General features: G+C 73.3%; 45 protein-coding genes and 1 pseudogene. 26 read left to right on the top strand and 20 right to left on the bottom strand.

All coding sequences use genetic code 11. The features are described from left to right. Window positions 1-401: 401 nt before the first annotated feature. The 4 genes from ACWC21_RS28340 (at window position 402) to ACWC21_RS28325 (ending at window position 8,297) form a co-directional block, all read left to right on the top strand. Complete coding sequence (locus ACWC21_RS28340) at window positions 402-1,391, top strand: AfsA-related hotdog domain-containing protein (RefSeq protein ID WP_450885746.1); 990 nt, start codon at window positions 402-404, stop codon at window positions 1,389-1,391. A gap of 13 nt (window positions 1,392-1,404) precedes the next feature. Further along, window positions 1,405-4,152 carry a BTAD domain-containing putative transcriptional regulator gene (locus tag ACWC21_RS28335; protein ID WP_450885744.1) on the top strand — a complete coding sequence of 916 codons (2,748 nt, stop codon included), beginning with the start codon at window positions 1,405-1,407 and terminating at the stop codon, window positions 4,150-4,152. Window positions 4,153-4,251: 99 nt separating this feature from the next. Further along, entirely contained in the window at window positions 4,252-6,642 is a 2,391-nt protein-coding gene (locus ACWC21_RS28330) for a helix-turn-helix transcriptional regulator (protein WP_450885742.1), read from the top strand. Beyond that, entirely contained in the window at window positions 6,633-8,297 is a 1,665-nt protein-coding gene (locus ACWC21_RS28325) for an AMP-binding protein (protein WP_450885740.1), read from the top strand. Before ACWC21_RS28330 ends, ACWC21_RS28325 begins: the two co-directional genes overlap by 10 nt. A gap of 331 nt (window positions 8,298-8,628) precedes the next feature. Here ACWC21_RS28325 and ACWC21_RS28320 read toward each other — a convergent pair whose 3' ends face one another. Further along, entirely contained in the window at window positions 8,629-9,570 is a 942-nt protein-coding gene (locus ACWC21_RS28320; protein ID WP_450885738.1) for a polyprenyl synthetase family protein, read from the bottom strand. A 278-nt stretch (window positions 9,571-9,848) separates the two neighbouring features. Between ACWC21_RS28320 and ACWC21_RS28315 the strand changes: the two genes are divergently transcribed. Continuing rightward, window positions 9,849-10,088 carry a hypothetical protein gene (locus ACWC21_RS28315; RefSeq protein ID WP_450885736.1) on the top strand — a complete coding sequence of 80 codons (240 nt, stop codon included), beginning with the start codon at window positions 9,849-9,851 and terminating at the stop codon, window positions 10,086-10,088. A 1-nt stretch (window position 10,089) separates the two neighbouring features. After that, a complete protein-coding gene (locus ACWC21_RS28310; RefSeq protein ID WP_450885734.1) occupies window positions 10,090-10,992 on the top strand; it encodes a hypothetical protein in 903 nt (300 codons plus the stop codon). Here the strand turns inward: ACWC21_RS28310 and ACWC21_RS28305 are convergent. From ACWC21_RS28305 to ACWC21_RS28295, 3 genes are all read right to left on the bottom strand, one after another. Next, on the bottom strand, window positions 10,957-11,178 hold the full coding sequence (locus ACWC21_RS28305) for an MbtH family protein (RefSeq protein WP_450885732.1): 222 nt from the start codon (window positions 11,176-11,178) through the stop codon (window positions 10,957-10,959). The two genes, ACWC21_RS28310 and ACWC21_RS28305, sit on opposite strands and share 36 nt — an antisense overlap. A gap of 49 nt (window positions 11,179-11,227) precedes the next feature. Further along, window positions 11,228-13,942 carry an AAA family ATPase gene (locus tag ACWC21_RS28300; RefSeq protein WP_450885769.1) on the bottom strand — a complete coding sequence of 905 codons (2,715 nt, stop codon included), beginning with the start codon at window positions 13,940-13,942 and terminating at the stop codon, window positions 11,228-11,230. Window positions 13,943-14,185: 243 nt separating this feature from the next. Beyond that, window positions 14,186-15,016, bottom strand: a complete 831-nt coding sequence (locus tag ACWC21_RS28295; RefSeq protein ID WP_450885730.1) for a metallophosphoesterase family protein — start codon at window positions 15,014-15,016, stop codon at window positions 14,186-14,188. Between the two features lie 303 nt (window positions 15,017-15,319). On the opposite strand from ACWC21_RS28295, the gene ACWC21_RS28290 reads away from it, so the two are divergent. Both ACWC21_RS28290 and ACWC21_RS28285 read left to right on the top strand, forming a co-directional pair. Beyond that, window positions 15,320-16,027, top strand: a complete 708-nt coding sequence (locus ACWC21_RS28290; RefSeq protein WP_450885728.1) for a 4'-phosphopantetheinyl transferase family protein — start codon at window positions 15,320-15,322, stop codon at window positions 16,025-16,027. Between the two features lie 533 nt (window positions 16,028-16,560). Further along, window positions 16,561-17,502: a LuxR C-terminal-related transcriptional regulator gene (locus tag ACWC21_RS28285; protein ID WP_450885727.1), complete on the top strand. Its 942-nt coding sequence runs from the start codon at window positions 16,561-16,563 to the stop codon at window positions 17,500-17,502. 20 nt (window positions 17,503-17,522) lie between these two features. On the opposite strand, the gene ACWC21_RS28280 is transcribed toward ACWC21_RS28285, so the two are convergent. The 10 genes from ACWC21_RS28280 to ACWC21_RS28235 form a co-directional block, all read right to left on the bottom strand. After that, window positions 17,523-18,368, bottom strand: a complete 846-nt coding sequence (locus tag ACWC21_RS28280) for a 4'-phosphopantetheinyl transferase family protein (protein ID WP_450885726.1) — start codon at window positions 18,366-18,368, stop codon at window positions 17,523-17,525. Then, window positions 18,365-18,634, bottom strand: a complete 270-nt coding sequence (locus tag ACWC21_RS28275) for an acyl carrier protein (RefSeq protein ID WP_450885724.1) — start codon at window positions 18,632-18,634, stop codon at window positions 18,365-18,367. The genes ACWC21_RS28280 and ACWC21_RS28275 overlap by 4 nt, the downstream gene beginning before the upstream one ends. Beyond that, entirely contained in the window at window positions 18,631-20,559 is a 1,929-nt protein-coding gene (locus ACWC21_RS28270) for an HAD-IIIC family phosphatase (RefSeq protein ID WP_450885723.1), read from the bottom strand. Before ACWC21_RS28270 ends, ACWC21_RS28275 begins: the two co-directional genes overlap by 4 nt. 3 nt (window positions 20,560-20,562) lie before the next feature. After that, a complete protein-coding gene (locus ACWC21_RS28265) occupies window positions 20,563-21,579 on the bottom strand; it encodes a 3-oxoacyl-ACP synthase III family protein (protein WP_450885721.1) in 1,017 nt (338 codons plus the stop codon). 97 nt (window positions 21,580-21,676) lie between these two features. Then, window positions 21,677-24,667 carry a type I polyketide synthase gene (locus ACWC21_RS28260; RefSeq protein WP_450885719.1) on the bottom strand — a complete coding sequence of 997 codons (2,991 nt, stop codon included), beginning with the start codon at window positions 24,665-24,667 and terminating at the stop codon, window positions 21,677-21,679. Further along, window positions 24,667-25,032, bottom strand: a complete 366-nt coding sequence (locus ACWC21_RS28255; protein WP_450885718.1) for an acyl carrier protein — start codon at window positions 25,030-25,032, stop codon at window positions 24,667-24,669. The genes ACWC21_RS28260 and ACWC21_RS28255 overlap by 1 nt, the downstream gene beginning before the upstream one ends. A gap of 56 nt (window positions 25,033-25,088) precedes the next feature. Beyond that, a complete protein-coding gene (locus ACWC21_RS28250; RefSeq protein WP_450885716.1) occupies window positions 25,089-26,819 on the bottom strand; it encodes an acyl-CoA dehydrogenase in 1,731 nt (576 codons plus the stop codon). After that, on the bottom strand, window positions 26,813-28,621 hold the full coding sequence (locus ACWC21_RS28245; protein WP_450885714.1) for a fatty acyl-AMP ligase: 1,809 nt from the start codon (window positions 28,619-28,621) through the stop codon (window positions 26,813-26,815). The genes ACWC21_RS28250 and ACWC21_RS28245 overlap by 7 nt, the downstream gene beginning before the upstream one ends. A 136-nt stretch (window positions 28,622-28,757) precedes the next feature. Continuing rightward, the gene (locus ACWC21_RS28240) at window positions 28,758-30,074 is read right to left on the bottom strand and encodes a carotenoid oxygenase family protein (RefSeq protein WP_450885713.1); all 1,317 of its coding nucleotides are present in this window, start codon (window positions 30,072-30,074) and stop codon (window positions 28,758-28,760) included. After that, complete coding sequence (locus tag ACWC21_RS28235) at window positions 30,071-30,631, bottom strand: hypothetical protein (RefSeq protein ID WP_450885711.1); 561 nt, start codon at window positions 30,629-30,631, stop codon at window positions 30,071-30,073. Before ACWC21_RS28235 ends, ACWC21_RS28240 begins: the two co-directional genes overlap by 4 nt. A 107-nt stretch (window positions 30,632-30,738) precedes the next feature. Here ACWC21_RS28235 and ACWC21_RS28230 point away from each other — a divergent pair, with 107 nt between their 5' ends. Next, complete coding sequence (locus tag ACWC21_RS28230) at window positions 30,739-31,251, top strand: PadR family transcriptional regulator (protein WP_450885709.1); 513 nt, start codon at window positions 30,739-30,741, stop codon at window positions 31,249-31,251. Window positions 31,252-31,385: 134 nt separating this feature from the next. Here the strand turns inward: ACWC21_RS28230 and ACWC21_RS28225 are convergent, their stop codons facing one another. The 4 genes from ACWC21_RS28225 to ACWC21_RS28210 all read right to left on the bottom strand — a co-directional run bounded on the left by ACWC21_RS28225 (window position 31,386) and on the right by ACWC21_RS28210 (window position 37,116). Further along, entirely contained in the window at window positions 31,386-32,228 is an 843-nt protein-coding gene (locus tag ACWC21_RS28225) for an RNA polymerase sigma factor SigF (RefSeq protein ID WP_450885707.1), read from the bottom strand. A 128-nt stretch (window positions 32,229-32,356) separates the two neighbouring features. Further along, entirely contained in the window at window positions 32,357-34,120 is a 1,764-nt protein-coding gene (locus tag ACWC21_RS28220; RefSeq protein ID WP_450885705.1) for a thiamine pyrophosphate-dependent enzyme, read from the bottom strand. 14 nt (window positions 34,121-34,134) lie between these two features. Next, window positions 34,135-35,718, bottom strand: a complete 1,584-nt coding sequence (locus ACWC21_RS28215) for an FMN-binding glutamate synthase family protein (protein ID WP_450885703.1) — start codon at window positions 35,716-35,718, stop codon at window positions 34,135-34,137. Window positions 35,719-35,877: 159 nt separating this feature from the next. Beyond that, window positions 35,878-37,116, bottom strand: coding sequence for a beta-ketoacyl-[acyl-carrier-protein] synthase family protein (locus tag ACWC21_RS28210; protein ID WP_450885701.1), 1,239 nt, complete (start codon window positions 37,114-37,116; stop codon window positions 35,878-35,880). A gap of 519 nt (window positions 37,117-37,635) precedes the next feature. Here ACWC21_RS28210 and cimA point away from each other — a divergent pair. The 3 genes from cimA (at window position 37,636) to ACWC21_RS28195 (ending at window position 40,453) form a co-directional block, all read left to right on the top strand. Then, the gene (gene cimA, locus ACWC21_RS28205; protein WP_450885699.1) at window positions 37,636-39,273 is read left to right on the top strand and encodes a citramalate synthase; all 1,638 of its coding nucleotides are present in this window, start codon (window positions 37,636-37,638) and stop codon (window positions 39,271-39,273) included. A 106-nt stretch (window positions 39,274-39,379) separates the two neighbouring features. After that, window positions 39,380-39,637 carry an acyl carrier protein gene (locus ACWC21_RS28200; protein WP_450885697.1) on the top strand — a complete coding sequence of 86 codons (258 nt, stop codon included), beginning with the start codon at window positions 39,380-39,382 and terminating at the stop codon, window positions 39,635-39,637. Between the two features lie 126 nt (window positions 39,638-39,763). Continuing rightward, the gene (locus tag ACWC21_RS28195; protein ID WP_450885695.1) at window positions 39,764-40,453 is read left to right on the top strand and encodes a 4'-phosphopantetheinyl transferase family protein; all 690 of its coding nucleotides are present in this window, start codon (window positions 39,764-39,766) and stop codon (window positions 40,451-40,453) included. 350 nt (window positions 40,454-40,803) lie between these two features. Here ACWC21_RS28195 and ACWC21_RS28190 read toward each other — a convergent pair whose 3' ends face one another. Together ACWC21_RS28190 and ACWC21_RS28185 are read right to left on the bottom strand one after the other, a co-directional pair. Continuing rightward, window positions 40,804-41,691, bottom strand: coding sequence for an alpha/beta hydrolase family protein (locus ACWC21_RS28190; protein ID WP_450885693.1), 888 nt, complete (start codon window positions 41,689-41,691; stop codon window positions 40,804-40,806). 80 nt (window positions 41,692-41,771) lie between these two features. After that, on the bottom strand, window positions 41,772-42,242 hold the full coding sequence (locus ACWC21_RS28185) for an ester cyclase (protein ID WP_388799906.1): 471 nt from the start codon (window positions 42,240-42,242) through the stop codon (window positions 41,772-41,774). A 181-nt stretch (window positions 42,243-42,423) separates the two neighbouring features. Between ACWC21_RS28185 and ACWC21_RS28180 the strand changes: the two genes are divergently transcribed. From ACWC21_RS28180 to ACWC21_RS28115, 14 genes and pseudogenes are all read left to right on the top strand, one after another. Beyond that, window positions 42,424-44,313: a BTAD domain-containing putative transcriptional regulator gene (locus ACWC21_RS28180; RefSeq protein WP_450885691.1), complete on the top strand. Its 1,890-nt coding sequence runs from the start codon at window positions 42,424-42,426 to the stop codon at window positions 44,311-44,313. A gap of 118 nt (window positions 44,314-44,431) precedes the next feature. After that, on the top strand, window positions 44,432-46,069 hold the full coding sequence (locus tag ACWC21_RS28175; protein ID WP_450885689.1) for an acyl-CoA carboxylase subunit beta: 1,638 nt from the start codon (window positions 44,432-44,434) through the stop codon (window positions 46,067-46,069). Next, on the top strand, window positions 46,066-46,308 hold the full coding sequence (locus ACWC21_RS28170; RefSeq protein ID WP_450885687.1) for an acyl-CoA carboxylase subunit epsilon: 243 nt from the start codon (window positions 46,066-46,068) through the stop codon (window positions 46,306-46,308). Before ACWC21_RS28175 ends, ACWC21_RS28170 begins: the two co-directional genes overlap by 4 nt. Beyond that, a complete protein-coding gene (fabD, locus tag ACWC21_RS28165; RefSeq protein ID WP_450885685.1) occupies window positions 46,308-47,306 on the top strand; it encodes an ACP S-malonyltransferase in 999 nt (332 codons plus the stop codon). Before ACWC21_RS28170 ends, fabD begins: the two co-directional genes overlap by 1 nt. 86 nt (window positions 47,307-47,392) lie before the next feature. Then, window positions 47,393-47,806, top strand: a complete 414-nt coding sequence (locus ACWC21_RS28160) for an acyl carrier protein (protein WP_450885683.1) — start codon at window positions 47,393-47,395, stop codon at window positions 47,804-47,806. Window positions 47,807-47,867: 61 nt separating this feature from the next. Continuing rightward, on the top strand, window positions 47,868-48,338 hold the full coding sequence (gene acpS, locus ACWC21_RS28155; protein WP_450885682.1) for a holo-ACP synthase: 471 nt from the start codon (window positions 47,868-47,870) through the stop codon (window positions 48,336-48,338). A gap of 162 nt (window positions 48,339-48,500) precedes the next feature. Continuing rightward, window positions 48,501-48,665, top strand: coding sequence for a hypothetical protein (locus ACWC21_RS28150; RefSeq protein ID WP_450885681.1), 165 nt, complete (start codon window positions 48,501-48,503; stop codon window positions 48,663-48,665). Next, entirely contained in the window at window positions 48,662-49,939 is a 1,278-nt protein-coding gene (locus ACWC21_RS28145) for a beta-ketoacyl-[acyl-carrier-protein] synthase family protein (RefSeq protein WP_450885679.1), read from the top strand. Before ACWC21_RS28150 ends, ACWC21_RS28145 begins: the two co-directional genes overlap by 4 nt. Before the next feature lie 29 nt (window positions 49,940-49,968). Beyond that, window positions 49,969-51,270 (top strand): beta-ketoacyl-[acyl-carrier-protein] synthase family protein, encoded by a 1,302-nt coding sequence (locus ACWC21_RS28140; protein ID WP_450885677.1) that lies wholly within the window; start codon window positions 49,969-49,971, stop codon window positions 51,268-51,270. A 37-nt stretch (window positions 51,271-51,307) separates the two neighbouring features. After that, window positions 51,308-53,674 (top strand): beta-ketoacyl synthase N-terminal-like domain-containing protein, encoded by a 2,367-nt coding sequence (locus ACWC21_RS28135; protein WP_450885675.1) that lies wholly within the window; start codon window positions 51,308-51,310, stop codon window positions 53,672-53,674. Beyond that, on the top strand, window positions 53,671-54,765 hold the full coding sequence (locus ACWC21_RS28130) for a 3-oxoacyl-ACP synthase III family protein (protein WP_450885674.1): 1,095 nt from the start codon (window positions 53,671-53,673) through the stop codon (window positions 54,763-54,765). The genes ACWC21_RS28135 and ACWC21_RS28130 overlap by 4 nt, the downstream gene beginning before the upstream one ends. 51 nt (window positions 54,766-54,816) lie before the next feature. Further along, on the top strand, window positions 54,817-55,815 hold the full coding sequence (locus ACWC21_RS28125; RefSeq protein WP_450885673.1) for an aldo/keto reductase: 999 nt from the start codon (window positions 54,817-54,819) through the stop codon (window positions 55,813-55,815). Window positions 55,816-55,859: 44 nt separating this feature from the next. Next, entirely contained in the window at window positions 55,860-57,065 is a 1,206-nt protein-coding gene (locus ACWC21_RS28120; protein WP_450885671.1) for an FAD-dependent monooxygenase, read from the top strand. Between the two features lie 38 nt (window positions 57,066-57,103). Continuing rightward, window positions 57,104-57,303 (top strand): annotated as a pseudogene (locus ACWC21_RS28115) (hypothetical protein); the annotation flags it as partial.

Below are 57,303 nucleotides of genomic sequence, written 5' to 3'. Positions count from 1 at the left end.
TATGAGCGCCCGATGAGGTCGCGTGGTCTGGTGCCGTGCATCGCAAGGCGCCGGAGAGCCCTCGATGGGGGTCCCCCCGCTCGAGCGAAGCCGAGAGTGGGGAAGGAGCTACCAGGGCTTTTCGGCAACGCGGCGAGGTGCGGTGCCAGGCCGCGCGACCCGGGCGGGCATAGTGCCAGGACCCCTAAAGCCGCCCTGGCGTGCGAGCAGGGCGGACACCACAACTAGCTGCCGTGCAACTTGCTGCCACCGTCCCCGGCTGGCGTCCGGTACCGGCGTTTTCGCACCCTGGTGGGCGCGGGCCGTCCCTGTGACGGCCACGGGGACAGTGCGCGCCGCACGAACGGGCCCTCCCCACGCTCTGCGAGCAGGGAGCGCTCCCATCGCGCCGAGGAGAGACCATGACTGTCGACACGTCCAGCACCGCCGTCGCGGGACCCAAGTACGCCACCCGGCATCTGATCCACTGCCCGACGTCCTGGGAGCACTACCTCCTGGACGCGCCCAGCAGCGGCGAGGAGAACTTCGTCCTGGCCGGCTCCGTGCCCCTGGGGCACCCGCTGTTCAACGACGGTCCCGGCCACTTCCACGACGCGCAGTCCGTCACCGAGGAGGTGCGCGAGGTCGGTGAGTTCGTGGGTCACCGGTACTTCGGTGTGCCGCGTGAACGGCCGGGTCTGTTCTACCGGTTCGCGCTCGACCTGACCGACCTGCGGGCCTGGCGGGCCGGTGACGGGGAACCGCCGCGGATGACGACGCATCTGACCGCCCGCCCCGACCACATGATCGGCGGGGTGCCGCGCGGTCTGACGTTCGGGGTCGAGGTCCGCATCGACGACGTCCCGTGCTGCACGGGCAGCGCGGGCCTGGTGTTCCTGACGCCGGCGCTGCACCGCAACCACATCGAGCACAGCCGCCGTGCCCTGCGCGCCGCGCCGGAGCTGGACGACGCCCCGGACGGCGCGGGCTGGCCCGTGGACCCGGCCGAGATCGGCCGCCGCGCCCCCGGGAACGTGGTGGTGTGCGAGCCGGGCGTGTCCGCGCAGGGCCGGCTGACGACGTGGGTGCTCACCCGGGGCGACAATCCGGCGCTGGCGCCGTCCGACGACGGCCAGGTGTCCGGTCTGCTGCTGCTCGAGGCGCTGCGCCAGACGTCGATCCTGACGGCGGGCCGGGCCAGTGGTGTCGACGCCGACCGGGCCGTGGTGGCCGGCTGGGACGTGCACTTCCGCGGCTACGCGCAGGCGGGCCTGCCGCTGCGCTGCGTCGCGGTGCCGGGCCCGCTGGAGCGGGACGCCCAGGGACGGCCCTCGGTGCCGGTGACGCTGACGGTGACCCAGCACCGGCGCGCGGTGGCCGAGGCCCGCACCAGGGTCGTGCAGGACCTGTGACCCGGGTGCTCTCATGAGGTTCCGCATCCTCGGCCCCATGGAGATCGAGGGCAGCGCCGGCCCCGGTGTCTCGTACACGCCCCGGGCCGCGAAGCTCCGCGTCGTCCTCGGCGCGCTGCTGGTGCGCAGCGGCGAGGTGGTGTCCGTGCAGGCGCTGACGGACGAGCTGTGGCAGGACGATCCGCCGCGTACGGCGACCACCACGCTGCAGGTGTACATCTCGCAGCTGCGCAAGCAACTGAACGCGGCCGAGGACGGGTTCGGCCGGGAGTTCCTGGTGACGCGGCAGCCCGGTTACGTGCTGCGCGTGGCTCCGGAGGAACTGGACCTGACCCGGTTCGAGGCGCTGCACGCGAGCGGCCGCCGGGCGCTGGAGTCGGGCGACTTCGCCCAGGCGGCGGCGTTGCAGCGGCAGGCGATCGACCTGTGGCGCGGCCCGCTGCTGTCGGACACCCCGCACGGGCCCGCGCTCGACGCGGGGGCGGTCCGGCTGGAGGAGGCGGGTGTGGCGGCGCTGGACCAGCGGATCCGTGCCGATCTGGAGCTGGGCCGGCACCGCGATCTGGTCGCCGAGCTGCAGTCGGTGACGACGCGGTATCCGTTGCGCGAGGAGTTTCACGGCCATCTGATGCTGGCGCTGTTCCGGGCGGGCCGGCAGGCGGAGGCGCTGCGGGCGTTCGGCGAGCTGCGGCACACGCTCGTCGAGGAACTGGCGATCGAGCCGGGTCCGGCGTTGCAGCGGCTGCACGGGCGGATCCTGGCGGGTGACGCCGGTCTGCTGGTCGACGAGGCCGCGTCGCCGGGGCCGGTGACGGTGGCCCGGACCCGCGGCCGGCCGGTCGCACTGCCCACCGCCGACCCGGCGTTCACCGGCCGGGAGGACGAACTGGCGCGGGTGGTCGATCTGTTGACGTCGTCCCCGGCTGGTACGTGCGTGGCCGTGGCCGGGATGCCGGGCGTGGGCAAGACGGCGCTGGCCGTGGAGGCCGCGCACCGCTGCGCGGACGCGTTCCCGGACGGCCGGATGTTCCTCGACCTGGAGCCCGAGCCGGGCCGTCCGCTCGGCCCGGCCGAGGCGCTGACCCGGCTGCTGCGGCGGGCGGGAGAGACGGGCCCGCTGCCGGAGACGGTGGAGGACCTGCGGGACGCCCTGCACACCCTGCTGGCGGGGCGGCGCCTGCTGCTCGTCCTCGACCACGCCGGCTCCGAGGCGCAACTGCGTCCGCTGCTGCCGGCCACCGAGGGCTGCCGCGTCCTGGTCACCATCCGCCGTACCCCGGCGTCCCTGGCCGCCGTCCGTACGGTGTCGCTGGCGCCGCTGCGCCCGGAAGCCGCCCTGGCCCTGCTGGCGAGGGCGTCCGGCCGCGGTCCGGCGGGCGACGCGGACGGGGCAGGGCGCCCGGCCGCGAACGGTCACGCTCCGGCGCGAGTCCGCACCGACGGCCCGGGCGCCCTTCGCCCGGGCGCGCTGTCGCGGCACGTGCCGGCGGCCGGAGCGAGCGCCGCGCGGCGCCCCGCACAGGACTCCGGCGCGCGCACCGTCCTCACGACGGTGTCCGGTTCCGCGGGCGGCACGGACGCCGGACACGTGCCCGACCCCGCGGCACTGGCCGAGGTGGCCGTGCTGTGCGGCGGTCTGCCGCTGGCGTTGCGCAGCGCGGCGGCTCAGCTCGCCGCCCGCCCGCACTGGACTCCGCACACCCTCGCCGCCCGGCTGCGGGACCCGCGGGACCGGCTCGACGCGCTGCGTGTCGGCGAACTCGACGTGCGGGCAGCGCTTCTGACGGCGTACGCGGCGGCCACGGCCCAGCAGCAGCGGTCGTTCCGGCTGCTGGCCCTGCTGCCGGACTCCCCGTTCGAGACCGGCCCGGCCGCCGCCGTGCTCGGGCTGGGGGCCGACGCGGCCGGCCGCAGCGTGGAGGGCCTCGTCGACGCGCGTCTGCTGGAGGCCGACGCCAGCGGCCGCTTCCGGTTCCACCCGCTGCCGCGGCTGCTGGCCGCCGAACTGCTCGCCCGGCACGAGCCGGAGGACTCGGCGCGGGACGCCGCGGGCCGCCTCGCCGAGGCCTGCGCGGACTCGGTGGGGGCCGCCACCGGCTCCGCCACCACCGCGCACGCCGACCTCGCGGTCCTCGCCGGGGTCCTGCGCACCGCGCACGCCCATGGCGCCTGGCCGGCGGCGCTGCGACTGGCCGACGCCCTGTCCGGCGGACTGGAGTCGCACGCGGCGTGGTCCCTGTGGCGGACCGCGCACACCCTCGGCCTGGACGCGGCCCGCCGGGCCCGGGACCGGGCGGGTGAGGCGCGGATGCTGCGGTCGCTGGGCGATCTCGCTTGGCAGCAGCGGGAGTTGACGCGTTGCGAGGAGCTGTACGAGGCCGCCGCGCGGGCCGCTCGCGGCTGTGCGGACGACCAGGAGCACGGGCGCGCGCTGGTGGGGCTGGTCGACGTACGGCTGGACGCGGGGGCGTACGACGAGGCGGGCGCCCTCCTCGACACGGCGCTCGGCACCCTGCCGGACCGGTCCCCGGCCCGTTTCGACGCGCTGCGCGCAGGCGCGTTGCTCGCGCTGGACCTCGGGGACGCGGCGACGGCGACGGCCCGCTTCACGGCCTGCCGGGACCTGGCCACGGACCTGCGCGACCGCCGTCTGGAGGCCTATGCCCGGCGCTGTCTGCGCCGCCTCACCGACACCGCCCAGGGTGCCGGGCCGGCGGTGGAGGTGCGGCCGGGGGTGTGGCGGCTGCGGGAGGCCGCGTAGCGAGGCAGGGAGGCTCGGCCCCCAGCCCCGAGCGCCTTGTTTAAGCCACCCTTTGCCCGTCCCGGGCACGCTGTCGGCAGCCGTCTTCAGGGGGAAGCCATGACCGTGACAGAGCAGGTTCCGAGTCCGGCCGGGACACGTCCGGCGCCGGCGGACGGCGGGCGTCCTCTCGTCGGCCGGGACACCGAGCTTCTCGTACTGGGCGGCAGGCTCACCGACCCGGACGCCCGGCTGGTGACGCTCACCGGGCCCGGCGGCGTCGGCAAGAGCGCGCTGGCCAGGGCGTTCACCCCGGCGCCGGGGCGGTTCCGGGGGGCGCGCCGCGCCGACCTGTCGCCCGCCGCCTCCGCGGACGAGGCGGCGGCCACCGTGCTGCGGCTGGCGGCAGAGCTGCGCCGGATCCCGGGGGACGCGGACGCCCTCCTGGTGCTCGACGGCTGCGACCACCACGGCGAGCCGCTCACCACCATGCTCACCGAACTGCTCACCCCCGCGGGCAGACTGCGGGTTCTGGCCACCTCCCGCGAGCCGCTGCGCATCGTCGGCGAGCGGCTGCTTCCGGTGCGCCGGCTGCCGGTGCCCGCGCCGGAGGCCGAGGAGCCCGGCGTGCTGTCCGGCAACGCGTCGGTGGCCCTGTTCACCCGTGCCGCGCGTGACGCCGCGCCCGGGTTCGCGCTCACCGAGGCGAACACGTCCGCGGTGGCCGCGCTGTGCGTCCTGCTCGAAGGCCTGCCCTTGGCCCTGGAGCTGGCGGCCGGCCGGTTGCGGCTGTTCACGCCGCAGGTGCTGCTGGCCCGGCTGCGACACCGCGGCGGGGCGCTGACGGCGTTGTCGGGCGGGCCCGCGGGCGCCCCCGCCCGGCACCGTTCGCTGGCCGCGCTGGCGGAGTCCGCGGTGGCGGGCCTGAGCCGTGACGAGCTCACCCTGCTGGGCCAGTTGTCGGTGTGCGAGCCCGGGTTCGGACAGTCGATGCTGGAACGGATGTCGCCGCTTCCGCGCGCAGGCACCGACGCCGTACTCGACGCGCTCCTGGACCGCAGCCTCGTCGTCGTCCTCGACGAGGAGCAGGGCGAGCCGCGCTTCGCGGTGCCGGAGCCGGTCCGTTCCCACATGAGCGAGGAACTCGCCGCCGACGGTCTGCTGGAGGCGGCCCTCGACCGGCACGCCGCCGCCTACCGGCAGTTGGTGACCGGCGCCGAGGTCCGGCTGACCGGCCCCCGGCAGGGCCACTGGCTGCACGTGCTGGCCGCCGAGCATCCCAACGTCGTGGCCGCGTTGCACCGCTTGCGGCAGTGCGGCGCCGTCGAGGACGTCGCCTCCCTGGTGCTCGCCCTGCGCCTGCCCTGGCTGGTGCAGGGGCAGCTGCGGACGGGTGTGGAGTGGTGCGACGCGCTCGGCCAGGAGGAACCGGGGGCGGGTCCGGGGACCGGGCCGGGGGCGGGTCCGGGGATGGGGCCGGGTATGGGGATGGGGATGGGGCCGGACGCCACCGGCTCCCGGCCCGCGTTGCCCGAGCCGCTGCGCGCCCGCCTCGTCGATCTGTCGGCGACCTTCACACTGGCCCTCGGCGATGCCGACCTCGCCGTCCGGCGCCACCGCCGGGCCCTAGCCCTGTGCAAGCGGCTCGGCGACCGGCGGCAGACGGCACTGGTGTCGGCCCGCATGGGGCTCGCACTGCTGCACCACGGCGACCCCGCCGGCGCGGTCGCGGCGCTCGGCCCCGCCCTGACCGCGCTGGAGTCGCTGGGTACGGCCGCCCCGGCGGCGGACGCGGCGGTGGCGCTGGCGGCGGCGCTGCGCGCGCAGGGCGACGGCCGCAAGGCACGGGAGATGCTGGACAAGGGGCTCGACGCGCACCGCAGGATCGCGGACGCGCGCGGCCTCGCGGCGGCGCTGCGCGAGGCCGCGGCCGTCGCCGTGGAACTTGACGACACCCGGGGCGCGGACGGCGCGCTGCGCGAGAGCCTGGAGTTGTACCGCTCGCTCGGCGAGCGCACCGAACTCCCCGGCGCGCTGGAGGAACTGGCCCTGCTGTGGCTGCGCACCGACCCGGCGGCCGGCCCCCGCACGATCCGTGTCCTGGCGGCCGCCGAAGCGGTGCGCGGGGCGCTGGGCGGTACGCGGGCCCCGGATCGCCGTACCGCCGTCGAGGCGGCACTGGACACGCTCCGCTCCCGGCTGCACCCCACCGGGTACGCGGCGGCCTGGGCCGAGGGCACTCGGATGCCGCCCGCCACGGCAGTCGAGGAGGCGCTGGCCGCCCCCGAACCGCGAGCCCACCCCGCCGCACCCACTCCGGAGGCGCAGCCGCTCACCCCGCGCCAGGTACAGGTGGCGATGCTGGTCGCGGAGGGCATGACGAACCGTCAGATAGCTTCCCGTCTGGACATATCCGAGTGGACGGTCGTGAACCACGTACGGCAGATCATGCGCAGACTGGGCGCCACGTCCCGGCTCCAGGTGGCGTGGTCGGTGGGCCGATGGACGTGACGGACGGCCCGACGGTCCCCCTGCCGGACGGATCCGGGGTCCCGGCGGAGGTCGCCGGGCGCTGGCGCGCGGCCGGGCTGTGGCGTGCCGAGGGCTTCGTGCACGACGTGCTGCGCACCGCGGCCGCGCATCCCGATCGACCGGCGTTCGTCGGTCACCGCGCCCACCGGCCGCCGGGCCAACGCTTGGTGACCGTTTCGTATGCCCAACTGGCGGTGTACGTCGACCGGTTCGCGGCGGCTCTGCGGTCACTCGGGGTCGGTGCGGGCGATCCGGTGGCACTGCAACTGCCCAACTGGTGGGAGACCGCGGCGCTGGCGCTGGCGTGCTGGCGGATCGGCGCGGTGGTGGTACCGGTGCTGCCAGGTGTGCGCGCGCCCGACCTGGAGCGTGTCCTGGCCGCCACCCGGGCCCGGGTGTGCGTCGTACCGGACCGCTGGGAGGAGTACGGCAACGCCGAGGTCCTGGCCGACCTCGCGCACCGGCTGCCGTGGCTGCGGCGCCGGGTGGTCGTCGGGGACGCGGCGGCGGCGGGCGCGGTGGACTTCGGGGCCCGCTTCCTGCGCACCGCGCGCGAACGCGGTCCGTGCGGACGCGAGTTGCCGCTCTCCCCGGCCGACCCGGACCGGCCGGCGCTGCTGCTGACGGTCATGGGCATGGGCGAGCACCACGGGGCGGTGCTGCACACAGGCAACACGCTGTACGCGGGCCTCGCGGCGCAGGGCGGCGGAACGGGGGTCTTCTCGACCCCGCTCCCCCTCACCTCACTCGCCGGCCTCCTCTACACCGTGTGCTGGCCGCTCGCGTCCGGTGGCACCGGGGTGTTCCAGGACGTGTGGGACCCGCGGGTCTTCCTGGAACTGGTCGAGTCCGCCGGGGTCGACCGGGTGTACGCCACCCCCGCGCTCTGGGCCGAAGTGCTCACCGCCCAGCGGCAGGAGCACCGTGACGTCTCCGGGCTGCGGCTCGCGCTGACCGGTGGCCGCGTCGACACGCCGGAGCCGCTCCTCGGCGAACTGCGGGAGGAACTGGGCGTCCGGGTGCGCGGAGTGTGGGGCGCGCCGGAGGCGGGGCTGGGCGCACTGTCGTACGACTCCGGAGAGCGCCCCCTGCCGGGGCTGGAACTCGCCCTGACGGACGGCACTCTGCGGGTGCGCGGTCCTTCGGTCGCCCTGGCCGCCTGGCGGCACGGGGAAGCCGTCGAGGCGGCCTGGGACCGGACGGACGGCTGGCTGGACACCGGGGACACCGCGCTGCCGGGGCCGCCGGGCGAGATGACGGTGGTGGGCCGCGCCGACGAGCGGACCGGCGGCCTGTTCGTCGTACCGGTCGACGCGCTCGAGGAGGGTCTGCGGGCGCATCCCCGGGTACGGGAGGCCGCCGTCGTGGAGTACACGGACGCGACATACGGGGAGATGCCGTGCGCGGTGGTCGTCCCCGCGCTCCGGGAGGAGCCGCCGGGCCTGGTCGAACTCCGCGAGCACCTGGCCCGCACCGGCCTGACGGAGGCGTTCCTGCCGACCCGCCTGGAACTGGTCGGCTCCCTGCCGAGGGACCCGCGCGGGGAACTCCGCAAGGAGGCCCTGCGCACCTGGCTCACCCGCCTCCGCCCGGGCACACCACGCCCCCGGCCGGGCCACCCGCCCCCGCACTGAACCGGCCCGGCCCGCTGCCCGCGTGCCGACGCCGCCCGACACCCACCGGTCCCACGACCGCGAGCCCCCGGCCCACGCCGGCGAGACGGGTACCGCACGGCGGCGCCCGCCCACCGACAACCACCCGCCCCCGGCCGACCCGGCACCACACTACGCACACACCGAAACCCGTAGGGGCGCCCACCGCAGGCACCGACCGCGAGGCCGACGGCATCGTCCGGCCGACCGACCACCGGACTCCACGGCCGCGGCATCCGTGGCACCCGTGGCACAGGCCGGTGGCACCGGTGCCCACGGCGGCGTCCGCCGAGCCCCCGCGTGGGCCGCCCCCTCACACCGAAGCCACCCGCTCCCCGAACGCCACCAGTTCGGCTCGCCACTCCCGCGGCAGTGGCGCGTTGTCGGCTGTGCGGGCGGCTCGGGCCACCAGGTCGCGGATCATGCGCTCCGCCACGTCCCGTTCCTCGCCGTCGAGGAGGATGTCGCGCAGCAGGTCGGCCTCCCAGGCGTACTCGGGGCCGCCGTCCAGGAAGCCGCGGAGGCGCCAGGCGGCGTGCAGGGCGGCCGCGTAGGCCTCGTAGGCCGGTGCGAGGTCGTCACGGCCCGCCAGGGCGGCGCCGATGAGCAGCGGGGCGCGCAGGGCGTACCAGCCGGCGCGGCAGCCGCTGTCGCAGCCGGAGACGCAGCGGCCCGGCCACGGGTCGGCGAGGTAGGCGGCGGTCATCGACTCGCGGGCGTACATGCCGACACAGCGGTCGGCACGCAGTTCGTCCCACAGGGCCCGCGCGGGGCCGGACAGCGCCCCGGTCAGCCGGTCGGCGCAGGCGAGGGCGAGGTCGGCCGCGAGCGTGGCGGCGTAGGCGCCGTGCCGCCCGGCGTCGCCGCCCCAGCCGCCGCGTTCGTGCTCGGCGGCGTGCGCGATGTGCAGGGAGGGCATGCCGCGGCGCACGGCCACATTGTCGTGGACGTCGGTCCGCAGCACCATCGCGGTGTCCAGCAGCTCCAGGGCGGCGGCCACGTCCACGGCACCCGGGTCGTCGGGAGCGCCGCCCGCGGCGAGATACCCGGTGAACAGGACGACGGGACGCACCCGTTCACCGCCCGCCGCGACCAGTTCGGCCAGCGACTCGACGAGGATCGCGGCGCGCGCGTGCGCGGTGTGCCGACGGTACTCGTCGTTCAGCAAGGAGCGCAGTCCGACCTCGACGCACTCCAGCATCTGCTCGCGCCGGCGTGCCGGGGACGGCGTCCTGTGGTCCTGATCCGTAAGCATGGGGGCCTCCTGCGGCGGGGGGGGATTACGGACTGCGACCGACCCTGACGGACGGGTGACGCGGCCACAACGCGGGAAGCGGAAGTTCCGCGTCGTTCCCTGCCGGGTGCCCGGGGGCGCCACCGTTTCCTGCCATGCCCGGCGGCAGCCGCTCCCGGCCTTGCCATGCGCTTGCCACGGCCATCCGCCGCTTTAGCGCCATGGCGGTAGATGGAGTCGCTGCTCGACACGCAGACCGGGCACCGGCCCGGCCCCACGCTCGTCCTCAGGAGCTCACCATGAACAACTCCCCGGCGAACAACTCCATGTCGAACAACAGCAACGACGACTTCAACAGCAACAACAACAGCAGCTTCGACGGCAACGACAACGCCGACGCCCCGCGTCTGCAGAGCGTGACCGCGACGGACATCAACGCCCTCGCGGAGGACCTGTCGATCGTCGCCAACGAGAACAACAACAACGCCAACAACAGCAACGGCAACAGCAACAACTCGAACGACAGCGTCGACAACTGACGTGGCATCCCCGCGGGGCGGGGCGCACCGGCCCGCCCCGCAGCACGATCTCACCGGAGACCCGCAGGCCGTCGCCGCCTACCGGGACGAACGCCGGCGCCTGCAGCGCGAGGCCGTCCTCGGCACCGGCGATCTGATCGGACAACTGCTCACCGAGCGCCGCGCCCGGCTGACCGCACTGCGGCAACAGCCTTGGGTACGGCGCTTGTTCGACGTCACGCACCGACAGGTGCGCCAGGTCCTCACGGCCCCCCGTTACGCGGCCGTCCTGCCGCTGCGCCGCGAGATGCTGGTGCACCTGGCCGAGCTGCCCCTGCCGCTCCCGGCCGACGACCTGATCCTGAGCCACCCCACGCACGCCCCGGCCGCCGAGATCCTCCCCACGCTACCGGAACTGCGGCCCTGGCGGGCCCGGGTGCTCCGGATCCTCGCCGAGTCCGCCCTGGCCGAACGCGGCACCCCGTTCCGCACGGTCGGCCCCCCGCACGCGGCCGTCATCCTCGGCTCCGACGGGCCGACCCTCGGCGCACTGGCCGGCGTCGCCCACGAGCTGGGCCACTGCCTGTACGAGCGGGCCCGCCCGGGCCCCGGGATCCGCGCCCGCCTGGCCTCCGAGCGCCTCGCGCACCGTCTGGAGGAGCAGTTGACGGCCGCGTACCTGAGGGAGCACGGCACGCTCGAGGAGGGCCACCGCTGGTGGCTGTACCAGCGGCAGGTCGACGCCTTCAACCTGTACTACTTCGAGCTGGAACGCGCCCTGATGTACGACGAGGCGGACACGGTCGAGGAGTTGACGACCGAGTCCGCCTCGGCGCTGCGCGAGTCCCTGTTCATCGTCCCGGGCTGCCAGGCGGTGTACGCGCGCGCGTCACTGGCCCGGCTGCCCGTCCAGGGCCCTCAGTGACGCCGGCCGCGGGTCGCTCCAGTGGCGGTCGACGTGGTCGAGCACGGCCTGCCGGGGCGCGGCGGGCAGGGCGATCCGCCAGCCCGCGGGCACCTCGGCCGCCGCGGGCCACACCGAGTACTGTCCCTCGTCGTTGACCAGCGCCAGGTACTCGGCGCCGGGGTTCTCGAACGGCGTACCGCTCATGTCCGGTGTCTCCTTGTCTGCCACGTCCCCGGCCGGGCCGGGGCGGGACTCAGGCCAGGTCCAGTGCCTCGCTGAAGGGCAGGTCGGCGGGCAGGTCCTGGCGGCGGGTGATGTTCAGCTTCCGGTAGACGCGGGTGAGGTGCTGCTCGACCGTGCTGACGGTGATGTACAGCTTCATCGCGATCTCGCGGTTGGTGTGGCCGTGCACGGCCAGCAGGGCCACCCGCTTCTCCGACTCGCTGAGTCTGGCGTCGAGTTCGGCGTGCCGGGCCGCGTCGGGCACGTCGGCGGCCACGGCCCGGCCGGGCAGGATCCGCTCCCGCAGGGTCTGCGCGCCGCACTCCTTGGCCAGTTGCCAGGCGCGGCGGTTGACCATGTTGGCCCGCGCCGGGTCGCCGTGCTCCTTGAACGCCTCGCCCAGGTCGGCCATGGTGCGGGCGAGTTCGAGCCGGTCGCCGGCGCGCCGCAGGTCGTCCACGGCGCGGGAGAGCAGCGCGGGGCGTTCGGCGGGCTCGGCGAGGGCCGCCTTGAGCCGCAGCGTGAGACCGTTCACCCACGGGTGGGCGATGTCCCGCGAGGCGAGCTGGTCGGCGACCAGCCGGGCGGCCTGGCGGACCTCGCCGAGCTGCAGCAGCGCCTCGGCTGCGAGGGTCCGCCAGGGCAGCACCACGGGCCGGTCGATGCCCCAGCGGCGCATGGCCCGTCCGATGTCCAGGTAGTCGGCGAGCGCGGCCTGGTAGCGGTTGGTGGCGAAGTAGTAGGTGCCGCGCGCCTTGAGGTGGGCGAGCAGCTGGAGGCTGCCCGCCAGCCGCTCGGGCTGCGGGCGGCACACCTCGCGTCCGGCGTCGTCGTGCCGGCCCATGGGAGTGCGGGCGGCGGCCAGGGTGGCGCCGGCCCAGCTGTGGAACAGGCTGTCGTCGTGTTCGGGCACCAGGTTGCGGGCCTGCAGGGCTAGCTGCTCGGCGCCGGGCAGGTCGCCGTGGCGCAGCAGCGCCTCGGCGCGGGTGAGGGCGAACACGGCCTGCCAGCCGGGTGCGCCCCGGCGGGCCGCCTCGTCCAGATAGGTCTGGGTCCAGGGCAGCGCCCGGCGTGGCCCGTCGAGGTGCAGCAGGGCGCGCAGCGCCTGCAGGACGGGGGCGAGGGTGGTCTCGGCGGGACTGGTGCGCCTCAGCAGCGATTCGGCGATCTCCGCACCGCGGGTGGAGCGCTCCCATTCGGGCACGCCCCAGAAGGCCGCTGCCCAGCCCGGCCCCTGCTGGGCGGCGGGCGCGTGGTGCGCCGGGCCGGCCCGGTGGTGTTCCCTCGGGCGGGCCGCGACGGCGGGCGGGGCCGGCCGCGCGGACCGGTACGGGAACGCGGACAGTCCGTCGAGCAGGGGGACGCCCCGCGGTTCCTCCCAGGTGCCGCCCTCGCCGGCGGTGTCGGCTCCGAGCTGCCGCAGCACCTCGCCGGCCTCGTCGACGCGGCCCTGGGTGACCAGCAGACGGGCGAGCCGGGCCGCGACGGAGGACGGGAGCCGGTCGGCGCGCACGGCGGCGAGCGGTCCGGCCAGTTGCTGCTCCGCGCCTGCCGGGTCGATGGCGAGCTGGGCGGCGGCGAGCGCGGTGCGCAGTTCGGCGCTCTCGGCCTCGTCCTGGGCGCCGGCCAGGGCCGTCTCGAGGCACTGCAGGGCCCGTCGGTGCTGCCCGTCGGCCAGCAGCCGGTCCGCCGCGGCCCGCAGCACGGGACCGGCCCAGGCGGGTGTCGGGCCCCCGGCCGCGAGCAGCAGTGCCGCGACGTCGGTGGCCGAGTGCCCGTGGGCGTGGGCGAGTTCGGCGGCCCGGCGGTGCCGCTGGGCGCGGACCGGGGGCTGGAGGTGGTCGAGCAGGGCGGTGCGCACGGCCGGGTGCCGGAAGCGAGTGCCGTCGAGGAGGCCCGCCCGGCGCAGCGCGTCCAGGCGGGCGCGTACGTCCGGCTCGGGCATGTCCAGCAGACCGGCGACGGTGCCGGGTTCGGCGAGTGTGCCGAGCACCGCGACCGCCCCCGCGACGTCCTCGGTGCGGCTGCCGCTGCGCCTGAGGCAGGCCAGGAAGGCCTGGACGAAGGCCCGCCCGGGGCCGCCGTCCTCGGTCAGCGCCCGCAGCAGCAGGGGGTTCCCCCCGGTCAGCGCGTGCGCCTGGACGGCGTCGCGGCCGGTGTCCCCGGCCCATGTGAGGGCCGTCGCGACGCCTTCCCGGGTGAGCGGGGCCAGTTCGATCCTGGTGAAGCCCGGTCTGCGCAGCAGGTCGGTGCCGAGTTCCGGGTCGTCGGTGCGCTCGTGGAGCGACTCGGCGAGCACCAGCAGCACCCGGGCCTGCCGCAGTCGGCCCGCCAGATGGAGGAGATGGCGGCGGGAGGGCTCGTCGACGAGGTGCAGGTCGTCGACGCAGATGGCCACGGGTGTGCGCGCGGCCAGCCGTTGCACCGCGGTGACGAAGGCCTGGCGGGCCGCGATCCCGCCGGCTCCGGCCGGGTCGGGCTCCGGCACGGTGTCGAACGCACCCTCGGGAGCGGCGGCCGCCAGCTGGCCGATCACGCCGAATGGAATGTTCCGTTCAGCCCGGGTTCCCTCCGCGCGCAACACCAGGACCTCCGCCCGTAGGGCCATTTCTGTCGCGGATTCAAGTATTTCTGTCTTTCCGCAGCCGACCGCGCCCTCGACGAGCACGATACGGGCGGCTCCCCCTGCCGCCTCTCCCACCGCGCTTTCCAGCAAGCGGATTTGTTTTTTCCGGTCTATATGCATGGCCGTTGCCTCACTTCCCCCGTTGTTCAGGAAGCCGAAATCCACCGGAACCTTCAGAAGTACCGCGGGGGACTTCTCCATGACTTCCTTCAGACGCCCCCATGTTTCCCCCAAGAAAGCGCAAAGGAATTCCCTGGCGCGGGGCAACCGTCCTCCAAGGCCCCAGTCTACGAAGCACGGCGGCGCCGGCCGGTGGCCGAAAGCTGCACGGCAGCAAGTCACCGGCCCGGCCGGAGGGGAGTGTCAAGAGGGCAGAATCCGCCTCGGGACGTTCCTCGGGTGGCCGGGTCTGCGCCACTCGCGCGGGTAGCCGACGGAGACCTCCTCGAAGCGCACGCCGTCGTGGAACGTCGTACGAGGGATGTGCAGATGGCCGTAGACGACGGCGGCGGCGCGGAACCGCAGATGCCAGTCGGCGGTCAGCTCGGTGCCGCACCACTGGGCGAACTCCGGGTGGCGCAGGACGTCGGTGGGGGTGCGCACCAGCGGGAAGTGGTTGACCAGCACGGTCGGCAGCGCCGGGTCGCACTCGGCGAGCCGGCGCTCGGTCTCGGCGACGCGCGCCCGGCACCAGGCGTCGCGGCTCGGGTAGGGGTCCGGGTGCAGCAGGAACTCGTCGGTGCACACCACCCCGGCCGCGTAGGCCTGCTCCAGCGACTCCTTCTTGGTGGCGGCGGCGGGAGTGCGGAACGAGTAGTCGTACAGCAGGAACAGCGGCGCCACGACGGCGGGCCCGCCGGGACCGCACCACACCGGGTACGGGTCCTCCGGGGTGTGCACGCCGAGGCCGCGGCAGATCTCCACGAGCCGGCGGTAGCGGGCGTCGCCCCGTAACTGCACCGGATCCTCGTGGGCGGTCCACAGGTCGTGGTTCCCGGGCACCCACACCACCCGGGCCCACCGTTCGGCGAGCGTCCCGAGCGCCCACTCTACGTCCGAGAGCAACTCCCCCACGTCCCCCGCGACGAGCAGCCAGTCCCCCGGCCCCTGAGGCCGCACCCCCTCCAGGACCCGCCGGTTCTCCTCGAACGCCACGTGCAGATCACTGATGGCCATCAGCTGTCCGTGCACCATTCGGCCGACCCTAGGGCCCGCCACCAGGCAGGAGTACCCCTGAAGACCCCTAAGGGACGACCCACCGGGGGCGCGGGGAATCGCGCGCGACGCCCCACACCGGCCCGCGGGCGCATGGCAACCGCATGACAGGTGCCCGCCACCGCTGCGCACGTCTAGCAGAGGACAGTCGCTTTGCGCCCCCCGGGGACAGCGGTGCGGGCCGGCCGGCCGGTCGCGGCTGGAGCCCGGCAGTGCGCGGCGGGACGGTGGGTGCACCGCCGCGGCTCACCCGGCCGCGGCCCGTCCACGAGGGTGATCGCCATGATCGAAACACTGCTCCCGGCCGGGGTCGCCGCCGTCGACACGACCGTCGACCGCGACGACGTGACCCTCTTTCCGGCCGAGGAGGCGCAGATCGCCCGGGCCGTCGAGGCGCGGCGCCGGGAGTTCACCACCGCACGCTGGTGCGCACGGCGCGCGATGGCCGCCCTCGGGCAGCCGGCGATGCCGGTGCTGCCGGGTCTGCGGGGCGCACCGCAGTGGGCGCCGGGACTGGTCGGCTCGGTCACGCACTGCGCCGGCTACCGGGGTGCCGCGCTGGCCCGGGCCGAGGAGATCGCCGCGCTGGGCATCGACGCGGAGCCCAACCAGCCGCTGCCGGAGGGCATTCTGGAGTCGATCGGGCTGCCGCAGGAGCGGTCGTGGGTGACGCGGCTGCGGCACGCCCTGCCGGAGGTCTGCTGGGACCGGCTGCTGTTCTCCATGAAGGAGGCGGTCTACAAGGCCTACTTCCCGCTGACGGGACAGACCCTGGAGTTCGAGGACGCGCTGATCACGGTGGACGCCGGGCGCGGCACGTTCCGGGCCGCGCTGCTCAGGGACCCTGCGTCGGCTCCGGGGGCGCCGCGGCGGGTTCTGACCGGGCGCTTCTCGGCCACCGCCGGCCTGGTGCTGAGCGCCATCGCGGTGCCGGCCGTGCGGCACGCGACACCGGCACAGACGGCGGCAGGCGCCCCCCTGCTGGTCTGAGCGGGGGCGCCTGCCGGCGGTACGAGGCAAGAGGTCGCGTCACGTCCACCGGTCGTCGTCGTGATGGACCGGAGCGGAAGCGGTCGTCACCGCTCCGCTGTGCGATTCGGCTCCACCGATGTCCCCGTACTGCCCGAAGAGTATGGCGCCGGTAAACAAAGCACCAAGAGCGCTACCCAAAGCTGCACTACGAGCGACGATGTTGATCATGTCTGTCGTGACACGCACGTTTCCCCCTGCGAGTTCGATGTGTCGGCGTACCGAGCGGGAAGGATCGTCATGACCCCGGAGTACCCCGCACCCGTCTCCGGCCCCTCCCGGTGCCGGGAACACCATCTCGAATCCACCGGTCGGAACCCAAGCGTCGCGCGATGGCCCAAAGCTGCACGGCAACAACTGCACACTGGATCGAGAACGGCTGGACGCACGGAATGAATTACTCCCATTCCGAATTCACCGAGCTGGACGACGTAAGTGCCGCAGCCTATGGACACGCTGTGGAATTGGGCCGGTTCATGCGCGAGGACATCGCAGTGCGACTGGCACTGTCCCCGGCCGAGATCGAGCATGCGGAGAAGGTGCTGATCCTGCTGCGCCTGCTGCAACCGATGCCGGGCGACCCGGGGATGCTCGTCCCCGTGGCCCCCGACGTGGCCACCGCCGACCTCGTCAGCTCCGCCGAGATGCAGATCCGCGACCTCCAACAGGCGGTGACCGACGTACGCGGTCGTCTGATGTCGCTCACGCCGGTCTACTTCGAGGGCCGCCGGCTGCGCAACCGGCTGGAGGCGTTCGACGTCATCACCGACCCCACCACCGTGCAGTCGATGCTCGACCACCTCAGCGCGCACTGCCGGCACGAGATGGCGTCCGTCGCCCCGGGCGGTGCCCGCCCCGGCGAGGTCCTGCAGGCAGCCCGCAAGTCCGCCCTGGGCATGCGCGAGCGGGGCATCGCCCTGCGCACCATCTACCAGCACACCGCGCGCGGCGATCTGGCCACGCGCGCCTACGTGCGCGACGTGACCGCGGTCGGCGCCGAGTTCCGCACCGCCGACCAGCTCATCGACCGCATCCTCATCTACGACCAGGAGACCGTGTTCCTGCCCAAGCGGGAGGAGGGTGGTCCGGCGGGGGCGATCAACGGCGCGATCGTCGTCCGCGAGCCCACCCTGGTCGCGTTCGTGTGCAGCGTGTTCGAGCACCTGTGGGACGGCGCGACGCCGTTCGTCCCGGACACCTCACGGGCGCCGTCCGTCGCCGACGACCTCAAGCAGTCCATCCTGCGTCTGATGGCGAAGGGCTACAAGGACGAGATGGTGGCGCGGCGGCTGGGCATGTCGGTGCGCACCTGCCGCCGGCACATCTCGGAGATCACCGAGGAACTGGAGGCCACCAGCCGCTTCCAGGCCGGGTACAACGTGGCGCTGTCCCGCATGCTGGAGGAGCAGCCGGGCCCGGAGCGGGACCCGAACTGACCCCGGGCCGTGGCCGGCGCTCACCCCTCTCCCAGTGCCTCCTCGATCGTCTCCACGCAGTCCGCGTCCAGCATGGTCGTGATGTCGGTGTCGCCCGGCCGGCCGAACCCGGCGTCGTAGACGGCCGCGCTCACGCAGTAGCCGCTGGCCAGCGGGAACGTCCGGAAGGCCCATTCGGCGCCGGTGCCGGCGCTGCCGTCGGGGCGCTGGACGCGCACCGGCTTGCCGTCCGGCCCGAAGCCGAACTCGGTGAACCGGAACTGCATGCCCTGCCCGATCGCCTTGCTGTAGGCCTCCTTCAGCGTCCACAGTCGCACCAGGGACGGGTTGCGCTGCTCCTCGGGCAGCGCGGCCAGCGTCACCATCTCGTACGGGGTGCAGACATGCCGTCCGAGGCCCCCGCCGTACATCTGGCGGTCGGCGCGCTCGGCGTCCACGCCGATCAGGCCCCGGGTGGTCAACCCCACGAAGAGCAGGTCGTCGGTGTGGCTGAGGCTGATGTCGACCTGGTCGCAGCCGCGCAGGTACGGTCGCCCGGTCGGTCCGTAGGCCAGTTCCAGGGCCTCCGGGTCGCCGTGCAGCACCGCTGCCGCGGCGGACTTCAGCAGCATCCGGGAGGCCGCGTACCGGTCGCGGACGTCGGCGTGCGCGAGGCCGAGATAGCGCGACCAGTCCCGGCCCAGCAGCCGGCGCAGTCCGTCGCCGGAGGGCAACTGGGGCTGCAGCACGGGCCGGTGGGCGTAGAGGAGGGCGGTCCCGCAACTCTGGAGGTCCTCCCTGACCCGGTCCCACGCGGCCTCGTCGGCGCCCACCTCTACGGGTGCGCCGAGCGGCGGACCGAGCGTGGAGTTGCCGGGGACGGTCATGCCTGTGCCTCCGCGGTGTGCTGTGGTGGTGCCTGCTGTACGACGACGGCGTGGATCTCGGCGAGTGTGCGCGCCTGCAGGACGGGGGCCAGCGACAGCCGCCGGCCGGTCTCGTCCTCCACGAGGGCGACTACCCGTAGCAGGTACAGCGAGTCCCAGCGGGGCAGGTCGGCCAGGCTCCGGCCGGCCTCGTCCGGCGTCGCCTCCAGCCCCAGTTCGTCCTTGAGCAGTGCGAGGAACCCGTCGAGGGTGTCGACCGCGCTCATCTGTGCTTCCTCCTGTCGGGGCCGCCGGTCAGCGGCCCGGTGATCCGCACGTGCTCCGGCGGGGCGGGCGTCCTCCGCAGGTCGTGCCGGAACAGCAGCGCCCCGTCTCGCTCGCCCTCGGGTGTGAAGCCGAGCGACGGGTACACCTCGCCGGCCCGCGCGTTCTTCGCGGTGGGCCGGTACGCGGCGAGCACCGCGTGGTGCCCGGTGTGCCGGGCGTGGGCCAGTACGGTGGCCAGCAGGGCCTGTTCGATGCCGCGGGCCAGCACGCGGCAGCTGAGCCAGACGTTGTCCAGCCGCAGCAGCCGCCCTTCGCGGGTGGCGAGGACGGCGCCGGTCAGGCCGTTGCCGCCGAACCGGTCGGCGGTACGCGCCGCCAGCAGCAGCCGGCCCGGGTCGGCGGCGATGCGCGCCGTGTCGGCCGGGGTCAGGCGCGCACCGGTCAGGTTGAACTGGTTGGTGCGCTGGGTGAGCTGGGCGAGCCGCTCGTGTTCGTGGGCCTCCGGTGCGGACAGGTCGAGGGTGACGCCGAGACCGCGCAGGAAGTCCTCGTGCGAGCCCGCCTCGGCGCGCAGTGCCGCGCGGGCGCCCGCGGCGCGGTAGTGCGCGGTGCGCGCGCGGTCCTCGTCGGTCAGGGCGAGGGTGTCGAACCAGCCGTCGGCGAGGAGCCGCCGGACGTGCAGCGCGGGCTCGTCGTCCAGCGGCACGACGGCGGCGCGCAGTCCCGAGTGGCGGACCTCGGCGCGCTCGGCGGGCGAGTCGTCGGCGAACACCAGGGCGTCGTCGCCGATGCCGAGCGCCTCGGCGACGGCGGCGAGGTGCCCGCTCTTCGGTTCCCAGTCGGCGTGCACCGCCGCGAAGTCGCCCTCGCGCAGCAGGAGATCGGGGTGGGTGCGCAGCGTCCGGAGGACGGCCCCGCGGTCGTTCTTGCTGCTGACGGCGAGCAGGACGCCCTGGGCGGCGAGCTGCCGCACGGTCTGCTGGAAGGCGCCGAAGGCCTCGCCGCGCAGGGTGCCCGCGGCGGCGATCGCGTCGGGCCCGTCGTCGCCGAGCACTCCGTCCCACAGGGTGTGGTCCAGGTCCAGCACCAGGCACTTGCGGGTACGACCGGTCAGCGCCCTGGCCAGATGGGCGACTTCGCGGGCGAGGGCGTCGAGCAGTGCGGCGCCGAGGCGGGCCCCGGCGTACTGGGCGAGGCGCGGGTCGTTGACCGGGCCGTCGGCGGCGAGCAGCGGGTCGAGGTCGATGACGACGACGTCCGCCGCCTCCGTACCGAGCCGCAACAGCCGGGCGTTGAACTCCCGCCACACGACGCCGAGCCGGGCCCGGGAGCGGTGGTCGAGGAGCTGCTGGGCACGCTCCCGGGGCAGCGGCAGGGTGTTGAGCACCAGGGTGCCTTCCCCCGTCCGCCGTCGTACGAGGCGTTCGACGCGTGCCGCCACCTGCTCGGCCGCCCGCTCGACGTCGCCGGGCCCCCAGACGGCGGGCACCTCGGCGAAGACGGTGGAGTCGTCCAGCAGACACAGAGTGAGGTCGGCGGTGACGCCCCGGAAGGCGCCGCGGGGGTCGGTGAGGTCCCGCAGCCAGGCGCCGTGGTCGCCGACGACCGGGTGCAGCAGCAGTCCGTGCCGGGCGAGTTCGCCGGTGAGCGGCTCGACGACGTCCGCGACCGTGGACTGCCCGGTGACCGTCACGGTCACCGGGGTGATGCCGGGGTGCCGGGCGAGGACGGCGTCCCGGTCGGCCCGGGCCAGCAGCCGCCCGGCCCGACGGGCCCAGCCCGGCGGGGCCGCGGGGTCGTCGGCCAGCTCGGCCAGGAGCGGCGCGACCTCGTCGTACGCCGTCTCCAGCCGCCCGCCGGCGGCCAGTTCCCGCAGCCGCCGCAGCGGCTCGGCGCGGGTGGCCGCGCGCTGCACTACCGCCATCTCCTACACCTTCTCCAGGCCGAGCCCGCTCTTTATCCACTTGCTCGACTCCACGGCGATGGCGAGCGCCTTGCCGCCGGTGGGCAGATCGGGCAGCAGCCGGGCCAGTTGCTGGAGCACAAGGGCGTTCCCGGTGTTCCCGGTCTCGGCGACGCAGGAGACCTCCTTGGCACCGGACACGTCCAGGTGCTCGGTGATCCGCTCGGTCATCCGGCCCGACAGCTGGGGCGGCAGCAGGAAGTCCAGGTCGTCGGGGGTCCACTCGAGCTGGTCGAGGAGTTCCCAGAGGATCTCGCGGGCCATGGCCGGCACGGACTCCTCGATGGCCTTGTAGTCCTCGACGACCATGGGGCGTTCGCTGTCCCGGTCGCTGATGCCGTACCAGTCGACGGTCTGCCCGGCCGGGCGGCCGAGGCCCGTGAAGCGGTTGAGCAGTCCCTTGATCGCGACGCGTTCGGCGACCGGTTCGGCGGTCAGTACGGCCGCGCCGGCGCCGTCGCCGAACAGCACGTAGTTGACGAGTTCCTCGGTGGGCATGCGGGCCACGTCCCGGCGGGCGTCGAGGTGGCGGTGGGTGACGTCGCCGCCGATCACCAGCCCGGCCCGGGCGCCGCCGCGGATCAGGGTGCGGCCGAGGTCCAGGGCCTGCACGGCGCCCGAGCAGCCGGACTGGAGCTGGAATGCGGGCAGGTACATCAGGCCGAGCCGGTCGGCGACCTCGCTGGCGGTGGTCGGCAGCAGCGTGTCCGGGGTCGCCGTGGCGAGCAGCACGAACTCGATGTCCACGGGGTCGAGGCCGGCGGCGTCGATGGCGGCTCCCCCGGCCTGCGCGCACAGGTCGGCGAGGGTGTGCCGGACCTGTCCGGTGTGCAGGTCCCAGCCGAAGTGGCGGGTGCGGGTGCCCACGAAGATGTCGACCCACTCCTCGCTGACCCCGAGCACCCTGCCCAGGTCCGCGTTGTCGACCGGCGGTCCGGGCAGCGCGCTGCCGGTCGCCGCGAGGTAGGCGGTGGCGCTCACACCCGGGCTCCTTCCAGTTGAAAGCCGAACGATACGGTGTCGGTTACTCCGGCACGGCACAGCAGCGCACGTGTCGTCCCGGCCCGGCGGCGCCCGCTCATGCCCCGGCCCCCTCGGTGAGGTGCCCGCCGAGGAACTGCGCGAGGGTGCCCACCGACCGCAGGGCGGGCAGGAGTTGCTGCACCGACACCTCGCCGAGGTGGGGCAGCCGGGCCTCGATGCGGTCCTTCAGCTGCATGATCATCACGGAGTCGAAACCGAGGTCCTCGTAGAACCGGGCGGTGGCCACGACCTGTTCCAGCGGGTACGACCCGACCTCCGTGACCGCGTCGACGACGGCCGCGAGCACCGGGTCGCGGTCCCTGGACACCGGATCGCCGGTCGCCGGCGCCGCGGAGGCCGGGGAGGGGGACGGGGCGGAAGCGGGCCGGGGCCGCGGGGTCCGGTCGGTGCGCGGCTGCGCCGGGGCGGTCCAGTAGCGGTGTGCGGTGGAGAAGGAGTAGCCGCGCAGCTTCTCGGCGGTGCCCGCGGTGACGTCGGGGTCGTACAGCCGCTCCCAGTCCGGGTCGAGTCCGGCCCGGTACAGCCGTGCGACGAGGTCGGCGAGGTCCGCGCCGCCGGCCTCCGGGCCCGGTGCCGGGTGCAGGAACTCCACGTTCGCGCCGAGCCCGGCCCGCCCGGCCAGGGGCAGCAGTTGCGGGCGCGGGCCGAGTTCCACGAGGTGGGAGGGGGCGCAGACGGCCTCCAGGTCGGCGAGCGCGTCCGCGAACAGCACCGGCGACTCGGCCTGGGCGGCCCAGTAGTCGGCGTCCATGCGCTCCGCGGCGCCGAGGAGCCTGCCGTGGCGGGTGGAGAAGACGGGGACCTCGGGTGTTCTCGGCTCCGTGCCGGCCGCTGCCGACCGGAGCCGGTCGAGCGCGGGGCGTACCAGCGGGGAGTGGAAGGCGACGGGGGCGTCGAGGTCGCGGGTACGGATCCGGGCCTCCCGCAGGGTCTCGGCGATCCGGTCGAGGGCATCGGCGGTGCCGGACAGGACGGTGTCGCGGGGGCCGTTGACGGCCGCGAGGTGTGCCTGCGGCTCCTCGGCGAGGAGCTGGCGCACCGCGTCGGTCCCGGCCTGCACGGAGAGCATCGCCCCGCCGGCGGGCAGCGCGTGCAGGAGCCGGCCGCGGGTGGCGACCAGGTGCGCGGCCTCGTCGAGGGTGAGGACGCCGGCGGTGACGGCCGCCGCGAACTCGCCGGCGCTGTGCCCGAGGACGGCCGCGGGCCGGATGCCGAGCGCGGCGAGGGTGGTGGCCAGGGCGTACTCGACGGCGAACAGCGCGGGCTGGGTGAGTTCCCCGGCGACGCCGTGCTCGTCGCCGGACAGGACCGCATCGCGTACGGACGTGTCGAGGTACGGGCGCAGCGCCGTGTCGGCCGCGTCCAGGGCCTGCCGGTAGGCGTGGGAGTCCCGGTACAGGCCGGCGGTCATGCCCGGGTACTGGACGCCCTGCCCGGAGAACAGGAACGCCACCGTCGGCACGCTCCAGGGTCGGTGCGCGACCTGCTCGGGCAGTCCGTCCCGGGCCGCTTCACGGAGCGCGGCGGCCAGTTCGTCGGTGTCCCGGGCGGTGACGGCGAAACGGTACGGCAGCCCGGTCTTGACGCGGTTGCTCTGCCGGCACAGCGCGGCCGCGGAGGCGCGCGGGCGGCGGGCCAGCGCGTCGGCCTGCTCCTTGAGGTTGCGGACCAGGGCGCCCGGGGTGTCGGCGGTGAGGGTGAAGACGCCGGTGCCGGGCCGGCCGCGCCGGGCCGTGGTCCGGGGTGCGGGGCGGGGGGCGGAGCCGAGGACGGCGTGCGCGTTGGTGCCGCCCATGCCGAAGCTGGACAGCCCGGCGAGGACCGGGACGGGCGGCAGCCGCAGCGGTGACTTCAGGAGCCTCAGGCCCCTTTCGCCGAGCCGCAGTTGCGGGTTCTCGCGGTCGGCGAACCGGCTGGCGGGCACGATCCGGTGGTGCAGCGCGAGGGCGACCTTGATCAGCCCGGCGATCCCGGCGGCGCCCTCGGTGTGCCCGAGGTTGCCCTTCACCGAGCCGATCGCCAGCGGCTCGGTGCGGCCCTCGCCGTGCAGGCTGCCGAGGGCGGCACACTCGATGGTGTCGCCGAGGACGGTGCCGGTGCCGTGCGCCTCGACGAAGGTCACCTCGCGCGGCTGGACACCGGCCCGCCGGCAGGCGGTGGCCACCACCTGTTCCTGGGACCAGCGGTTGGGCGCCGTGATGCCGTTGCTGCGGCCGTCCTGGTTCACGGCGGTGCCCCGGATCACGGCGTAGATCCGCTGTCCGTCGGCGACCGCGTCGGAGAGCCGGCGCAGCACGACCAGGCCGACGCCCTCACCGCGGCCGATGCCGTCGGCGCGCAGACTGAACGGCTTGCAGCGCCCGTCGTCCGCGGCGAGCCCCAACTGCTGGTAGACCAGCCCGAGCGCGGGCGACATGACGAGGTTGACGCCGCCGGCGAGCACGGTGTCGCACTCCCCGGACAGCAGCGCCCCGACCCCGAGGTGCACGGCCACCAGCGAGGAGGAGCAGGCGGTGTCGACGGCCATGCTGGGGCCGGTGAAGCCGAGGTGGTACGAGATCCGGTTGGCGGTCATGCCCGCGCTGCTGCCCGCGCCGAGCTGTGGGGTGACCCGGTCGTAGTCGCCCAGGTGCAGCCGGCCCCACTCGCCGCCCATCACACCGACGTAGACACCGGTGCCGCTGCCGGCCAGCGCGCCGGGCGCCACGCCGGAGTCCTCCACGGCCCGCCAGGCGCAGTGCAGCAGCAGCCGTTGCTGGGGGTCCATGGCGGCGGCCTCGCGCGGCGGCACCGAGAAGAAGGCGTGGTCGAACACGTCAGCGCCGTCGAGGAAGCCGCCGCGCGCGAGCCCGGGCCGGTCGGCCCGGTCGGCGTCCGGGTCCCACCGCTCGGCCGGTACGTCGCCGATCGCGTCGCCGCAGCGCAGCAGCAGCTCCCAGTAGGCGTCGGTGTCCCGGGCGAGCGGGAAGGCGCAGTCGATCCCGACGACGGCGACGCCGTCGCGGTGGTCCGGCTCCTGCGCCATCACCGCTCCCCGTGCACGCCGGCCGTCGGCAACCGGGTCGCCAGGAAGGCCAGCAGGCTCTGCACGGTGGGGTGGTCCCACAGCAGGGTCGGCTCGACCACGAGCCCGAACTCGTCCTCCAGGTCGCCGCACAGGCTCAGCGCGCACACCGAGTCCATGCCGTACTCGGCCAGCGGCACGGTCGGGTCGATGGTCTGCGCGTCCCTGCCGAGGTAGAGCGCGACCCGGTCGAGCAGCCAGCCGCGTGGCGGCACGGGGCCCGGCGTCACGGACGCCGGGGACGCCGGGGACGCCGGGGACGCCGGGGACGCCGGGGACGCCGGGGACGCCGGGGAAAGGGACTGCCGGGTGGTCGGTACGTTCATGGCCGAACGCCTTTCGCTGGGATTCGCCGGACCGGGATGCCGGGCATGTGGCGCGCTCATCCCGGCAGCGGAGTGTCGTAGAGGTCGTAGCTGCGCCGGTCGCTGAAGCGCAGCTGCACTTCGTGCCGGACCCGCAGCTCGCACTCGGCCGGCAGGTCGGGGGCCGGGGCGCCGAGGCGGCGCGCGACGCGGTGCAGGGCGGCCGCGGCCCAGGCCGGGTCGGCGAGGAACGGGTCGGAGCCGTCCTGGTTGTGCCGCCACACACCGAGCACGGCGGCGGCGGCGAGCAGGTGTGCGTAGCGGTCCATCAGCGGGAACGGCGCGGCGCCCGGTTCCGGGTCGAGGGCGAGCACCCGGGCGCGCAGGTCGCGGAACTCGTCGACCAGGCCGAGTGCCAGGTCGCGCAGCGCGCGTTCGACGGCGCCGGTGCCCGGGGTCTCGGCGGCGACCGCGAGCAGCGTGGCGCTGAGGCTGTCCTGCCCGCAGGCCAGCGCGAGCCGGTCCGGGGCGAAGGGCGGCAGCGGATCGCGCGGCCGGAACAGCGTGGCGGGCGCCTCGTCCGCGACGAACCAGGACCGGCGGGCCAGGTGCGGCAGTTGGGGGATGATCGTGCCCTGGCAGGCGACGGACCCGGCGTGTCCGAGGGTGACGACGGGCACGTCCCGCAGGTGCTTCTGGAAGATGCCGAGGGTGCCCTCGCGGGTGTACAGCCCGGCGCCGAGCACGATCGACAGGTCGTACATCGTCTCGGTCAGGACGCGCGGCAGCAGGTACTTCACGGCCGCCGAGTACACGCTGGTCTGTTCCGGCAGGACGTGGACGGCGCGGGTGGCGACCGTGGCGAACGCGTCGTAGAGCAGCAGGTTCACGAAGGCACCGGTGATGGTGGCCGCGGTGCGCTGGGAGTCGGAGCCGCCGGTGGTCCAGCCGCCGCCGCGGTGCTCGTGGTCGAAGGCGACCGCGGTGCGCAGGCTGGTGTCAACGGCGGCGAGCACCATGGAGGAGATCACGGTGCGGGTGACCTGGAAGGAGCGCAGCGCGATCGGCACGCCGTCGCCGGCCGGTCCGAGCAGGGCACTCTCCGGCACCGGGCAGTCGTCGAAGTCGACCCCGCCGAAGACGCAGCCGCGCAGCCCGAGCGAGGTGTGACGGCCGAGGAGCCGGGCCCGGCCCTCGGGGAACCGGGACGGGTCGAGGAGGACCGCGGTGTGGCTGCGTCGGCCCGGATCGGGGTCGGTGCGGGCGAAGAGCACCAGGGCGTCGGCCCGGTCGAGGTTGTTGATGACGGGTTTGCGGCCGCTGAGCAGCAGCCCGCCGCGCGGTCCGGGCCGGGCGGTGACCTGGCTGCGGACGTAGTCGTTGCTGTGGGCGGTCTCCAGCTGGGCGATGGCGGCGCGGGAGCCGCGCAGCATGCGCCGGGCCAGGGCGCTCTGCTGGTTCTCGGTGCCGGCCATCCACACGTCGACGGCGGCCATGAAGGACATGGCGCCGTATCCCATGCCGAGGCCCACGTCACGCCGGAAGACCGGGCGCATGACGCGGACCAGGGTGTCCATCGAGGTGAGCCGGCCGCCGAGGGCGACGGGTACGTATTCGTGGTGCATGCCGGACCGGTCGAGGGCGTCCTCGCCGGGCACGCTGCGCACGGCGTCCCGGTCGGCGTCCAGCAGGGCCGCGTAGCCGCACGGGTTGGCGGGGTCGCCGGGATCGCCGAGGAGGTCCTCCACGGCGGCCACCCGGCGCTGCACCTCGGCCTCGCGCACGGGCGCGGCGGCGAGGGTCACCATGCGCCACCGCCGGCGGTGGACTGCAACAGCCCCTCCCCGAGGAGCACGTCCCCGGCGCGCGCGAGGGCGCGGACGGCCGGGTCGAACACCTCGTACTCGCCGTGCACCTCGCCGGCCAGGAACTCCCGCCGCATGAGGGTGCGCCGGACCTTGCCGCTGGTGGTGCGGCGCACGGTGCCGGGCCGCACGAGCAGCACGTTGCCCGCGGGCACGTGGAACTCCTTGCCGATCAGCTGCTGGATGCGCTGGGCGAGTTCGCGCAGCTGCGGGCCGTCGAGCTGCTCGCCCCTGACCTCCTGCACGAGGACGAGCTGTTCGCGTCCGGCCTCCACGGAGAAGGCGGCGCCGTTGCCCGCGGCGAGCGCGGGGTGCAGTGCCTTGACGGCGTACTCCACGTCTTGCGGGTAGACGTTGCGCCCGTTGAGGATGACGACTTCCTTCAGCCGCCCGGTGACGTACAGCTGGCCGTCGTCGAGCACCCCGAGGTCCCCGGTGCGCAGGAATCCGCCCTCCCCGCCGTCCAGCACGGCCCGGAAGGTGGCCTCGCTCTCCTCGGGCCTGCCGTAGTACCCGGCGGCGACGCTGTCGCCGCGCAGCCAGATCTCCCCGACGGCACCGGCCGGCAGTTCCCGGTAGCCGACGGGGTCGACGATGCGGACGTCGAAGTCGGTGACCCGCCCGCTGCCGACGAGGGTCCGGGATTCCGTGCCCGGCCCGGCGGGCGCGAACACGTCCCGCGCGAGGGCGGCGGCGTCGGCCTCGAACCGCCGGTACGGCCGGCCGCCCACGCCGCCGGAGACCACGAGGGTGGCCTCGGCGAGCCCGTAGCACGGGTACATGGCCTCGGGCCGCAGCCCGGCGGCGGCGAACCGGCGGGCGAAGGCGTCGAGCGTGTCGGCGCGCACCGGCTCGGCCCCGTTGAGCGCGAGCCGCCAGCGGGACAGGTCGAGCCGGCCCAGCTGGGTGTCGGTGACCCGGCGCAGTGCGAGGTCGTAGCAGAAGTTGGGTCCGCCGCCGATGGTGACGCCGTGCTCGTCGATGGCCTGCAGCCAGCGCACGGGGCGCTTGATGAACGCGGTCGGCGACATCATCACGGACGCGCTGCCCAGCCAGAGGGGGTGCAGCAGGTGCGCGATGAGTCCCATGTCGTGGTAGAGCGGCAGCCATCCGCCGAACCGGTCGGCGGACGTGGTGCCGAGCACCCGTTGCAGGGCGGACTGGTTGGCCATCAGGTTGCGGTGGGTCACCATCACTCCGCGCGGCTCGGACACCGACCCGGAGGTGTACTGCAGGAAGGCGAGGTCGTCGGCTCCGGTGGCGGGCGCCTCCCAGGCGTCGTCGCCGTCCGGCAGGGCGTCGCTCGCCACGCACACCACGTCGTCGCCGTGGCCCTCGGTGGCCAGCCACAGGGCGACGTCCGGCGCGCTGGCCCGGTCGGTGAGCACGACCTTGGCCCCGCAGTCGCGCAGCATCGCCGAACCGCGCCCGAGCCGCCCCTTGGCGCCGCCCTCGGGCAGCGGGGCGGGCACGGCCACGGCCCCGCTGTACAGGCAGCCGGTGAACGCCTTCAGGAACTCGAGGCTGCCGGGGTACATCAGCAGCACGGGCCGTCCCTCGACCCGGTGCGCGCGCAGCGCCCCGGCGATGCGGCGCGCCGCTCGGTCCAGTTCCCCGTAGGTCAGCCGCTCGGCGGCCGGGCCGTCCTCGGTGTCGCGGAGTTGGATGTGTACGTCGTCGCCCGCGGACTCGGCGCACCGCGCCCGGACGAGGTCGGTGAAAGTGGCGAAGCGTGACAACTGCATCCCCCTCGCATGTCGCGCATGGCGCGCGGTGCCCATGACGCCGACGATCTTCTGGTGAATGCCTAAAGGGGCGCTTGAACGGACCAGCCGGACATGCCGGGCCCCTCCGCGGGACCCGGCGGGGCGCGCCGCCCGGTCAGTCCGGTCGGTCCGCGAGCCAGTTGCCGTGGAACCCGAACGGCACCCGGGCGGGCAGGTGGACGGTGGCGACCGGCCCCGCCGCGAGGTCGTCGGCGGCCAGGACCACCAGGTCGCTGCGGTCGGTGGTGGCGTCGTACACGTAGGTCATGAGCCAGCCGGGACCGCCGGCCATCTCGTCGGCGGGGGCGAAGGCGGCCTCGCCGGGGGTGCGGTCGGGCCCGAAGTCGTGCGCGGTGACCGCGCCGGTGCCCAGGTCGTACCGGACCAGGGTGTTGTCGCTGGTGATGTGGCCGTGGCCGGCGGCGAGTCCGGTGAGCCGGTCGTCGACGCGGGGGAACTCCCCCGGCCGGTCGTCGACCTGCTCCTCCCGGACCGTTCCGGTCGCGGGGTCGATCGTCCACTTCCACAGCACGGCGTCGCGCGGCGGGGTGAGGCCGTGCTCGGTGCGCCGCCAGATGTCGGCGTACCGCATCACGTGCAGCACGATGGTGCCGTCCGGTGCGTCGTGGGCGTTGAGCGAGTGGAAGACGTAGCAGGGGTCGATGTCGAACCAGCGCACCTCGCCGTAGGGGTCGTCGCGGCGCAGCACGCCCAGCCGGGCGCCGTATCCGTCGTCCCAGCAGTAGGGCATGGTGCGGCCGGTCATGGCGAGGTCGAGGTCGAAGACGACGGGCAGGTCGAGGAAGACGACGTGTTCCGCGGTCAGGCAGAAGTCGTGCAGCATGGTCGCGCCCGGCACCTCGATCGGCCTGCTGATCACCAGGTCGCCGTCGGCGTCGGCGCGGTGGTAGGTGAGGTGGGTGGGCTCCAGGATGCCGTAGCCGAAGAAGTGGAGTTCGCCGGTGGCCGGGCAGGTCTTGGGGTGGGCGGTCATGGCGGTGTGCAGCCGGCCGCCGAAGTCGTAGGGGCCCTTGGTCTCCAGGTCACGGGTCAGCTCGTAGGGCAGGGCGGTCTCGACGAGGGCGAGGGTGCGGCCGGCGTGCCGGACGACGTGCGTGTTGGCGGGTCCGGCGGTGAGGTCGCGGTGCCCCTGGTCGTCGTACATCCGCGCCCCGTCGGTGAGGCTGCTGGTGCGGACCCACCGGTTGCGGTACGAGACCGCGCGCCCGTCCTCGATGCGTAAGCCGTGGACCATGCCGTCGCCGAAGAACCAGTGCCCGGAGGCAGCGTCGGCCGGGTTGGGGCCGTTGCGCACGTACCAGCCGTTCAGTTCGGGCGGGAGCGTGCCGGTGACCGGGAGGTCGTGGGCGGTGAGCTCCTCGGCGACCGGGGCGTAGTTGCCGGCGAGGTGGCGGGGGGTGGGGCTGCTCACCGGGCCACCTGCCCGGCCTTGGCCTGGACGTGGGCGACGTAGCGGACGGTGAAGACCATCGGGACGACGAAGCCCGCGATCTGCACGACGGTGGCGGTGGCCGAGTGGGCGTGTCCGGAGTGCGCGACGAGCGCGAGGACGACGGCGGTCAGGGCGAAGGCGGCGGTCCACACCGCGGTGAGGACGACGTTGGTCCGGATGAACGGCTTGAGTCCCCACACCTCGCGCGGTGTGGTCCGCTTGGCGATGCCGAGGGTGAACGGCCTGCCTACGGCCAGTGAGACGCCCGCGATGACGGCGAGGGTGCCGGAGGAGAGGGCGGCGGAGTAGTCGTGGACGCCGGAGTGCGGGTCGGCGAAGGCGATGGCGGCCAGCACCGCGAAGAAGACGGCCGAGCCCAGCTCCATGATCAGCGCGTCCCATCCGGTTCCGGCCCGCCGCTGCTGGGCGATGACCACCACGGCGACGACGAGTGCGGCGAGGGCGCCCCACTGCCAGCTGCCGGAGGGCAGTACGGCGAAGACGATCCACGGCAGGAACGTGCGCAGGTAGGACATTGCTCTCTCCCCATGAGTGTCCCGGTCACTGCCGGGTTCCTCTCTCGACATGTCAAAACTAGAAGGTCTACTAGCGACATGTCAATACTGGAATGTAGAGTGGGGGCATGAGCCTGAGACACGCACTCCTCGGCCTGCTCACGGAGCGCTCCGCGAGCGGCTACGACCTGCTGAAGCGCTTCGAGACGTCTTTGGCCAACGTCTGGCCGGCGACCCAGAGCCAGATCTACACGGAGCTGACGAAGCTCGCGGACACCGGCCTGATCACGGTGGCCGCCGAGGGCCCGCGCGGCCGCAAGGAATACGCCCTCACCGACGAGGGCATGGCAGAACTGCGGCACTGGCTCACGGAGACGAAACCCCAGCGGACCACCCGCAGCGACGTCCTCCTGCGCGTCTTCTTCCTGGGCGTCCTCGAACCCGGCCAGGCCCACGCCTACCTGACCGACCTGACCGACCAGTCGGCCCAGCTGTACGACGAACTGCGCCACCTCGTCGACGCGGTCGACTGGGACGACGACGATCTCTCGGTCTACGGCCGCATCGCCCTGGAATACGGCCTGCGGTTCTACGAGATGCGGCGGGAATGGGCGGCTTGGGCGGCCGAGCAGGTCAAGTAGGGGTCACCGGCATGGCGCCGGGCGATCTCCCGCATCCGCATCGAGCCGGTGACCGAGGAGAACGCCGAGAAGGCCCGGCCTCCTGACGGAGGCCGGGCCGCACGGTCACAAGCGTGTACGCCGCGGGGAGCGGCTCAGCGAGTGCTGAGCATGCCCTCGCGCAGGCGGGCCAGGAGACGGTTGATCAGGCGGGAGACGTGCATCTGGGAGACGCCCAGGCGTTCGCCGATCTGGGCCTGGGTGAGTTCCTCGACGAAGCGCCAGTGAATGATCTTGCGGTCGCGTTCGTCGAGTTCGGCGATCATCGGTGCCAGGGCGTGGAAGTCCTCGACGAGGCCGAGCGCCGGATCCTGGTCGCCGATGAAGTCCGCGAGCGCGGCCTCGCCGTCCTCGCTGCCGTTGATCGTCGCGTCCAGGGAGGCCGACCGGTAGCCGTTGGAGGCGAGCTGCGCCTCCACGACCTCCTCCTCGGGCAGGCTCATCAGCTCGGACAGTTCCCTGGTGGTCGGCGTCCGGCCCAGCCGGCTGCTCAGCTCCTCCTTGGCGCGGGCGAGTTGCACCCGGGCCTCCTGGAGCCGGCGGGGCACGTGCACGGCCCAGGAGGTGTCGCGGAAGAACCGCTTGATCTCGCCGACGATGTAGGGGACGGCGAAGGAGGTGAACTCCACCTCACGGGACAGCTCGAACCGGTCGATCGCCTTGATCAGCCCGATCATGCCGACCTGGACGATGTCCTCCATCTCCTCCGGGCCGCGGCTGCGGAACCGGCCGGCCGCGTAGCGGACCAGGGACATGTTCATCTCGATCAGCGTGTTGCGCGCGTACTGGTACTCGGGCGTGCCCTCCTCCAGCACCGCGAGCTGGTCGAAGAACAGCTTCGACAGCTCCCGTGCGTCCTTGGGGGTGACTTGGGACGGGTCGGCGATCTCCGGTACTCCCACCGTCTGTCCGGTCGTCTGCACGGTCGTCGTCGCCATGATGCGCCCCTCCCAATCGATCGGTCTCTCCCCGTCGGTCCGCTCACCGACGAGCTCACCGACGATCAGCCGCCTACCCCGGCTCCACGCACGTATGCACGCATGTTCCCACGACTGCGCCGGCCGTGTCAGTGCGCGCCGTCGTCCCCGTGGCTGCGTACGACCTCCTTGACCTTGGCCACCGCGAAACCCCAGCCCTGCTCGACGGTCGGCTTGGCCGGCACCGCGACCTCGTCCGGGTTGGTGAGCACGTCGAGCAGCACCGGCCCGGCGGTGTCGAAGGCACGCCGTACGGCCTTCTCCAGGTCGGCCGGATCGGTCACCCGGATCCCGGTGATGCCCATGGCCGTGGCGACGGCGGCGAAGTCGGGGTTGTCCAGGACGGTGCCGAACTCCGGGAGCCCGGCCTGCTCCTGTTCGAGCTTGACCATGCCCAGGCGGCGGTTGTCGAAGACGACGAGTTTCACGGGGAGCCGGTGCGTCTTCAGCGTCATGAGGTCCCCGAGGAGCATGCTCAGGCCGCCGTCCCCGCAGAAGGCCACCACCTGGCGCTCCCGGTCCAGGCACTGGGCGCCCAGCGCCTGGGGCATGGCGTTGGCCATCGACCCGAGGTTGTACGAACCGATGAGCCGCCGGTCACCCCGCATCTCGACGAAACGGGAGAGCCACACCGTCGCCATGCCCGTGTCGGAGGTGAAGACGGCGTCGTCGGCGGCCAGCCGGTCCACCACGGCCGCCAGCGCCTCCGGCCGGATGTCGTGGGTCCGGTTGTCCAGCGAGGCACGCACACGGCCGAGCAGCCCCTTGTCGTGCGCCGGGTCGGCCAGCCGCGCCTGGCCCCGGCTCCACTGCTCGAAACGCTCACGTGCCTTCTCCAGGTGCGAGCGGTCACGCGCGCCCTCCGTCCCGGCGGGAGGTGCGGCGAGATGGGTGAGGAGGTCGCGGACGGTCACTCCGGTGTCGCCGACGAGGCCGACCTCGACGGGTACCCGCCGCCCGATGTGGGCGGCCTCGGTGTCCACCTGGATGACGGTCCTGCCCTCCGGATACCAGTCCCGGTAGGGGAAGTCGGTCCCCAGGAGCAGCAGGGTGTCCGCGTCGTGCAGGGCCGACGCGGCGGCCGGGTTGCCGATCAGCCCGGTCTGGCCGACCTGGAACGGGTTGGCGTCGCCTTCGAAGCCCTCCTTGGCCTTGAGCGTGAGGACCATCGGCGCGGCCAGCCGGTCGGCCAGGGTCAGTACGTCCTCGCGCGCGGTGCGTGCGCCCCGTCCCACGAGCAACGTGACCCGCTCGGCACGGTCCAGGAGCCCGGCGGCCCGCCGCACCGCGGCCTCCTCGGGCCGGCTGAGCGGGGTGTTGAGGGAGAACCGGGCTGGGCGGTCGTTGGTCAGTTCGCGCTCGCCCAGGTCTCCGGGCACGGTCAGGACGGCGACGCCCTTGCGGCCCAGGGCGTGGCGCACCGCCGTCTCGAGCATCTGCGGCAGCTGGTCGGGAGAGGTGATGGTCGCGCGGAAGACGGCCACGTCGCTGAAGAGGGCGTCGTTGTCGACTTCCTGGAAGTAGTCGCTGCCGAGTTCGGCCAGCGGCACCTGGCCGGCGATCGCCAGGACGGGGGTGCGGCTCTTGGCCGCGTCGTACAGCCCGTTGAGCAGGTGGACGGAACCGGGTCCGACCGTGCCCATGCAGACACCGAGGGTGCCCGAGAGCTGTGACTGGGCGCTCGCGGCGAACGCCGCGGCCTCCTCGTGCCGGCAACCCACCCACTCCAGGTTTCCGGTGGTGCGGATGGCGTCCGTCAGGGGGTTGAGCGCGTCTCCGACGACGCCGAACACCTGGTGCACGCCGAGTTCGCTCAGTGCGTCCACGATGACGCGGGCGACGGTACGGGCCACTTGGTTCCTCCAGGTCAGACGGTGAATCGGTCGGGGTCGGCGGCCTCCCAGTCGGCCGCCCAGGAGTGCGGAGGCCCGGCGAGCAACTGCCCCGGCCCGAGCCACTCGTACAGCTCCTCGTAGGAGCGTTCGGTGTAGGGGTCGATGCGCCGGCGGAGCATGTGCGGGCGGAGCTCGGCGGGATCGGTGACGCCCATGGACGCCATGATCTGCAGGGCGCTGGCCACGGTCGCTTCCTGGAAGCGCTGGACGCGCGGCGTCTTGTCGCGGACGTCGAGGGCACGGGCGCGCCGGGGGTCCTGTGTCGTCACACCGGTGGGGCAGGTGTTGGTGTGGCACCGCTGCGCCTGGATGCAGCCGACGGCGAACATCATGGCCCGCGCGGCGTTGCCGTAGTCGGCGCCCTGCACGAGCCGTTTGACCAGATCGGTGCCGGTGGCGATCTTGCCGCTCGCCCCGACCCTGACCCGGTCGCGCAGGCCCGCGCCGACGAGGGCGTTGTGCACGGTGAGCAGCCCCTCGGTCAGCGGGGCTCCCACATGGTCGGCGAACTCCAGGGGCGCGGCCCCGGTGCCGCCTTCGCCCCCGTCCACGATGATGAAGTCGGGGGCCGTGCCCTCGGCCAGCATGGCCTTGCACACGGCGAGGAACTGCCGGCGCGAGCCCACGCACAGTTTGAACCCGGTCGGCTTGCCACCGGACAGCTCCCGCATCCGGGCGATGAAGCGGACGAGTTCGCGCGGGGTGGAGAACACCTTGTGGTACGGCGGCGAGATCACGGTCCGCCCCTCGGGCACGTCCCGTACCTTCGCTATCTCGGCATTGACCTTCGCGCCCGGCAGGACCCCGCCGATGCCCGGTTTGGCGCCCTGCGACAGCTTCAGGGACACGCACTTGACGTGATCGTGCGCGGCCTTGTCGGCGAACTCGGCGGGGTCGAAGTCGCCGTCCCGGGTACGGCAGCCGAAGTACCCGGTGCCTATCTCCCAGACCAGGTCCCCGCCGGGCCTCAGGTGGTACTCCGAGAGGCCGCCCTCGCCGGTGTCGTGGGCGAAACCCCCGGCCTTCGCGCCGCCGTTGAGGGCGAGGACCGCGTTGGCCGACAGCGAGCCGAAGCTCATCGCCGACACGTTCAGCAGCGCCATGTCGTAGGGGCGGCTGCAGTCGGGGCCGCCGATCCGCACGCGCGGCGGTGTCTTCGGCACCGGGCACGGGGCCATCGACGGCACCAGGAACTCGTAGCCGGGCTGGTAGACGTCCCGTTCGGTGCCGTACGGCTGCTCGGCGTCCGTGCCTTTCGCCCGCTCGTAGACGATGGTGCGGACATCCCGGTCGAAGGGACGGCCGTCGTAGTTCCGCTCGATGAAGTACTGCTGCAGCTCCGGGCGGATCCGCTCCAGAAGGAAGCGGGCATGCCCCAGAACGGGATAGTTGCGCAGCACCGAGTGCCGGCGCTGCAGCAGGTCCGCCGCGCCCAGCAGACCCAGCAGGACGAGCGGTACGGCGGCCGGCCACCACCAGGGCGAGAGACCGGCCGCGGCAACGGCCGCCGCGATGCCGGCGGCCAGGGTGAGGGCGACGATTGCGATGCGTGTCACCCCTCGCTCATTGCCCTGAGTCGGCCTCGCAGTCCTGCGGTTCTGCCAAGAAACCGCAAGCTGTGGCACGGCCGGCGGACGCTGCGGGGAGGGTGCGGAGCATCGGACGGGCCGGCCGGCACCCCGTGGCTCGGGCCGCTCCCCGCAGGCGCCGGATCGTCAGACCGGGTCCGGAGCGGTGAACACCATGACGCAGTTCTGGCCGCCGAAGCCGAAGGCGTTCGCCATCGCCGTACGCACCGGCACCCGCCGCGCGACGTTGGGCACGTGGTCCAGGTCGCACTCCGGGTCGGGTGAGTTCAGATTGATCGTGGGCGGCACGACGCCGTCACGGATGGCCAGCGCGCACACCATCGCGTTCAGCGCGCCGGCTCCGCCGAGCAGGTGGCCGACGGTGGACTTCGGGCTGCTCACCGGGATCCGGTCCAGTGCCCCGCCGAGCGCCGCACGGAGCGCCTTGGTCTCGGTGGCGTCGTTGGCTTTGGTCGAGGTGCCGTGGGCGCAGACGTAGTCGATGTCGTCCGGTGCGACTCCGGCCCGCTGGACGGCGGTATTGATCGCCGCCGTGGCGAACTCACCCGTCGGGAGCGGGTGGCTGACGTGGAAGGCGTCGCAGGTGAGCGCGGCACCGCTGACGGCGGCGTACGAGGTGACCCCCCGTCGGCGGGCGTGCTCGGCGGACTCCAGGACCATGACCACCGCCCCCTCGCCGAGCAGGAACCCTTCCCTGTCCACGTCGAACGGGCGGCTCGCCGCGGCCGGGTCGTCGTTGCGCCGGGACAGCGCGCCCATGGTGCCCAGACCGTTCATGAACGACCGCGTGACCCCCGCGTCGGTGCCGCCGCAGACGACCACGTCCGCCTCGCCGGAGAGGATCAGACGCCGTGCGTCCATCAGGGCGTACAGGCCGCTCGTGCAGGCCAGCGCATTGGCGTTGACGGGGCCGTGCACGCCGAGGTCGATCGCCACTTCGCAGCTGGGCATGTTCGCCAACGAGTACGGCACGAAGTAGGCGCTCGGTTCCTCGCCGGCGACCAACTGCCGAGTGGCCGCCTCGATGGTGTCGAAGCCCGCCACGGCGGCGTTCACCACGACCGCCACCCGGTCCCGGTTGTCGTCGTCGATGTTCAGCTTCGCGTCGGCCACCGCTTCGCGCGCCGCCACGACGGCGAACGCGGTGAACCGGGAGATGCGTTTGGCGCGTTTGGCGTCAAAATGGTCGGAGGGCCGGAAGGATTTCACTTCAGCGGCGATTCGGGTGCTCATTCCGGCGGGGTCGAAAGCGGTGATGGGTCCGGCGCCGGATCGCCCCTCCACCATTGCTTCCCAGCTGCTCTCCCGATCATTTCCGACCGGAGTAATGGCCCCTATGCCTGTGATTACGACGTCATCATGCATTGCACCGACGATACTCAGCCGCCCCGGTGCGGACAATACCATCCGCCGCACCTTCCGCCGCACCGCACAGATCCGGAAAGCGGAATGAGTCGGCGCCGCAGCGGGAAGCGTGCACACGCATTCCGGCGCCCCCCGAGTGGCCGACGGGAACGGCAGGGCCTCTGGTCACCAAGGCGTCGACGCAGGTCAGAAGCCTTGTTGCGGCAGGTAGGGCGGCACGGCGACCCGACTCGACGGCGGATTCATCGGTACATCCACCGGCCGGACGACTCTGGTTCCCGACCCCGACGATCGGGTATTTCTCGAGCAATTCCCGGTAATTCTTCGAGTATTTCTCGGGGGGCCTTCGAGTTCTTTTCGAGCACTGCTCCAGTGTTTGTGAGGCGCAGGCGCACCGGAGGGCAACGCAAAGTCGGGCCATGCGGACGCCGGGCGGTGCCACCAGTCGCCGGTTCAAGTGATTCTTGAGGGCTCTGCCGGACCGTGGCGCACAGTGAGCTACCCAGGAGGGTCACGGTGATGGCAGTGCAAGGCGTGCAGCTCTACGACACCACGTTGCGGGACGGCACCCAGCAGGAGGGCATGACGCTGACGGTGCAGGACAAGCTCGCCGTCGCGCGCCACCTGGACGCCTTCGGCGTCGGGTACATCGAGGGCGGGTGGCCGGGCGCGGTACCCAGGGACACCGAGTTCTTCCACCGTGCACGAACCGAACTCACTTTGGAAACCGCAGAGTTGGTAGCGTTCGGGGCGACGCGCCGCCCCGGCGCGCTGGCCGCCACGGACCCCCAGGTCCGGGCCCTGCTGGACTCGGGCGCGCCGGTGATCACCCTGGTCGCCAAGACGGATGTCCGGCACGTGGAACGGGCGCTGCGGACCTCTCTCGCCGAGAACCTGGCCATGATCTCCACCACCGTCCGGTATCTGGTCCACGCGGGCCGGCGGGTGTTCGTGGACGCCGAGCACTACTTCGACGCTTATCGCGTGAACCGCGCGTACGCACTTGAATGCGTGTGCGCGGCGGCGGAGGCCGGTGCCGACGCCGTCGTCCTGTGCGACACCAACGGCGGTTCACTGCCGGACCAGGTCCGCGAGGCCGTGGCCGACACGCTCGCGCAGACCGGTGCCCGGCTCGGCATCCACTGCCACGACGACACCGGCTGCGCCGTCGCCAACACCCTCGCCGCCGTCGACGCGGGTGCCGTGCAGGTGCAGGGCACCGCCCACGGATACGGTGAACGGTGCGGCAACGCCAACCTGTTCACCGTCGCCGCCGACCTCGTCCTCAAGCGGGGCATCGAGGTCCAGCCGGCCGTGCGCCTGGCCGACCTGGCCGCCACGGCCCGGGCGATCAGTGAGCTGACCGGACACCCGGCGCGGCCGGCCGACCCCTACGTCGGTTCCTCCGCCTTCACCCACAAGGCGGGCCTGCACGCCTCCGCGCTGCGGGTGGATCCCGACCTGTACCAGCACATCGACCCGGCCGTCGTGGGCAACCGGATGCGCACCCTCGTCTCCGACCTGGGCGGCCGGTCTTCCATCGAGCTCAAGGCACGCGAGCTCGGCTACACGGTGGCGGCCGGTTCCGAGCCGGTGGCCCGGGCCTCGGCGCGCGTCAAGGAGCTGGAGAACAAGGGCTACAGCTTCGAGTCCGCTGACGCCTCCTTCGAACTGCTGCTGCGCGAGGTGCTGTTCGGCCAGACGGCCGAGACACAGCCGTTCGCGGTGGACTCCTGGCGTGTCACCGTCGAGCAGTGCTCCGGCGACACCGTCACCGAGGCCCGCGTGCGGCTGCGGGTGCCCGGCAGCGAGCCGGTCGTCGCCGTGGGCGAGGGCAGCGGACCGGTCAACGCGCTGGACCGCGCGCTGCACCAGGGTCTCGACACGTTCTTCCCCGCGCTGGCCGGGCTGGAGCTGGCGGACTACCAGGTACGGATGCCCACCGGCGGACGGGGCAGCGCGGCTCCGGCCCGGGTGCTGGCCACGTTCGTCGACGGCCGGCGGCGCTGGAGCACCGTCGGCGTCGACGACAACCTGGTCACCGCCTCGTGGCACGCGCTGCTGGACGCGTTCCGGTACACGCTGCGCGACAGCGCCGGACCCGTCCCCGAGGCGGCGCCGCTCGCCGAGCCCGCACTCTTCTCCCCCGGCGGCTGATCACAGGCCTGCTCACGGCCGCCTCGAGACCGCTCGATGCCGGCTTCGGGCCGCACCCGACTTCGCCCGCGGCTCGCTTTCCGTCCAACGACAAGGAGAAAACCCCATGTCCAACCCCACTGAGGTGACCCCGGAGGCCGTGCACGAGCTGCTGCGGACCGAGCTCGTCGACCTCGGCGTACCGGAGGAGATCATCTCCGCGGAGACCACGATCGACACCCTGGAGATCGACTCACTCGACATCGCCGATCTGATGGTCACGGTCAAGCGGACGTACGGGGTGGACATCCGGCGCGCCGAACTGGCCGGTGTCACCATCGGCGGTCTGGTGGACCGCGTCCTGGCCGGCGCCTCGAGTCGTTGACGGCGGCCTTCGCGAACGCGGTCGCCCGGTCCCCGGTGTGCTCGGCGACGAGGCCATCGCGTGGCACACGGCCGCCGCGTCGCGGAGCCGGGCATGGGGAATCGGGGCCCGAGGAGACGGGGAGCGATGACTGACGCGGGCGGCCCGGTGGCCGTGGTGGCAGGCACCGAAGAGGTGCTGCGGCATCCGATGGCGGGGCCGCACCTGCTGAACGAGGCAGAGCGGGGGCGGCTCGCCCGGTTCCACCGGGAGACGTCCCGGCGGGACTTCGTCGCCGCGCACACTCTGGTCCGGCTCTGCGCGGCGCGGTTGCTGGGTGTCGCCCCGGACGAGGTGGCCTTCACCCAGCACTGCCCGGCGTGCCGCAGCGGCGACCACGGCCGGCCGCTGCTCGCCGACCGGCCGGACGTGTACCTGAGTCTGTCCCATGCGGGCGGCGTGGTGGCCGCCGCGGCCGGTCACGTCCCGGTGGGGATCGACGTGGAGCGGCTCGTGCGGGGCCGCGGCACCGAGGTCATGCACCATGTGCTCACTGCCGCCGAGCTCGCCCTGGTGACTGCGCACGCGGACCCCGATCACGCCTTCCTGCGTCAATGGGTCCGCAAGGAGGCATTGATCAAGGTAGGCAGGACGGACCTGGACTCGCTCGGCTCCCTCGATCTCTCGGCGCTCCCGCTGAGCGGGCAGGGAGACGGGACACCACTGCGCTTCGAGGACTTCTACGTCATGGACCTGATGGATTCGCGCCTGGGCGCCCTGGTCTCGGCGGTGAGCACCGAACCGACTCGTCTGGGTACCGCACTGACGCCGGCGTGATCTCGGATGGAAGTCGTGGTCCCGCGGCACGTGGCCGGAGTGATGCCGCCGCGGCCGCGGGCCGAATGCTGTCCGGACCGGTCCTCCAGCCCGTTCCGGGCCCGAACCTGTCAAAGGGTCGAGGCCGGCCGTGTGGGAGGGCGCCGTCGACCAGGCCGGCCACACGACGCCGCGCAGGGAACGGGCCGCGGCCCGGGACGCCGGTGCTCGCCCCGTTCGTACTGGGCCTGGCGGGCGCGCGAACGGGCCCGCCGGGTCGTCGCGGGGTGCGCGACGACGCACAGCACGGGCTGTCGGTCCGCCGGCCTCGGCTCGTACGGCTCGCCGCCCGGGGGTGCGTCTCGGACGGTTCAGGCCTCCGCGGCGGCCTGCAGGCACTCCTCGAAGAAGGCGAGTGCGCGCAGGTGGTAGCAGCGGGCGGACCGGCCGAGGCTGATGTTGTGGCCCGCGCCCGGCAGATGCTCGACCCGGACCACGGGCGCCTTGGTCAGCCGGGAGGTCAGATCGGCGATGTCCGGCTCCTCGTGCAGCCACCAGCCCTCGTGCTCGGCGAAGGTCAGCCGCAGCGGGATGTCGACCCGCGGCGCCAGTTCCTCGAACATCTCCGGCCACAGGTCCACCTCGGAGGCCTCGCGGACGGGCATGGGGGCGACCAGGGCCTCGGCCGCGCGGAAGGTGCCCGGCGGGTACAGCCCGAGTGGACCCCAGTTGCGCTCCCAGTCCATGCGGCGGCGCATCCGGTCGGCCGGCTCGATGCCGAAACGGTGCCCGATACCGGAGGCGTCCAGGGCGAGCAGACCGGGAGTGCGCGCGACGGTCATCAGGGCGAGCTTGCCGCCGTAGGAGTGGGCCAGCAGCAGGAACCCCCGCCCGACGGCGTGCCGTTCGGCGAAGGCGTCGAGCGCCGCGGGCAGCACGTCGGACTGCTCGTCGAGGAGCATGCCGTCGGGTATCTGGGCCGCGGACCGGCCGTATCCGGGCCGGTCCAGGGCCAGTACCGTGAAGCCGAGCCGGGCGCCCAGCGTGAGCAGGGACAGGTCGGGGTGGACCTGCCCGTCGAAGTAGCCCGCGGTCATGCCGCCGCCGTGCACGGCGACGACGGTGGCCCGCGGCGGCCCGTCGGGCGGCTCGGCCAGCAGGCCGGACAGGGTGAGACCCGCGGCCTGGAGGAGGAGCGGGCGCACTCCGGCCGAGTGGGTCGGCGACGGCTTCTTCCGGTCCGTCCTGGACACGCGCATGGGTGGTCCTTGTCGGTCGGCGGTGGACTTCAGCCCGGGCCGCCGGGGCGCCCGGACGCGGGCGCCCCGGCACGGGATGCTCAGGCGAGCTGACGGGCGAAGGTCGCCATGTCGAAGTAGAGGGTCTCGTCGAGCAGCACGTCGCCGTCGAAGTGGAAGAAGACGGCCACGGGGGCGTCGACCGTCTTGCCGCGGTTGGGTATGCCGCGCCAGTCCGCCTCCTGCTTGGCGCGGAACTGGGCCTCCAGGATCACCGCGGTCGGCGTGTGGTGGAGGTGGAACACGGCGTGGTCGGCGACCGGGAAGGCCTTCTGCAGTTCGGCGAAGTAGCCCTGCTTGATGGCCTGTTCACCGACCAGCGGCCCCTCCTCGAACGGCATGACACGGTAGACGCCGCCGCGCGGGAAGGTGGCGATCACCCCGTCGATGTCCCAGGCGGACTCGGCGATGGTGTGTTCCATGACGACCGCCTCGCGCTTCTTGCGCAGCTCGGCGTCGGGCTGCGGAAGATCGGCGCCAGGCAGAGTGAACTCGTGCTCCTCGGTGGCCATGGGGGCTCCTTCAGACTTTGGCCGGTTCGGTTCGGGAGGTGACGCTAGGCCGCTCCCCTCGCCTGTCCCTCGCGCTCCGCTGGAGCGCGAGCGCAGCTCATGGGCCAGAGCAGGAATCGAGGAGGGCTGCACTGGCCGGAGTTAGCTTTCCGGTCACTGGAAGGGATACGGGTGATCTTCGATGGAGCTCCGGATACTGGGATCGATAGAACTCTGGACGGGCAGCGCCCTGGCCGATATCGGACCCGCACGCCAACGCAGCATCCTCGGCGCCCTGCTGGTCGATCCCGAACGGCCGGTGCCGCTGGAGTCCCTGGTCGACCGCGTCTGGGGGGACCGGCCTCCCGCGGGAGTCCGCAACGTCGTCCACACCTACGTCACCCGGCTGCGCCGTGCGCTCGCCCGGGCCTCGGCGGACCTGCCCGAGCCGATCGGCCTGGTCAGGTCGTCGGCCGGCTACCTGGTGTCGACGGATCTCGGCGCGGTGGACCTGGTGCGGTTCCGCCGGCTGCTCAAGAACGCGCAGCAGGAGGCCCGGGACCAGGAACGCAGCGCGCTGCTCCAGCAGGCGTTGACCATGTGGCGGGGCGAGGCGCTGGCCGGCATGCACAGCGACTGGGCGGCCCGGGTCCGTGAGACGCTGCGGCAGCTGCACCACGAGGCGCTGACCCAGTGGGCGGACACCGAGATCCGGCTCGAGCGGCCCGGCGCCGTCCTCGCGGAACTCCGCGCCGCCCTGCTGACCGACCCGCTCTCCGAGCAGCTCGGCGAGCGCCTGATGCTCGCCCTCTATCTGGAGGGGCGCAGCGTCGACGCCCTCGAGTACTACCAGTCGATGCGCCGGCTGATCGCCAAGGAGCTCGGCACGGATCCGTCGCCGCGGGTGCAGCAGCTGTACGAAACGATCCTGCGCGGCGAGGCGGCCGCTCCGGCACCGCCGCCCGAGCGCGGCCCCGACCCGCGCAGCCCCGACCCGCACGGCGCCGGGACGCACCAGCTCCTCACCCCGCCCCGGCCCGCGCCCGTCGCCCCGCACATGCTGCCGGTGGACCTCCCGGACTTCACCGGGCGCGAACGCGAACTCGACGTGGTCCAGCGGACGCTGACCCGGCCCTCCGCGTCACAACCGCCCGCCGTCCTGCTCTTCGGCGGGGGAGGTGTCGGCAAGACCGCGCTGGCCGTGCATCTGGGCCATCGGCTGCAGTCCGCCTTCCCGGACGGGCAGTTGTACGCGGCGCTGCGCGGCAGCGGCGCCCGTCCGGCGGATCCGCACGCGGTGCTGGGACGGCTGCTGCGCGCGCTGGGCACGGACCCCGACCGGATCCCGGCCGACCCCGACGAGCGCGCCGAGGTCTACCGGCTGGCTCTCGCCGGTCGTCACCTGCTGATCACGCTCGACGACGCGGTCGACGACGAGCAGGTGCAGCCGCTGCTGCCGGGCAGCGGGGACACCGCGGTGCTGCTCACCAGCAGAGGCCGGCTCAGCACTCCGCTCGGGGCCCGCGTCCTGCAACTGTCGGTCCTGCCGCACGGGCACAGTGTGCGGCTCCTGGCCCGGATGCTGGGCACGGAGCGTGTCACCCGGGAGCCGGCCGCGGCCGCCGCGATCGCCCGGTACTGCGGCGGGCTTCCGCTCGCCCTGCGCGCCGCGGCCGTACGGCTCAACGCCCGGCCCCACTGGTCGCTGCGCCGCTACGCGGAACGGCTGAGTGACGAGGGGCGGCGTCTGGACGAGCTGGCGCACAGCTCGCTGAGCGTGCGTGCCAGTTTCACGGCGTCGTACAACGCGCTGCCCGACGACGCCCGTGAGGTGCTGCGCTCCTTGGCCGACCTGCCGGTGTCCGAGTTCGACGCCCATCTGGCGTGCCCGGTGCTCGGCAAGGACTTCGCCACGGTCGAGGACGCCTGCGAGCAGTTGGTGGAGGCGCACTTCCTGACCGTGGCCGAGTCCGCCGTGGCCGACCGCCCCACCCGCTACCGGCTCGACGGGCTGCAGCGCAGCTTCGCGCACGGGCTCAGGACAGGCCGTGCCGACGAGACGGCAAAGACGGTGCATCCGACCTCCGTATAGGGCGTTGACCTGGGAGTACACCCCCGGTCAAGAGCCGCTCCAGTCTTCCGCCCACTCCGGGGTTCGACAGTTGATCCCAAGGCCCCGACGCGAGAGGGCAGGACAGAGAGGGATCGCAATGGCTGTTCCGCACGCTCCCCAGGCCGTGCTGCCGGATCTCGGCGAGACCGACTCCGAAGCCCGGCAGCCGGCACCGGTGCGCACGCCCACGATGGCGGACCTGACCGACGAGCTCGCCACCCGCCGGGCCGAGGCCCACTTCGGTCACGACCCGGATGCCGAGGCCCGCCACCTGGCCAAGGGCAAGCTGCTGGCGCGCCAGCGCATCGAGACACTGCTCGACCCGGGCACGTTCACCGAGCTCGGTCTGTTCGCCGAGCACCGGGCGACGGGCTTCGGCATGGAGGACTCGCACCCCGAGGGCGACGGCGTGATCACGGGCTGGGGCGAGATCGACGGCCGTACGGTCTTCGTCTTCGCCCATGACGCCCGGGTGCGCGGCGGTGCGCTGGGCGCGACGTTCGCCGCGAAGATCCACCAGCTGCTGGACCTCGCCGACTCCGTCGGCGCCCCGGTCATCGGCCTCAACGACGGCGGCGGCGCCCGTATCCAGGAGGGCATCGACGCGCTGGCCGGCTTCGGCAAGCTGTTCGCCCGCAACGTCCGCGCCTCGGGCGTCGTGCCGCAGATCAGTGTCGTGCTCGGTTCCTGCGCGGGCGGCGCGGTCTACTCACCGGCGCTCACCGACTACACGTTCATGGTCGAGGGCATGGCCAACATGTTCATCACCGGGCCCGACGTGGTGCAGGCGGTGACCGGCGAGAAGATCACCCAGGAGGAGCTCGGCGGCGCGTACACCCACGGCACGCGAACCGGCGTGGCGAGCTTCGTGGCCCCGGACGAGGAGTCCTGCTTCGAGGGCGTACGGGAGCTGCTCTCCTACCTGCCTTCGAACAACGCCGAGATGCCGCCCTACGCGAGGCCCCTGGACGAGCCGGACCGGCGCTGCGAGGAACTGCTGCGTCTGGTGCCGGTCGACGACCGGACGCCGTACGACATCAGGACGGTCATCGGCCACATCGTCGACAACGGTGACTACCTGGAGATCCAGGAGCGCTGGGCGCCGAACATCGTGTGCGCCCTGGCCCGTCTGGACGGCCACACGGTGGGCATCGTGGGCAACCAGCCCGCCGCCATGGCGGGGGTGCTGGACATCGACTCCTCGGAGAAGGCCGCACGGTTCGTGCGCACCTGCGACGCGTTCAACATCCCGCTCGTGACACTGGTCGACGTGCCGGGGTTCATGCCCGGGACCGACCAGGAGCACAACGCGATCATCCGGCGCGGCGCGAAGCTCCTGTACGCGTACTGCGAGGCGACGGTGCCGCGCGTGCAGGTCATCCTGCGCAAGGCGTTCGGCGGCGCGTACATCGTCATGGACTCCAAGTCGATCGGCTCCGACCTGTCGTTCGCCTGGCCGTCCAACCAGACGGCCGTGATGGGCGCCGACGGCGCGGCCAACATCATCTTCCGCCGGCAGATCAACGCGGCGGCGGACCCGGAGAAGCTGCGCCGGGAGCTGGTCGCCGAGTACACCGAGCAGCTGATGAACCCCCTCGTCGCCGCCCGGCGCGGTCATGTCGACGACGTCATCGACCCGGCGGACACCCGGCGGGTGCTCATCAAGTCGCTGGACATGCTGCGCACCAAGCGGGCCCGGCAGCCCCTCCGCAAGCACGGAAACGAGCCGCTGTGAGCACGCCGCGGAGCACTGAGCTGTCGGTGCTGCGGGGCAACCCCACACCGGAGGAGCTGGCCGCACTGCTGGTCGTGCTCTCCGCGCTGCGCCGTGCCCCCGAGCAGCAGGACCCGCCGCCGGCCGCCCGGCGCGGCTGGGGCCGGCCGGCCGCCTGGCACCGCCTCGAGCCCGCCACCGCGCCGGACGCGGCCGGCTGGCAACGCACCCCCGCACCAACCCACGGAAGGAGTACCTGATGACCGGTCGGACCGGCCTCGTCAGCCTCGGCACGTCGGCCGGCTGCCTGGCCATGTTCCCCGGGCAGGGCTCGCAACGGCCCGGCATGGCCCGGCACCTGCTCGACGCCTACCCCTCGGCCCGGCGGCTGTTCGCCCAGGCCGACGAGATCCTGGGCCTGCCGCTGTCGCGGATCTGCGTGACCGGGAGCGCCGAGGAACTCGGCGCCACCGAGATCACCCAGCCCGCGATCGCCACGACCAGCCTCGCCGTATGGGAGCTGCTGCAGGCCGCCGGATACCGGCCCGCGGCGACGGCGGGCCACAGCCTCGGCGAGTATCCGGCCCTGGTGGCCGCCGGGGTGCTGTCCCTGGAGTCGGCCCTGGAGCTGGTGCGGTTGCGCGGCCGGCTGATGGGCGACGTGGCCCGCGAGGTGCCCGGCGCGATGGCGGCCGTACTGGGCCTGCCCTCGGACCAGGTGCTGGCCGCCTGCGGCAGTGCCGAGGGCGTCGGCCTGGTCCAGGTCGCGAACTACAACGAGCCGCTGCAGACCGTCATCTCGGGCCACGTCCGCGCCGTCGAGGAGGCCGGCCGGGCCGCGCTGGACGCCGGCGCCGACCGGGTCGTGCCGCTGGACGTGAGTGCCCCCTTCCACTGCTCGCTGATGAGTGCGGTGGAGGAGGAGTTCACCGAGGCGCTCGCCGCCCATCCGTTCGCCGATCCCGTCCTGCCCATGATCAGTTCGGTCACCGGCACCTACGTCGTCTCGGGCGAGGAGGCCCGGGAGCTGCTGCGGCGTCAGCTCACCGGACCCGTCCGCTGGGTCGAGGTGCTGCGCACCGCCGCACGGCACCCGGTGAGCGCCTACACCGAGATCGGCCCCGGCCGGGTGCTCAGCGGACTCGCCCGCCGCACGCTCGAGGAGGTCCGCACCCGCTCCACCGGAGACCCGCGTCGCCTGACGGCGCTCTACGGCGCCCTGGCATCCGACACATGGCAGGAACAGGTGGCGTCCTGACACCTCATGAACCGCCGGCCCGTCGGTCGGCCGCACCACCCCGGTCCGTCCATCACCAGCAACCGTTCACGAAGGGTATAGGACACATGTCGTACGACGGGAAAGACTTCGGCACCATCGTCCAGGAGGCCGTCGCGGACGCGCTCGGCATCGATATCGAGGAGGTCGTGCCCGAGGCCACCCTGCTGGGCGACCTGGACGCCGAGTCCATCGACCTGCTCGACGTCCTGTTCCGCATCGAGCGGGCGTCGGACGTGAAGATCAAGGTCGCGGACATCGCCGAACTGCTCCAGGGCGGAATACCCGACGAGGAGTTCGCCGACGAGAACGACATCATCAACGAGGTCGGGCTGGCGCAGCTCAAGAAGTCGCTGCCGCAGATCGACGTGCAGGAACTCGCCGGCAAGCTCACGGCGGACGAGGTGCTGACCCTGTTCACCGTGCAGAACCTGACGGATCTGGTGACCGAACGTGCCGCGCTCGCCGCAGCCGCTGCGTGAGCCGGGCGCGGGGCGGTCACCGGACCGCCCCGCTCCGCCGCCAGTGCGGGTGCGGACCGGCATGGACCTGGCCGAGGTGGCCAGGGTCGAGGAGCTGATGACCACCCAACCCGACCTCCGGGAAAGGGTGTTCACCCCTCGCGAGCTGGCCTACTGCTATCGGCGCAAACGGGTCGGCGAGCACCTCGCCGGCCGCTGGGCCGCCAAGGAGGCCGTGCTCAAGAGCCTCGGCACCGGTATGGGCCCGCACATGGAGTGGACGGACATCGAGGTCGTCAACGACCGGGCCGGGCAACCCCGGGTGCGGCTGTACGGCGAGGTGGAGGCCGTCGCCCGGTCCCTCGGTATGCACCACATCGAAATCTCCCTGAGCCACAGCGGAGGTCTCGCAGTGGCGCACGCGGTCGTGGTGTGCCTGCCCAGCCCTGTTGACACGGCCCCCGAACCGGACCCGTCCACCCGCACGACGCCGGACACGGCACCGGTCCCCAGCACACACACGGCAGAAGGAGGCGATCGGCATGAGGTTTGACGGCCGGGCCGCTGCGGGCGCGGGAGTCCCGCAGCGGCACCGGGCGGGCGCGGCCCGGTCGGGCGCCGACCGGGATGTTCGGACACGACACACAGAGCCCCAGGCCGACGGCGGCCGGACCGCGCAGCTCGGCCTGGGGCGGCCCAAGACCGAGGGAGGGCGATGATGCGGTTCCACCTGAACGACCGCGTCGACGGCCGGGAGTCCGGCGCACGGCCGGCCGGCCGTGCGGCGACCGCGTCGGCCGAGACGTACGGACAGCCGTCCGCGCACGACGACACCGCGCGGACGGGCCGGCGGTCGCCGGGGACGGAGGCACTGCGATGAACCGCAGAGTGGTCGTCACCGGCATGGGCGCCGTCACGCCGCTCGGCAACGACGCGCCGAGCACATGGCAGGGACTGGCCGAAGGACGCAGCGGGGTAGGCCAGTTGACCTCGATCGACACCACCGGCATGGACGTGACCATCGCCGGCGAGGTCAAGGACTTCCGGCTCACCGATGTCGTACCCGCTTCGGACGGGCTGCGCCGTCTGCTGCGTTCGGGCACCTTCGCCGTGGGCGCGGCCTGGGAGGCTTTGCGCGACTCGGGAGTCGACGAGAAGACGTACGACAGTGCCGACATGGGCGTGGCCCTGGGCGGGAGCTGTGACCGGCCGGACCTGCAGTGGCTGGTGGACGTCGGGGCGCTGCGCGAGGAGACCGGCCGGGACGACGCGTTCTTCCCGTACTCGCCCTCGGCCGCCCTGTCCTACAGCCAGAACATCCCCATGTCGGTGGTCGCGCGGATGATGGGCGCGACCGGCCCGATGCTGGGTGTGTCCACCGCCTGCTCGGGCTCCGCGCACGCCGTCGGAGAGGCCTTCCGCTCCATCGCGGAGGGTGACGCGACGCTCATGCTCGCGGGCGGCTTCGACTCGCTGACCTCGTGGCTCGACCTGGTGGGCTTCAGCCTGCTGGGGGCGCTGACCAAGGACTACAACGACGATCCGGAGCGGGCCAGCCGCCCCTTCGACGCCAACCGGTCCGGGTTCGTCCTCGGGGAGGGAAGCGTCGTCTTCGTCCTGGAGGAGCTGGAGGCGGCCCGTGCCCGCGGGGCGAACATCGTCGCCGAGGTCCTGGGCTACGGCACCAGCCTGAACGCCTGGCGGGTCACCGACTCGCCGCCGGACGGCAGCGGAGCCATCGAGTCCATGCAGAGCGCGATCGCCGACGCCGGTCTGGAACCGTCCGACATCGAGTACGTGGTGGCGCACGGCACCAGCACCCACGGAAACGACCTGTCCGAGACCACGGCGATCAAGAAGGTGTTCGGCGACGACGCCCAGCGGCTGCTGATCAGCTCGCCGAAATCGATGGCCGGTCACCTCACCTCGGCGGGGGCCTCGTTGAGCATGCTCGCCGCGATCGGGGCGATCAACCACTCGCTGGTGCCGCCGACGATCAACCAGGAGACGCCCGACCGGCGGCTCGGCCTCGACTACGTCCCGAACACGGCGCGCAAGCGGGACGTGCGGCACGCCCTCATCAACGCGTTCGCCTTCGGCGGCACCAACGTCGGACTGGTCGTCGGGCGCTACGAGGAGGGGGCGGAGCGATGACGACCCCACAGCGATCCGGAGGAGCACCGATGAGCGGCACCGAACGCCAGGTCGTCATCACTGGCATCGGCCTGCTGACCGCGCTGGGCGAAGGCCCCGAGGCCAACTGGAAGGCGCTGGTGGCCGGCGAGTCCGGGATCGGCCCGATCCGGGCCTACGACCCGTCGCCGCTGCAGACCCGGCTGGGCGGCGAGATCGCCGACTTCGACGCCACCCGGTTCGCCACCAGGCGCCAGCTGCGCACCATCAACCGCGGTGACCGCCTCGCGCTGGCCGCCGCCCGGCTCGCCCTCGACGACGCGGGCCTGCCGCACAACCAGGCCGGCGGCGACGAGCTCGGCCACCGGGCCGGCCTGTACCTCGGGGGCAACAAGACGATCGGCCGCATGGATCAGCTGATCGAGGAGTTCAAGGTCATCCGCCGCCCGGACGGCAAGGCCGACCTGGCCCACCTCGGCCGGCACGCCGACGTCATCATGCCGCCGCTCTTCTTCGTCGAGGGGCTGCAGCCCGGCGCGGTGTTCAACATCTCGCAGACGTACGGCATCCGGGGGTCCAGCACCTTCTTCGCGGGTGGCGCGGACGCGGGTGCCACCGCGATCGGCCGGGCCATGCGCGCGGTGCGCCGCGGGGACGCGGACGTGGCGATCGCGGGCGGCTACGACGACGCCACCGACTGGTGGCAGATGACGCTGCTCGACCGGCTCGGCGTGCTGACCACGCGCAACGACCTGGGGCAGCAGGCGTACCGGCCCTACGACCGGGACCGCAGCGGAGCGGTCCCCGGCGAGGGCGCCGCCCTGCTGGTGCTGGAGGAGAAGCAGGCGGCGCTGCGTCGCGGCGCCCGCGTCTACGCCGAGCTGACCGGCTTCGGCGCCGGCAACGACTGCGGTACGCCGCCGGCGCCGGACGCCCAGGGCCGCGGCCTGTCCCGGGCGGTGCGGCACGCGCTGCGGGACGCCCGGCTGACCGCCGACGACCTCGGCTACATAGCCTCGGACGGCTCCGCCACCCGGCTCGGGGACGCCTCCGAGAGCGTCGCCCTGCGCACCGCGCTGGGCCCGGCCGCCCGGTCCGTGCCGGTCAGCACCGTCAAGCCGCAGACGGGCCACCTGGTCGGCGGTGGCGGTGCGCTGAACGCCGCCGTGTGTGCGCTGGCCCTGCACCACGGGGCGGTGCCGGCGACGCTCAACCTCGACGACCCCGACCCGGTCTGCGAGCTGGACCACGTACGCGGCGGCGCCCGGGAGTCCCGGCCCGCACACGCGATGGCGCTGGCCCGGGGAATCGAGGGACAGGCCGTGGCCCTGAGCCTGTCGAGGTCCGCGTGAGCGGCCGGACAGCCCTGTCAGAGAGGGAAGCAGACGCATGACCGACGTTCCTGACCAGGCCGTCCGCGTCGTGATCGCCTCAGTGGGCGCGATCACCTCGTACGGCGGTTCTGCCGAGGCCCTGTGGGACGGGGTGCGCGCGGGGCGGGTGGCGATCTCACCCGTGCGCGGCCTGCCCATGGACGGCTACCAGACCGACGTGGGCGGTGAGGTCACCGAACCCACTTTCCCCCACTACGACTACGCTCCGGGCTCCGACACCCGCGCCCCTTCCCTCGACTTCGCGCTGGCCGCCGCCGAGGAGGCCATGGCCGGCTCGGGCCTGCGGGTCGGCGTGGACATCCCGGCCGAGCGCTGGGGCGTCGCGTACGGCACCTGCCACGGTGGGTGGCGCAGCGCCGAACTCGCCCTGCGCGAGGTGCAGGAGGGCCGCACGCCCGACTGGCGCCGCTACACGTTCGTACCTCCGCAGGCCGCCGCGGAGGCACTCTCGGCCGCCTTCGGCTTCAAGGGCCCGGTACTCAGTGCCAACACGGCCTGTGCCTCCAGTGCGCACGCGCTCGCCCACGCCCTGGACGTGATCCGGGCGGGCCGGGCCGACGCGATGCTGGTCGGCGGCAGCGACGCCTTCACCGAGTCGGCGTTCGCCGGGTTCAGCAGCCTGGAGTCGCTCTCGGTGCAGCCGGCGGCCCCCTACTCCAAGGACCGGTCGGGTCTGTCGCTGGGCGAGGGCAGCGGCATGCTCGTGCTGCTGTCGCTGGAGACGGCCGAGCGCACCGGTGCCCCGGTCGTCGCCGAGGTGCTGGGCTACGGCCTGTCCGCCGACGGGCACCACCCGACGGCGCCGCACCCCGAGGGGGAGGGCGCGGCCCGGGCGATCCGTGCGGCCCTCTCCACCTCGGGCCTGGTCCCCGACGACATCCGGTACATCAACGGGCACGGCACCGGTACGCAGAAGAACGACGCCGCGGAGAGCAACGCGGTGCGGGCCGCGCTCGGCGACGCCGCCGAGAAGACCGCGCTGTCCAGCACCAAATCGATGATCGGCCATCTGCTCGGCGCCGCCGGCGCGGTGGAGAGCATCGTCACGGTGCTGGCCCTGCGCGACCAGGTGGCGCCGCCCACCGCGAACTTCACCGGAGTGGACCCGAACTGCGGTCTCGACCCGGTGGCGGAGCCGGGCCGTCCGATGGTGCTGGACACCGCGTTGTCCAACAACTTCGGGTTCGCCGGCGCCAACGCCACCGTCGCCTTCGCCCGCCCCGGCGGCGCGGGCATGCCGGCTCCGGCCGTCGGCCCGGACGACGTCGTGGTGACCGGGTTCGGTGTGATCACCTCGGCCGGCGAGGGGGCCGAGGCGCTCTGGGAGGCGTACGCGTCCGGGCGCCGGCAGGGTGCGCCGGAGGACGGACTCCGCCTGGCCAGGCTCGAGTTCGACCCCTCGGCGGCCGGCTCCCCCAAGCAGCGGCGGCGCATGGACCGGGTCTCCCAGCTCGCCATCGTCGCGTGCCGGGCCGCCCTGGGGCATGCGGGTGCGGACTCGGACGCGGATGCCGTCGCCGCGACCGGTGTGGTGGTCGGCACCGGGGTCGGGCCGATGGAGAGCAGCGAACGGTTCACCGTTCCGGTGCTGGCCTCGGGCGCGCAGGCCGCGAACCCGGCCGTGTTCCCGTTCACCGTGTACAACGGCGCGGCCGGCCAGGTCGCCATGGCCCTGGGTACCAAGGGGCCGACATCGACGCTGACGTCGGGGCACGCGGCGGGTGCCGCCGCCCTGGGGGTCGCGTACGACCTCCTGCGCGCCGGACGCGCCGAGCGCCTGCTGGTGCCGGCCGTGGAGGCGTTCTCGCCGGGCACGCTGGACGCGTACCGCGGCATCCCGCTGTTCGGTACGGCGGCCGGGCGCCGGTACACGCTCGCCGAGGCCGGTATCGCACTGGTGCTGGAGCGCCGGGCGAGTGCCGAGCGGCGCGGTGCCCCGATCCACGCCGTGGTCCTGGGGCACGCGACCGCGTCGGACGCGTGCGGCATCGGCCGCTGGGACCCGTCCGGCGACGGCGTGGAGCGGGCGATGCGCGAGGCGCTGCGCGGTGCCGGGCTCGGGCCCGGCGACATCTCGGCCGTCTGGGCGAACGCGGCGGGCCTCGCTGCCGCCGACCGTCCCGAACAGGCCGCCGTGGAGCGCGTGTTCGACATGGGCCGGGTCCGGTTCGAGGCGCCGAAGCGGGTGCTCGGCGAGCCGGTCGGCGCGGGTGCCCACCTGTCGGCGGTCCTCGCCGTCGGCGCCTGGCGCGAGGGCGGGACGCACCGCCCGGTCCTGGTCAACAGCTCGTCGCTCGGCGGCACCCACACCTCGTTCGTCCTGTCCCCCGCACCCCTCCATGGAACGGAGTCCGGCCGATGACCACCGCGTACGACGTGAGGATCCTCTCCACCGGCGGCTATGTGCCCGGTGACCCCTTGGACAACGCGACGCTGGAGAAATACGTCGGGCCGCTGCCGGACGACGTCCTCGACGGCATCCAGGTCAAGACCCGGTACTGGATGATCGACCCGGTCTCCGGCAAGCACGTGATCAACAACAGTCGGATGGCCGAGCGGGCCTCCCGGCAGGCCCTGGAACGGGCCGGTGTGGAACCCGGCGAGATCGACCTGATCGTGGTGTGCACCGCGACCCCGGAGTACACGCTGCCCAACGTCGCCACCACCCTGCAGCACTACCTGGGTCTGGAGAGCGTTGCCGCGATCGAGATCCGCGGTGCCTGCGCGGGCTGGGTGCAGGCGCTGGACCTGGCACGGCGGCAGCTGGCCGACGGAACGGCGCGGACCGCGCTGGTGGTGGGCAGCGAGTCCGTCTCGCCGCTGATGGCGCCGCTCTTCCTGGACAAGGACCCGTCGCGGGTGCGGATGCGGGACCGGCTGACGCTGTACACGTTCGGCGACGGCGCGGGCGCCGTGGTGCTGCGGGCCGAGCCGGCGGGGACGTCGCCGGACGAGTCCACCTTCGTCAACGCCTGCGTGGGTGGTCTGCGCAAGCCCGGGATGGAGATCATCGGCGGCGGTACGGACGTGTCGCAGGCGGAGCAGCTGCGCCGCCGCCAGCTGATCCAGATGAAGATCGACGTGCCCGGCACCTCCTCGTTCGGGCCGCAGGTGTTCGTCCGCGCGATCCAGGAGATGGCGCGCAAGGAGGGCCGGGCGCTCGACGAGTTCGACGCGATCGTGCTGCCGGAGGGCAACGCCGACTACTTCGCCGGCGAGTACGAGGCCGCCGGGCTGACGGCCGAGGACAACCAGGCACTCACCGGGCGGATCGTGGAGAACCTGGCCGATGTGGGGGCCACCGGTTCGGCCGCGGTGCCGCTGTCGCTGGACGCGGGCTGGACCTCGGGGCGCATCCGGCCCGGCGACCGGATCGTGCTGCTCGGCATCGAGGCCAGCCGGTACGTCTACACCGGTCTTTCGGTGACCTGGCGGGCACCGCTCCCGGCCTGAGCGGCCGTCACCTCAGACATCAGACGCAACTCCAGGAGAATTCAAGTGGCAATGGAAACACGTACGTTGGGGAAGCCGGGCCTGGACGTGTCCGCCCAGGGTCTGGGCTGCATGGGCATGACGATCGGGTACGGCGACACGGACACGACCGAGGCGCTCGCCACCATCCACCGGGCACTGGAGCTCGGTGTCACCCTGCTGGACACCGCCGACATGTACGGCCCGTTCGCCAACGAGGAGCTGATCGGCCGCGCCGTCGCCGGGCGCCGCGACGAGGTCGTGCTCTCCTCCAAGGTCGGCAGTGAGATCGACGCCGACGGCCAGCTGACCTGGCGGGTCAACGGCCGCCCCGACTACATCCGCCGGTCCGTGGAGGGCAGCCTGCGCCGTCTGGGCACCGACCACCTCGACCTCTACTACCTGCACCGGGTCGATCCCGAAGTTCCCGTGGAGGAGTCCTTCGGCGCGCTCGCCGAACTCGTGGAGGCCGGACTCGTCCGGCACCTGGGGATCTCCGAGGCGGGGCCCGCGACCATCCGGCGTGCCCACGCGGTGCATCCGCTGACCGCCGTACAGACCGAGTACTCGTTGTTCACCCGGGACGTCGAGGCCAACGGCGTGCTGGAGACGGTGCGCGAGCTGGGCATCGGCTTCGTGGCCTACAGCCCGCTCGGCCGCGGGTTCCTGACCGGCACCATCCGCGGCACCTCCGACATCCCCGAGGGCGGCTTCGACTTCCGGCGCATCGCACCCCGTTTCGAGGACGAGAACATCCGCCGGAACCTGCCCGTCGTCGACCAGCTCAGCGACCTCGCCGCCGCGGCCGGCACCACCGTCAGCCGGCTCGCGCTCGCCTGGGTGCTCTCCCGCGGCCAGGACGTCGTCGCCATCCCCGGCACCAAGCGGCGCACCTATCTGGAGGAGAACATCTCCGCGAACGACGTACGGCTCTCCGAGGACGTCCTGGCGGCGATCGACTCCATCGCGCCGTACGGCATCACGGCCGGCGACCGCTATCCGGCCGCAGAGATGCCCACGCTGAACCGCTGACCCCGTTCCTCCGAGCCATCCGCCCCGACTTCCGGGAGAAAGCCATGTCCGTAGCAACACCCCGTCCCATACGCCGGGTTCTGATCGCAGGCGGCGGGATCGGCGGCATCGCCACCGCGCTGGCCCTGCAGCAGCAGGGCATCGACTCCGTAGTCTTCGAACGCGCGCCTGAACTGCGCGACGGCGGCGCCGGACTGCACATCTTCACCAACGGCATGCTCGCCCTGGCCCACCTCGGGCTCGCCGACAAGGTCGCCGAGATCGCCCCCGCCCAGTCCGTGTGCCACTTCGCGACCTCCAAGGGCCGGGTCCTCGGCACCTACCCGGTGGGCGAGTTCGTCGAGCGCTACGGGCAGCCCACGGTCGCCATCGGCCGCTCCGACCTGCACGGCATCCTGCGGGGCGCCGTGACCGCGCCCATCGTCACCGGCGCCGAGGTCACCGGGTACACCGAGTACGCCGACGGGGTGAGCCTCCACTTCGCCGACGGCACGTCCGAGGACGGCGACCTGCTGATCGGCGCCGACGGCGTCAACTCCGCCGTGCGAGCCCAGCTGCTCGGCCCTCAGCCGCCCGACTACACCGGCTACATCGCCTGGCGCGGGCACGCCAGGATGAGCCCCGAGGAGTTCCCGCCCGGCAGCTTCCAGGCCCTGTTCGGTCCCGGGACCCGCTTCACGTACTACGACATCGCCCCCGGGGTCGTGCACTGGATGAGCGTCGCCAACGGCCCCGCCGGCGGCCGCGACGAGGGCACGCCCGAGCAGACCCTGGACATGCTGCGCGCCCGGCACGCGGGCTGGACCGACCCCGTGGGGCGGATCCTCGACGCCACCGTGCCGGAGAGCATCCTGCGCGGCGACGTGGTGGACCGCAAGCCCGACCCCGTCTGGGGACGCGGCCGGGTCACCCTGCTCGGCGACGCCGCGCACGCGGTCAGCTTCAACATCGGGCAGGGCGCCTGCCTCGCCATCGAGGACGCCCTCGTACTGGCCGAACGCCTCGCCGCGCCCGGTGCCGACACCACCGGGGCGCTGCGCGCCTACGAAGCCGAGCGGCAGGAGCGCACCCGGCCGATGCAGCTGCTCGCGCACCGCATCGGTGTGATGGGCGCCCTGCAGAACCCGGCCGCCATCTGGCTCCGCGACCGGCTCCTGAAACTCAGCTGGGGCCGCACCCTGCGCACCACGGAACACGAGCACGTCGCCTACGGCACCCGGTGGTCGAGCACCGCCGCCACCGCGGCGTGAGCGACTTCGTACCCGTTGACGATGAGAGGACCGCTGCTGTGACCACTGCGACCACCATGGACCCGACGCGCACAGTCTGGGAGAACGACGAGAACAACGAGAACAACGCGAACACCGAAAGCAAGGAGGAACGCAACAAGGCGACCATCCGGCGCGTCTTCGCCGAGTTCGTCAACCAGGGCGACTTCTCGGTCGTGGACGAGCTCTACCGGCCGGACATCGTCGACCACGAGGGCCT

The organism is Streptomyces sp. NPDC001348 (assembly GCF_053597535.1).
Note: the sequence above shows the minus strand (reverse complement) of the source record. Positions and strands in the feature narration are given on the sequence as shown.

What these genes read in the sequence shown, in the direction of transcription:
- ACWC21_RS28140 (WP_450885677.1), top strand. Translation starts at nt 49,969, where the DNA reads ATGAGCGGCACCGAACGCCAGGTCGTCATCACTGGCATCGGCCTGCTG.
- ACWC21_RS28120 (WP_450885671.1), top strand. Translation starts at nt 55,860, where the DNA reads ATGTCCGTAGCAACACCCCGTCCCATACGCCGGGTTCTGATCGCAGGC.
- ACWC21_RS28325 (WP_450885740.1), top strand. Translation starts at nt 6,633, where the DNA reads ATGGACGTGACGGACGGCCCGACGGTCCCCCTGCCGGACGGATCCGGG.
- ACWC21_RS28315 (WP_450885736.1), top strand. Translation starts at nt 9,849, where the DNA reads ATGAACAACTCCCCGGCGAACAACTCCATGTCGAACAACAGCAACGAC.
- ACWC21_RS28280 (WP_450885726.1), bottom strand. Translation starts at nt 18,368, where the DNA reads ATGACCGTCCCCGGCAACTCCACGCTCGGTCCGCCGCTCGGCGCACCC.
- ACWC21_RS28260 (WP_450885719.1), bottom strand. Translation starts at nt 24,667, where the DNA reads ATGGCGCAGGAGCCGGACCACCGCGACGGCGTCGCCGTCGTCGGGATC.
- ACWC21_RS28175 (WP_450885689.1), top strand. Translation starts at nt 44,432, where the DNA reads ATGGCTGTTCCGCACGCTCCCCAGGCCGTGCTGCCGGATCTCGGCGAG.
- ACWC21_RS28290 (WP_450885728.1), top strand. Translation starts at nt 15,320, where the DNA reads ATGATCGAAACACTGCTCCCGGCCGGGGTCGCCGCCGTCGACACGACC.
- ACWC21_RS28335 (WP_450885744.1), top strand. Translation starts at nt 1,405, where the DNA reads ATGAGGTTCCGCATCCTCGGCCCCATGGAGATCGAGGGCAGCGCCGGC.
- ACWC21_RS28340 (WP_450885746.1), top strand. Translation starts at nt 402, where the DNA reads ATGACTGTCGACACGTCCAGCACCGCCGTCGCGGGACCCAAGTACGCC.
- ACWC21_RS28130 (WP_450885674.1), top strand. Translation starts at nt 53,671, where the DNA reads ATGACCACCGCGTACGACGTGAGGATCCTCTCCACCGGCGGCTATGTG.
- ACWC21_RS28190 (WP_450885693.1), bottom strand. Translation starts at nt 41,691, where the DNA reads ATGCGCGTGTCCAGGACGGACCGGAAGAAGCCGTCGCCGACCCACTCG.
- ACWC21_RS28135 (WP_450885675.1), top strand. Translation starts at nt 51,308, where the DNA reads ATGACCGACGTTCCTGACCAGGCCGTCCGCGTCGTGATCGCCTCAGTG.
- ACWC21_RS28200 (WP_450885697.1), top strand. Translation starts at nt 39,380, where the DNA reads ATGTCCAACCCCACTGAGGTGACCCCGGAGGCCGTGCACGAGCTGCTG.
- ACWC21_RS28245 (WP_450885714.1), bottom strand. Translation starts at nt 28,621, where the DNA reads ATGCAGTTGTCACGCTTCGCCACTTTCACCGACCTCGTCCGGGCGCGG.
- ACWC21_RS28255 (WP_450885718.1), bottom strand. Translation starts at nt 25,032, where the DNA reads ATGAACGTACCGACCACCCGGCAGTCCCTTTCCCCGGCGTCCCCGGCG.
- ACWC21_RS28150 (WP_450885681.1), top strand. Translation starts at nt 48,501, where the DNA reads ATGATGCGGTTCCACCTGAACGACCGCGTCGACGGCCGGGAGTCCGGC.
- ACWC21_RS28270 (WP_450885723.1), bottom strand. Translation starts at nt 20,559, where the DNA reads ATGGCGGTAGTGCAGCGCGCGGCCACCCGCGCCGAGCCGCTGCGGCGG.
- ACWC21_RS28320 (WP_450885738.1), bottom strand. Translation starts at nt 9,570, where the DNA reads ATGCTTACGGATCAGGACCACAGGACGCCGTCCCCGGCACGCCGGCGC.
- ACWC21_RS28300 (WP_450885769.1), bottom strand. Translation starts at nt 13,942, where the DNA reads ATGCATATAGACCGGAAAAAACAAATCCGCTTGCTGGAAAGCGCGGTG.
- ACWC21_RS28195 (WP_450885695.1), top strand. Translation starts at nt 39,764, where the DNA reads ATGACTGACGCGGGCGGCCCGGTGGCCGTGGTGGCAGGCACCGAAGAG.
- ACWC21_RS28305 (WP_450885732.1), bottom strand. Translation starts at nt 11,178, where the DNA reads ATGAGCGGTACGCCGTTCGAGAACCCCGGCGCCGAGTACCTGGCGCTG.
- ACWC21_RS28235 (WP_450885711.1), bottom strand. Translation starts at nt 30,631, where the DNA reads ATGTCCTACCTGCGCACGTTCCTGCCGTGGATCGTCTTCGCCGTACTG.
- ACWC21_RS28160 (WP_450885683.1), top strand. Translation starts at nt 47,393, where the DNA reads ATGTCGTACGACGGGAAAGACTTCGGCACCATCGTCCAGGAGGCCGTC.
- cimA (WP_450885699.1), top strand. Translation starts at nt 37,636, where the DNA reads ATGGCAGTGCAAGGCGTGCAGCTCTACGACACCACGTTGCGGGACGGC.
- ACWC21_RS28210 (WP_450885701.1), bottom strand. Translation starts at nt 37,116, where the DNA reads ATGCATGATGACGTCGTAATCACAGGCATAGGGGCCATTACTCCGGTC.
- ACWC21_RS28185 (WP_388799906.1), bottom strand. Translation starts at nt 42,242, where the DNA reads ATGGCCACCGAGGAGCACGAGTTCACTCTGCCTGGCGCCGATCTTCCG.
- ACWC21_RS28145 (WP_450885679.1), top strand. Translation starts at nt 48,662, where the DNA reads ATGAACCGCAGAGTGGTCGTCACCGGCATGGGCGCCGTCACGCCGCTC.
- ACWC21_RS28275 (WP_450885724.1), bottom strand. Translation starts at nt 18,634, where the DNA reads ATGAGCGCGGTCGACACCCTCGACGGGTTCCTCGCACTGCTCAAGGAC.
- ACWC21_RS28180 (WP_450885691.1), top strand. Translation starts at nt 42,424, where the DNA reads ATGGAGCTCCGGATACTGGGATCGATAGAACTCTGGACGGGCAGCGCC.
- fabD (WP_450885685.1), top strand. Translation starts at nt 46,308, where the DNA reads ATGACCGGTCGGACCGGCCTCGTCAGCCTCGGCACGTCGGCCGGCTGC.
- ACWC21_RS28330 (WP_450885742.1), top strand. Translation starts at nt 4,252, where the DNA reads ATGACCGTGACAGAGCAGGTTCCGAGTCCGGCCGGGACACGTCCGGCG.
- ACWC21_RS28250 (WP_450885716.1), bottom strand. Translation starts at nt 26,819, where the DNA reads ATGGTGACCCTCGCCGCCGCGCCCGTGCGCGAGGCCGAGGTGCAGCGC.
- ACWC21_RS28225 (WP_450885707.1), bottom strand. Translation starts at nt 32,228, where the DNA reads ATGGCGACGACGACCGTGCAGACGACCGGACAGACGGTGGGAGTACCG.
- acpS (WP_450885682.1), top strand. Translation starts at nt 47,868, where the DNA reads ATGGACCTGGCCGAGGTGGCCAGGGTCGAGGAGCTGATGACCACCCAA.
- ACWC21_RS28230 (WP_450885709.1), top strand. Translation starts at nt 30,739, where the DNA reads ATGAGCCTGAGACACGCACTCCTCGGCCTGCTCACGGAGCGCTCCGCG.
- ACWC21_RS28295 (WP_450885730.1), bottom strand. Translation starts at nt 15,016, where the DNA reads ATGGTGCACGGACAGCTGATGGCCATCAGTGATCTGCACGTGGCGTTC.
- ACWC21_RS28125 (WP_450885673.1), top strand. Translation starts at nt 54,817, where the DNA reads ATGGAAACACGTACGTTGGGGAAGCCGGGCCTGGACGTGTCCGCCCAG.